The sequence below is a fragment of the Shewanella sp. SACH genome, from assembly GCF_001887095.2.
Classification (GTDB): Bacteria; Pseudomonadota; Gammaproteobacteria; order Enterobacterales; family Shewanellaceae; genus Shewanella; species Shewanella baltica.
The window spans coordinates 1,008,071-1,065,741 of the sequence record NZ_MPDG02000002.1 but is presented as its reverse complement, the minus strand read 5'-3'; the positions used below and the strand labels follow the sequence as shown (position 1 = coordinate 1,065,741).

General features: G+C 44.6%; 48 protein-coding genes and 1 tRNA gene (2 of these 49 running past the window's edge). 25 read left to right on the top strand and 24 right to left on the bottom strand.

The annotated features are described in order from the left end of the window. The 9 genes from flgH to BM607_RS12580 all read right to left on the bottom strand — a co-directional run. A protein-coding gene (flgH, locus tag BM607_RS12620; RefSeq protein ID WP_006082421.1) for a flagellar basal body L-ring protein FlgH crosses the window boundary here: on the bottom strand, window positions 1-385 show its 5' portion. The gene continues 290 nt to the left of window position 1, outside the view; 385 of the gene's 675 nt are visible here — the first part of the coding sequence; it begins with the start codon at window positions 383-385; its stop codon lies beyond the left edge, outside the window. Window positions 386-396: 11 nt separating this feature from the next. After that, complete coding sequence (flgG, locus tag BM607_RS12615) at window positions 397-1,185, bottom strand: flagellar basal-body rod protein FlgG (RefSeq protein ID WP_006085642.1); 789 nt, start codon at window positions 1,183-1,185, stop codon at window positions 397-399. 10 nt (window positions 1,186-1,195) lie between these two features. After that, window positions 1,196-1,939, bottom strand: a complete 744-nt coding sequence (gene flgF / locus BM607_RS12610; protein ID WP_006085643.1) for a flagellar basal-body rod protein FlgF — start codon at window positions 1,937-1,939, stop codon at window positions 1,196-1,198. 172 nt (window positions 1,940-2,111) lie between these two features. Then, entirely contained in the window at window positions 2,112-3,473 is a 1,362-nt protein-coding gene (gene flgE / locus BM607_RS12605; RefSeq protein ID WP_006085644.1) for a flagellar hook protein FlgE, read from the bottom strand. An 81-nt stretch (window positions 3,474-3,554) separates the two neighbouring features. Beyond that, window positions 3,555-4,325, bottom strand: coding sequence for a flagellar hook assembly protein FlgD (gene flgD / locus BM607_RS12600; protein WP_071939692.1), 771 nt, complete (start codon window positions 4,323-4,325; stop codon window positions 3,555-3,557). Between the two features lie 24 nt (window positions 4,326-4,349). Then, entirely contained in the window at window positions 4,350-4,766 is a 417-nt protein-coding gene (gene flgC / locus BM607_RS12595) for a flagellar basal body rod protein FlgC (protein WP_006085646.1), read from the bottom strand. A gap of 2 nt (window positions 4,767-4,768) precedes the next feature. Next, on the bottom strand, window positions 4,769-5,173 hold the full coding sequence (gene flgB / locus BM607_RS12590; protein ID WP_071939693.1) for a flagellar basal body rod protein FlgB: 405 nt from the start codon (window positions 5,171-5,173) through the stop codon (window positions 4,769-4,771). Window positions 5,174-5,316: 143 nt separating this feature from the next. Next, the gene (locus BM607_RS12585) at window positions 5,317-6,156 is read right to left on the bottom strand and encodes a protein-glutamate O-methyltransferase CheR (RefSeq protein ID WP_006082430.1); all 840 of its coding nucleotides are present in this window, start codon (window positions 6,154-6,156) and stop codon (window positions 5,317-5,319) included. 99 nt (window positions 6,157-6,255) lie between these two features. Further along, a complete protein-coding gene (locus BM607_RS12580) occupies window positions 6,256-7,176 on the bottom strand; it encodes a chemotaxis protein CheV (RefSeq protein WP_006082431.1) in 921 nt (306 codons plus the stop codon). 205 nt (window positions 7,177-7,381) lie between these two features. Between BM607_RS12580 and flgA the strand changes: the two genes are divergently transcribed. The 3 genes from flgA (at window position 7,382) to BM607_RS12565 (ending at window position 8,916) form a co-directional block, all read left to right on the top strand. Then, entirely contained in the window at window positions 7,382-8,089 is a 708-nt protein-coding gene (gene flgA, locus BM607_RS12575) for a flagellar basal body P-ring formation chaperone FlgA (protein ID WP_071939694.1), read from the top strand. 75 nt (window positions 8,090-8,164) lie between these two features. Further along, window positions 8,165-8,488 carry a flagellar biosynthesis anti-sigma factor FlgM gene (flgM, locus tag BM607_RS12570; protein ID WP_006082433.1) on the top strand — a complete coding sequence of 108 codons (324 nt, stop codon included), beginning with the start codon at window positions 8,165-8,167 and terminating at the stop codon, window positions 8,486-8,488. 2 nt (window positions 8,489-8,490) lie between these two features. Next, window positions 8,491-8,916, top strand: a complete 426-nt coding sequence (locus BM607_RS12565) for a flagellar protein FlgN (protein ID WP_071939695.1) — start codon at window positions 8,491-8,493, stop codon at window positions 8,914-8,916. Window positions 8,917-9,058: 142 nt separating this feature from the next. Here the strand turns inward: BM607_RS12565 and BM607_RS12560 are convergent, their stop codons facing one another. Together BM607_RS12560 and BM607_RS12555 are read right to left on the bottom strand one after the other, a co-directional pair. Continuing rightward, window positions 9,059-9,508 carry an LPP20 family lipoprotein gene (locus BM607_RS12560; protein ID WP_006085649.1) on the bottom strand — a complete coding sequence of 150 codons (450 nt, stop codon included), beginning with the start codon at window positions 9,506-9,508 and terminating at the stop codon, window positions 9,059-9,061. Further along, window positions 9,505-10,137, bottom strand: coding sequence for a FlgO family outer membrane protein (locus BM607_RS12555; RefSeq protein ID WP_012587208.1), 633 nt, complete (start codon window positions 10,135-10,137; stop codon window positions 9,505-9,507). The genes BM607_RS12560 and BM607_RS12555 overlap by 4 nt, the downstream gene beginning before the upstream one ends. A gap of 279 nt (window positions 10,138-10,416) precedes the next feature. On the opposite strand from BM607_RS12555, the gene BM607_RS12550 reads away from it, so the two are divergent. The 14 genes from BM607_RS12550 (at window position 10,417) to BM607_RS12485 (ending at window position 25,463) form a co-directional block, all read left to right on the top strand. After that, window positions 10,417-11,583: a flagellar assembly protein FlgT gene (locus BM607_RS12550; RefSeq protein WP_071939696.1), complete on the top strand. Its 1,167-nt coding sequence runs from the start codon at window positions 10,417-10,419 to the stop codon at window positions 11,581-11,583. 55 nt (window positions 11,584-11,638) lie between these two features. Continuing rightward, window positions 11,639-11,714 (top strand) — tRNA-Arg (locus BM607_RS12545). Window positions 11,715-11,765: 51 nt separating this feature from the next. After that, the gene (locus BM607_RS12540; RefSeq protein WP_071939697.1) at window positions 11,766-13,094 is read left to right on the top strand and encodes a 6-hydroxymethylpterin diphosphokinase MptE-like protein; all 1,329 of its coding nucleotides are present in this window, start codon (window positions 11,766-11,768) and stop codon (window positions 13,092-13,094) included. Continuing rightward, entirely contained in the window at window positions 13,091-13,330 is a 240-nt protein-coding gene (locus BM607_RS12535; protein WP_006082449.1) for a hypothetical protein, read from the top strand. The genes BM607_RS12540 and BM607_RS12535 overlap by 4 nt, the downstream gene beginning before the upstream one ends. A gap of 78 nt (window positions 13,331-13,408) precedes the next feature. Continuing rightward, window positions 13,409-14,281: an N-acetylneuraminate synthase family protein gene (locus BM607_RS12530; protein ID WP_071939698.1), complete on the top strand. Its 873-nt coding sequence runs from the start codon at window positions 13,409-13,411 to the stop codon at window positions 14,279-14,281. After that, window positions 14,281-16,026, top strand: coding sequence for a thiamine pyrophosphate-binding protein (locus tag BM607_RS12525; RefSeq protein ID WP_071939699.1), 1,746 nt, complete (start codon window positions 14,281-14,283; stop codon window positions 16,024-16,026). Before BM607_RS12530 ends, BM607_RS12525 begins: the two co-directional genes overlap by 1 nt. Then, window positions 16,019-16,753, top strand: coding sequence for an SDR family oxidoreductase (locus BM607_RS12520; protein WP_071939700.1), 735 nt, complete (start codon window positions 16,019-16,021; stop codon window positions 16,751-16,753). Before BM607_RS12525 ends, BM607_RS12520 begins: the two co-directional genes overlap by 8 nt. A gap of 18 nt (window positions 16,754-16,771) precedes the next feature. Beyond that, the gene (locus tag BM607_RS12515; protein WP_071939701.1) at window positions 16,772-17,947 is read left to right on the top strand and encodes a class I SAM-dependent methyltransferase; all 1,176 of its coding nucleotides are present in this window, start codon (window positions 16,772-16,774) and stop codon (window positions 17,945-17,947) included. Between the two features lie 13 nt (window positions 17,948-17,960). Beyond that, on the top strand, window positions 17,961-18,872 hold the full coding sequence (locus BM607_RS12510) for a class I SAM-dependent methyltransferase (RefSeq protein ID WP_071939702.1): 912 nt from the start codon (window positions 17,961-17,963) through the stop codon (window positions 18,870-18,872). Next, window positions 18,853-20,103 (top strand): ATP-grasp domain-containing protein, encoded by a 1,251-nt coding sequence (locus BM607_RS12505; RefSeq protein WP_071939703.1) that lies wholly within the window; start codon window positions 18,853-18,855, stop codon window positions 20,101-20,103. The genes BM607_RS12510 and BM607_RS12505 overlap by 20 nt, the downstream gene beginning before the upstream one ends. 9 nt (window positions 20,104-20,112) lie before the next feature. Continuing rightward, on the top strand, window positions 20,113-22,047 hold the full coding sequence (locus BM607_RS12500; protein WP_071939704.1) for a glycoside hydrolase: 1,935 nt from the start codon (window positions 20,113-20,115) through the stop codon (window positions 22,045-22,047). Beyond that, complete coding sequence (locus tag BM607_RS12495) at window positions 22,044-23,774, top strand: NTP transferase domain-containing protein (protein WP_071939705.1); 1,731 nt, start codon at window positions 22,044-22,046, stop codon at window positions 23,772-23,774. Before BM607_RS12500 ends, BM607_RS12495 begins: the two co-directional genes overlap by 4 nt. Beyond that, window positions 23,761-24,870, top strand: a complete 1,110-nt coding sequence (locus tag BM607_RS12490; protein WP_071939706.1) for a hypothetical protein — start codon at window positions 23,761-23,763, stop codon at window positions 24,868-24,870. Before BM607_RS12495 ends, BM607_RS12490 begins: the two co-directional genes overlap by 14 nt. A gap of 2 nt (window positions 24,871-24,872) precedes the next feature. After that, entirely contained in the window at window positions 24,873-25,463 is a 591-nt protein-coding gene (locus BM607_RS12485; RefSeq protein ID WP_071939707.1) for a class I SAM-dependent methyltransferase, read from the top strand. Between the two features lie 5 nt (window positions 25,464-25,468). Here the strand turns inward: BM607_RS12485 and pseC are convergent, their stop codons facing one another. Continuing rightward, on the bottom strand, window positions 25,469-26,614 hold the full coding sequence (pseC, locus tag BM607_RS12480; protein WP_071939708.1) for a UDP-4-amino-4,6-dideoxy-N-acetyl-beta-L-altrosamine transaminase: 1,146 nt from the start codon (window positions 26,612-26,614) through the stop codon (window positions 25,469-25,471). Beyond that, complete coding sequence (gene pseB, locus BM607_RS12475) at window positions 26,611-27,612, bottom strand: UDP-N-acetylglucosamine 4,6-dehydratase (inverting) (protein WP_071939709.1); 1,002 nt, start codon at window positions 27,610-27,612, stop codon at window positions 26,611-26,613. Before pseB ends, pseC begins: the two co-directional genes overlap by 4 nt. 385 nt (window positions 27,613-27,997) lie before the next feature. Here pseB and BM607_RS12470 point away from each other — a divergent pair, with 385 nt between their 5' ends. The 3 genes from BM607_RS12470 to BM607_RS12460 all read left to right on the top strand — a co-directional run bounded on the left by BM607_RS12470 (window position 27,998) and on the right by BM607_RS12460 (window position 32,197). Continuing rightward, window positions 27,998-30,457 (top strand): 6-hydroxymethylpterin diphosphokinase MptE-like protein, encoded by a 2,460-nt coding sequence (locus BM607_RS12470; RefSeq protein ID WP_071939710.1) that lies wholly within the window; start codon window positions 27,998-28,000, stop codon window positions 30,455-30,457. A 118-nt stretch (window positions 30,458-30,575) separates the two neighbouring features. Continuing rightward, window positions 30,576-31,055, top strand: a complete 480-nt coding sequence (locus BM607_RS12465; RefSeq protein WP_071939711.1) for a DUF2947 domain-containing protein — start codon at window positions 30,576-30,578, stop codon at window positions 31,053-31,055. Between the two features lie 581 nt (window positions 31,056-31,636). Continuing rightward, window positions 31,637-32,197: a chalcone isomerase family protein gene (locus BM607_RS12460; protein ID WP_071938256.1), complete on the top strand. Its 561-nt coding sequence runs from the start codon at window positions 31,637-31,639 to the stop codon at window positions 32,195-32,197. 12 nt (window positions 32,198-32,209) lie between these two features. Here BM607_RS12460 and BM607_RS12455 read toward each other — a convergent pair whose 3' ends face one another. Both BM607_RS12455 and BM607_RS12450 read right to left on the bottom strand, forming a co-directional pair. Continuing rightward, window positions 32,210-33,154, bottom strand: coding sequence for a DUF6268 family outer membrane beta-barrel protein (locus BM607_RS12455; protein ID WP_071938257.1), 945 nt, complete (start codon window positions 33,152-33,154; stop codon window positions 32,210-32,212). A 123-nt stretch (window positions 33,155-33,277) separates the two neighbouring features. Continuing rightward, window positions 33,278-33,904 carry a TetR/AcrR family transcriptional regulator gene (locus BM607_RS12450; protein ID WP_071938258.1) on the bottom strand — a complete coding sequence of 209 codons (627 nt, stop codon included), beginning with the start codon at window positions 33,902-33,904 and terminating at the stop codon, window positions 33,278-33,280. A gap of 139 nt (window positions 33,905-34,043) precedes the next feature. Between BM607_RS12450 and BM607_RS12445 the strand changes: the two genes are divergently transcribed. After that, window positions 34,044-35,150: an efflux RND transporter periplasmic adaptor subunit gene (locus BM607_RS12445; RefSeq protein WP_071938259.1), complete on the top strand. Its 1,107-nt coding sequence runs from the start codon at window positions 34,044-34,046 to the stop codon at window positions 35,148-35,150. A gap of 2 nt (window positions 35,151-35,152) precedes the next feature. Next, on the top strand, window positions 35,153-38,221 hold the full coding sequence (locus BM607_RS12440) for an efflux RND transporter permease subunit (protein ID WP_071938260.1): 3,069 nt from the start codon (window positions 35,153-35,155) through the stop codon (window positions 38,219-38,221). Here the strand turns inward: BM607_RS12440 and BM607_RS12435 are convergent. Continuing rightward, window positions 38,218-38,463, bottom strand: a complete 246-nt coding sequence (locus BM607_RS12435) for a DUF465 domain-containing protein (protein WP_006082467.1) — start codon at window positions 38,461-38,463, stop codon at window positions 38,218-38,220. The two genes, BM607_RS12440 and BM607_RS12435, sit on opposite strands and share 4 nt — an antisense overlap. Window positions 38,464-38,722: 259 nt before the next feature. Between BM607_RS12435 and BM607_RS12430 the strand changes: the two genes are divergently transcribed. Then, window positions 38,723-40,726 carry a methyl-accepting chemotaxis protein gene (locus BM607_RS12430; RefSeq protein ID WP_071938261.1) on the top strand — a complete coding sequence of 668 codons (2,004 nt, stop codon included), beginning with the start codon at window positions 38,723-38,725 and terminating at the stop codon, window positions 40,724-40,726. 654 nt (window positions 40,727-41,380) lie between these two features. On the opposite strand, the gene cydX is transcribed toward BM607_RS12430, so the two are convergent. The 4 genes from cydX to purL all read right to left on the bottom strand — a co-directional run bounded on the left by cydX (window position 41,381) and on the right by purL (window position 49,381). Further along, window positions 41,381-41,497: a cytochrome bd-I oxidase subunit CydX gene (gene cydX / locus BM607_RS12425; protein ID WP_006082469.1), complete on the bottom strand. Its 117-nt coding sequence runs from the start codon at window positions 41,495-41,497 to the stop codon at window positions 41,381-41,383. Window positions 41,498-41,516: 19 nt separating this feature from the next. Further along, the gene (cydB, locus tag BM607_RS12420; RefSeq protein ID WP_071938262.1) at window positions 41,517-42,656 is read right to left on the bottom strand and encodes a cytochrome d ubiquinol oxidase subunit II; all 1,140 of its coding nucleotides are present in this window, start codon (window positions 42,654-42,656) and stop codon (window positions 41,517-41,519) included. A gap of 15 nt (window positions 42,657-42,671) precedes the next feature. Further along, on the bottom strand, window positions 42,672-44,228 hold the full coding sequence (locus BM607_RS12415) for a cytochrome ubiquinol oxidase subunit I (protein WP_071938263.1): 1,557 nt from the start codon (window positions 44,226-44,228) through the stop codon (window positions 42,672-42,674). A gap of 1,271 nt (window positions 44,229-45,499) precedes the next feature. Continuing rightward, the gene (gene purL / locus BM607_RS12410) at window positions 45,500-49,381 is read right to left on the bottom strand and encodes a phosphoribosylformylglycinamidine synthase (RefSeq protein ID WP_071938264.1); all 3,882 of its coding nucleotides are present in this window, start codon (window positions 49,379-49,381) and stop codon (window positions 45,500-45,502) included. Between the two features lie 280 nt (window positions 49,382-49,661). On the opposite strand from purL, the gene mltF reads away from it, so the two are divergent. Further along, on the top strand, window positions 49,662-51,092 hold the full coding sequence (mltF, locus tag BM607_RS12405; RefSeq protein WP_006082473.1) for a membrane-bound lytic murein transglycosylase MltF: 1,431 nt from the start codon (window positions 49,662-49,664) through the stop codon (window positions 51,090-51,092). Between the two features lie 446 nt (window positions 51,093-51,538). Here the strand turns inward: mltF and tadA are convergent, their stop codons facing one another. The 3 genes from tadA to guaB form a co-directional block, all read right to left on the bottom strand. Further along, window positions 51,539-52,066 (bottom strand): tRNA adenosine(34) deaminase TadA, encoded by a 528-nt coding sequence (gene tadA / locus BM607_RS12400; protein WP_012197403.1) that lies wholly within the window; start codon window positions 52,064-52,066, stop codon window positions 51,539-51,541. Between the two features lie 152 nt (window positions 52,067-52,218). Further along, window positions 52,219-53,796, bottom strand: a complete 1,578-nt coding sequence (guaA, locus tag BM607_RS12395) for a glutamine-hydrolyzing GMP synthase (RefSeq protein ID WP_006082475.1) — start codon at window positions 53,794-53,796, stop codon at window positions 52,219-52,221. Window positions 53,797-53,916: 120 nt separating this feature from the next. Beyond that, the gene (gene guaB, locus BM607_RS12390; protein WP_006085677.1) at window positions 53,917-55,383 is read right to left on the bottom strand and encodes an IMP dehydrogenase; all 1,467 of its coding nucleotides are present in this window, start codon (window positions 55,381-55,383) and stop codon (window positions 53,917-53,919) included. Between the two features lie 120 nt (window positions 55,384-55,503). On the opposite strand from guaB, the gene xseA reads away from it, so the two are divergent. Continuing rightward, on the top strand, window positions 55,504-56,850 hold the full coding sequence (gene xseA, locus BM607_RS12385; protein ID WP_071938265.1) for an exodeoxyribonuclease VII large subunit: 1,347 nt from the start codon (window positions 55,504-55,506) through the stop codon (window positions 56,848-56,850). An 82-nt stretch (window positions 56,851-56,932) separates the two neighbouring features. Here the strand turns inward: xseA and der are convergent, their stop codons facing one another. Then, window positions 56,933-57,671: the 3' portion of a ribosome biogenesis GTPase Der gene (gene der / locus BM607_RS12380; protein WP_006082478.1), read on the bottom strand. The gene runs 728 nt beyond the window's last position; only the last 739 of its 1,467 coding nucleotides appear in the window; its start codon lies beyond the right edge, outside the window; its stop codon occupies window positions 56,933-56,935.

Genomic DNA, 57,671 nt, shown 5'->3' with positions numbered 1-57,671 from the left:
CATCCGATTCACGTTTAGTGTTCATGCTATCTTTATAACGTAAATCAATTGGCACTCCGCCAATGGATACATTACTACCACCAGCAAAAATGGGATCTAAGCTCATGTCAGAACCTTTTTTGATCTGATTGCCTGCACTCTTCTTCGCTTGAGTCGACTCTTTCAAAACGATAGTGATAATGTCGCCAACTTTGTGAGCACGTATATCCGAATACAAGCTAGATGCTTGACTGTCTTGATAAATAGAACCAGTCGCGGCAATTTTTGTCGGCGGTGCCTCTGGGTATACCGGCGCATAAAAGGGATCATCCGCAAGGGGTTTCTTTTGCGTCGAGCTACAAGCTGCAAGCAATAACGCGACGGCCAACACAAGATATCTAGCCATAATGTTTGCCTCTATAAATTTTGAGTCACGTAAGACAGCATCTGATCTACCGCTGAAATCACTTTGGAGTTCATCTCGTAAATGCGCTGACTTTCGATAAGGTTCACAAGTTCTTCGGTCACGTTAACGTTAGAGGTTTCTAAGGCGCCTTGGCGAATCGCTCCCATGCCATCTAACGAAGCGGTACCTTGAATTGGTGTGCCGCTCGCACCGGTTTCCGTATATAAGTTTTGTCCCATAGGATCCAGACCCGATGGATTAATAAAATCCGTCATAGTCAACTGACCCACAACTTGGTTCTCTGCTGTACCTGGGGTTTTCACTGAAACTTCACCCTCAGCGGAAACGGTAATACTGGTCGCATTGTCAGGAATCGTGATCGCGGGTTGCAGCAAGTAGCCAGAACCAGGCGTCACAATCTGGCCCGTATCGTCTAAGGTAAACTGACCATTTCGAGTATAGGCCGCAGTACCATCGGGTAGCTGGATTTCAAAAAAACCTGGGCCCTCAATCATCAGATCCAATGAGTTATCCGTAGTGAGCATGTTGCCTTGGGTAAACATTTTCTGTGTGGCGACGACTTTGGTACCCGCACCTATGTTTAATCCATTAGGTAACTTAGTGTTAGAAGCGCTGACACCGCCCGCTTGGTTAACTGTTTGGTAAAGCAAATCTTCAAATACTGCGCGACTTTTCTTGTAGCCCACAGTACTGGCGTTCGCCACGTTGTTCGAGATCACCGCAATGTCAGTTTGCTGTGCGTCTAAGCCAGTTTTACTAATCCATAACGCCGGATGCATAATCTATCTCCTAACTAATACGCATTAATGAAGATGAAGCGCGATCATTTTCTTCCGCGGTTTTCATCATCTTGACTTGCAATTCAAACTGACGCTGAAGGTCAATCAAAGACACCATTTCATCGACAGGGTTTACGTTACTGCCTTCCACTGCGCCACTTTCAACACCTACGCTAGGATCGGCAGGAGCGATATTGCCAGACACGAGCCGGAACAGTCCGTCCTCACCGCGCATCATCTCGGCATTACCCGGATTAACGAGTTTCAAGCGACCGACCTCTTCCACCACTTCAGCAGTAGCGCCCTGAGGTCGCACAGAAATAATGCCATCCTGAGAAATTGAAACTTTCTCGATAGGAAGTGGCAACACTATGGGACCGGCATCACCCATAACAGGATTTCCCCTGTCATTGTGTAATAAACCAGTGGAATCAAAACTTAAACTGCCAGCGCGGGTATAGGCTTCACTGCCATCTTTTGCCTGCACGGCAAACCAGCCGTCGCCTTTAATGGCAACATCGAGATCCCGTCCAGTCGTTTTTATTGGACCTGAGCGAAAATTTGCTGACGGAGATTCTGTCATCGCAAACACCCTTGTCGGCAATCCTTCACCGAAGGCCTGCATCGAGCGAGCTTGCGCCATATCGGATTTAAAACCGTCGGTATTCGCGTTGGCTAGGTTGTTCGCACGGAGCGCCAGCTCATTCATATTTTGCTTGGCGCCACTCATAGCGACATAAAGGAATTTGTCCACAGACTGCTCCGTCAAATTTTCTACATGACAATAGCAAAGCAAGCATCATGCCAACAAAATTGACGTTTAATTTACTGATAGAATTGAAGAATAGGAAAATGAAGTGAATTGACAGCTAGATAAAGGCTAAGTGTTGCCACTGGCGGCAACACTTAGTCAAACAATGTAATGATTAGCGAATTTGTAATACGGTTTGTTGCAGCGTGTTGTTCACTTCAAGGGTACGAGAGTTCGCTTGGAAGTTACGCTGCGCAGAAATTAAATCGACCAGTTCAGTGGTCAAATCGATGTTCGATTGCTCTAACGCCGATGAACTTATGCTACCAAAAGTACCGCTGTTTGCCTCACCAGCAAGAGCAGGGCCAGAATTCAAGCTAGCTTTCCACGAAGTGTTACCCACTTGTGTTAAACCTTGTTCATTAGCAAATCGAACCAAGGCAACCCGCGCTAAAGGCACACTTGAGCCGTTCGAGTAACTTGCAGTAATTAAACCATCAGCACCAATTTCAACGTTAGTTAAACGACCAACAGTAGTACCGTCTTGTGTTAACTCTGTTGCCGCAAAAGGAGCAGCATATTGAGTTGGCGCATTAAACTTGATTGTTAAATCTTGAGTGCCATCAGCTCCAGCACCTAAAACGCCTGCACCACCCACACCTAAAGTCTCAGTCTTAACGACCGCTGGATCACTACCGGTATAGACACCAACAGAATTGAACTTGAGTACAGAGCCCTTCCAACCGCCGGTTGTTTGCGCTGTACTGGTTGAGTCAGGATTACCATCGCCCGTAGTATCCGTTTGATAAGTACCTGCAGCACCATCTAGATCGACTTGTTTACCATCAATAGCGTAATAGGCCACCCAATTGCTCTCTCCATTATAAGAGGCATCATTAGGCTTAACAAAATAGGTTGTCATGATGTGTGGCTCACCGAGTGAGTCATACATAGTCATTGAGGTAACGTTATTGTATGTCTTAGGGTCTAGAGGATCGAATGCAGCAGGGTCAAGGGTACTTTCCTTAGCATTTAGATTCATTTGTAAACTGACATTTTCAGTTTTTATTGGGCTACCTGCAGTATCAGGGATTTGCACTGGTTTAGCTGTAGTCAAACTTACCGATGTCGAGTTACCATCTTTATCCACAGGGAACGTCTGCAAAAAATTACCAGCAGAATCAACCATGTAGTTATTTGAATCGACTTTAAATGCCCCTGCACGAGTAAACGAATGGTCAAGACTGCCGATCTCAGAGGCAGTGACAAAGAAGCCACCGCCTTTAATTGCCATATCAAGGGAGTTACTTGTCAGCTGTAAGCTGCCTTGATGGAATTGCTGGGCGACCTGACTCGTTGCGACACCACCACCGACAGCTGTTTTGGAATTTGAAAAAATAGAATTAGCGTAAACATCCGCAAATTCAGCTCGCGATTCTTTAAAGCCAATGGTATTCGCATTCGCAATGTTGTTCGCCGTGGTGTTTAAATCTTTCTGTGCGGCAGAAATGCCACTCAATGCAATGTTAAACGACATAATTCACCTCTACTTTTGACTCAATTCAATTGCGGACAACAAACGCCCAATTCGGATTCTACAAAATTATTTTGTATAAACTTAAGTTTCAGACACAGCTAACACGTCGGTTAACTTGATCCCCATACCGCCTCTCAAGTTAAGAATGGCGCCGGTACTGGCCGTCCCTAAAGAAACGCTACTCACATGAGCATAGGTTGAAACGGGCAGCTCTTGGGATTTCCCATCCACTAAACCACTCGCCTTAATCGTATAGTTACCTGCGACCACTGGCTGGCCATTCTTATCTAAACCATCCCAGTTCACATCGACGTTACCACCATCGCTACCATCGACTTTAAAGGTTGTGACAACTTGGCCCTTCTCATCTTCGATACGCACAGTAATCTCTGGAATTTTATCAGGGGTACTGACTACACCTTTCATCGTTGGGCTTTCTGCGGAAATATTACCAGTATCGGTTGGGATCAAAACCTTACGACCAACAAGTCCCGATGCCTGCAGTGCTTGGCTCGACGTCATGACACTGTTTAAGTTAACAATTTCATCATTTAACTTGCCGATACCATCAACCGTCGAAAATGATGCCATCTGCGCAATCATTTGATCATTGTCAACAGGCTTAAAAGGGTCCTGCATCGATAACTGTTGGCTTAATAACGAGAAAAAATCATCTTGAGTTAACTGTTGGCTTTTCGCTTCCGGTACTATCGAATCTTTTGGCAAACGTATGCCATCAAGAAACGGATTGCCCGTTGAGCTGGTTGATGAATTGGTCGTAACAGCATTTGACTGACTCTTATTTTGAGCCGTCTGCGCCGATGCTTGGTTAATTTGATTAATGAGGCTCACAGCTTACCTCCTAAGTAACACATGTTATTTACCCATCCCAAGTGTTTGTTGCAGCATAGACTTAGCTGCTTCAGCGACCTGAACATTCATTTGATATGAGCGCGAAGCAGAAATCATATCTGCCATTTCTTCCATGACATTAACATTCGGTTTATAAATAAAGCCGTCCGCATCCGCCATTGGATGATCGGGCGAGTATTCTTTTAGTAGTGGTTTATCACTTTCAACAATACCTTTTACCGCAACACCTTGAGAGGCTTGTTGCTGACTTTGGGCTTTGGCCATTTCAGCTTCAAAAATAGGATGACGGGAACGATAGGTCTTATCTACGCTACTCGAGACGGAATCAGCGTTAGCTATATTACTCGCAGTGGTGTTCAACCTGACCGATTGAGCCGACATTCCTGAGCCAGCAACATCAAATATGCTAAATAAACTCATGATTAATCCCCTCTCAGCGCTTTCTTCATGCCACTAAACTTACTGTCTAAAAAACCAAGCGACATTTGATATTCAAGGGCATTTTGCATAAATGCCGATTGTTCCTGTTGGATATCAACTGTATTACCATCACCAGTATCGGGTTGATTTGGCACGCGGAACTTAACAAATTGACCAGTCAACTCAGCAAGACCAAAATGCTTGTCTGCCTCTTGCATTTCAAGACTATTACGCTGCTGTTGTTGGCCACGGGCGGCCTGCATTGCCGCAGAAAAATCTACATCACGGGCTTTATAATGTGGCGTATCGGCGTTAGCGATATTGCTCGAAATGACTTCAGCTCGCTGCGCTCTAATACCGAGAGTGTACTGATGCACACCCAGTGCATTATCAAAATTGATCGCCATAAAATTGCCTCCTCGTGTTACTCACGGAAATAAAGCAATTCATGTGCCAACATAGGAGAATAATGAGAATAACAATAGGGATGAGCAAGTGATGGGTAAAAAATTACCGACAAATGTCGGTAATTTTCTTTAAAGCAGCAGACTTAAGTCTTTTTCTGGTAATAAATCCCAGGGTTACAACGGACCATGTCAAACTCATCCGTTAAACCAGCAATAGATTCAGAAGCACCGAGAAATAGAATCCCTTTTGGATTAAGAGCGGCAGCGAATTGCCGCAAAATTTTTGCCTTTGCCTCAGGCGCAAAATAAATCAGCACATTGCGGCAAAAAATAATGTCGAACTTACCAAGTAAGCTATAACTTTCAAGCAGATTATGTGCCCTAAAGTTCACCAAACGCTTAACATTATCCTTTAACTTCATATTGCCTGAAGGCAAAGCATCAAAAAACTGACGCTTACGCTCCTCGGATAAACCGCGCGCTAATGCCAAGCTATCGTACTCAGCATTTTTGCAACGTTCCAACATGGAAGGCGATAAATCAGTGGCTTGAATTGACGCACTACCCGCAAGCGCACCAGGCTTCTTCTGCTGATACTCAAGAATCGTCATCGCCAATGAATAGGGTTCTTGCCCAGATGAACACGCGGCTGACCAAATCTTAAGTGGACGACCTAAACGACTGTACTCAGGTAACAAAACGTTATGCAATAACTCAAATGGATAACGATCACGAAACCAAAGGGTTTCATTGGTCGTCATAGCATCGATCACTTCAGCCCGAAGTGCACGTTCCGTTGGCTTCATCGAATGCTTAACCACATCGGATAAGGATGGCAGGTTATATTTCCCCATCAGAGGAGCTAGACGACTGCGCACCAGATATTGCTTATTTTCACCCAGTACGATGCCGCTGTGTTGCTCTAAGAACAACCTAAATTGATTATATTCAGCTTCAGCGAGTGATTTATTTGGCACATTCACATCCTAAATCCTATAGCAAGCACCAAAATCAGTGCGAAACCATCATGTTATAAAGTCGAGATTATAGCGTAAAGCGTATCTAGGTACTAACTACTGCACTTACAAACTTAAGTGTTTATTCACAGCAGCAGCCAGTTCGTCGGGATTAAACTTAGCGATAAAGTCATTGGCCCCCACTTTTTGAACCATTGCCTGATTGAATACACCACTTAACGACGTATGCAGTACCACTTTAATATGCTTGAGCTTAGGATCGTCTCGGATCTCAGCGGTCAAGGTATAGCCATCCATTTCAGGCATCTCAATGTCTGAGATAATGAGAGGGATTTCATCGGCAACATTGTCCATTTCTTTGGCGATTTCTTTAAGCTTATCTAACGCTTCTCGACCATCTTTTGCGGTATCAATTTGTAAGTTCAATGACTCGAGTGAACGAATAATTTGCTTACGCGCCACGGCAGAATCATCGATAACCATAATATGGTAATGCTGGGTTCTGTCGAGGGTCAGCTTTTCATTTGCTTCTTCACTGATAGCGGTTTTAACCGGTGAAATCTCATCTAAGATTTTTTCTACATCGAGAATTTCAACCAATTCACCTTCAATCTCAGTTACAGCCGTCAGATAAGAATAACGACCGGCACCTTGCGGCGGAGGCATAATCGCTTCCCAATTCATGTTGATAATCCGCTCAACAGAACTGACCAAGAAACCTTGAACACTGCGGTTATATTCAGAAATAATGATGAAACAGTTTTCAGTACTCGCTAAAGGTCTACCACCTGTTGCCGCACTCAGATCAATAACTGAAATAGTCGTACCGCGAATATGCGCGACACCTTTAACATAAGGATTAAGTTTAGGCAAAGTTGTCAGTGGCGGGCACTGCAGTACTTCTTTCACCTTAAACACGTTAATCCCAAACCGTTGACGACCGTTTAATTTAAAAAGCAGCAATTCTAAACGGTTTTGACCAACGAGCTGGGTTCGTTTGTTGACTGAATCAAGAATACTCGACATAACTCTGCCTTGTTGTTCTGTTTATGTACGGCCCTATGACTCGTTTGAGTATAGGCATATTAATTGCTTACGTCTTATCTATCGATAAACATAGTCGAAACTGAGTCAATCTTCTGACAGTGATGCAAATTATTATTACAGTGGTCAGCTTCGAACTTGATAAAAGTATAGGTGCATTCTGGCGTTACAAGCTAGTCTCTTCATTATGAAAGTAAATTTAGTCTGTTTTTTTAGTGTTTTCGCCCTCTTCATGCCCGCTTTTGCGAGTGCAGAGCCTATTGTTCCCACCGTATCGGCCATCTCAGAATTAGCTAAAGCGCTTATTTCAGAAAAGATATCCGTGCCAGCAAATGCCAAAGTCGATATTTCGCCGCAAATAGTTGACGCAAGAATGCTGCCGTCACAATGTTCGTCGCCGATTAAGGTTGAATTGGCTAGTAACAGGGAAATTAGCCGTAATAACACCCTAAAAGTCAGCTGCAATACGCAAGAGCTCGCTTACCCTTGGCAGATTTATATCTCGGTTAGAGTGGATATTTTATTCCCCGTTGTTGTCACAACTGAAACCTTAGCGCCTGGCGAACTCATCTCCCCTAGCCAAGTTGAAATCCGTTACATTGAGCAAAATAGTTTACGAGGCGCTGAATTTGATGATCCAAGTAAATTAGCTGGTGTGCGAGTCAAACGACGCGTCTCGAAGGATAATCCTATATTGAGCAATAACTTATGCTTCGTGTGTAAAAACGACTCGGTATCTATTTATGTTCGTTCTAACTCCTTCGAACTTAAAACTGCGGGCGAAGCCCTACAAGATGGCAATAAAGGCGATCGGATCAGAGTCAAAAATAGCAGTTCAAACAAAGAACTAGATGCTATAGTCACGGGCATTGGCGAAGTTGAAGTAAGAATGTAAAATAATCTAAAGCTTTTTTATAAGCTGCCGATACCCCAGTTAAGAAATCCCGTACACACGACGCTGGAGCCGAAAATGGCAATTGATATTAGCAAACTCAACACTGCAACGACCACACAAGTTCGTTCAGGTGCAACTAAAACTAGCAGCGATCAATCTGCTCAAGTTGCCACAAAATCGACAACACCACAAAGAAGCGACTCAGTGGTGATTACAGCGCAAGCACAACAACTTCAAGGAGCTCAGACTAAAATGGCGAGCCTTCCTGAAGTTGATCAAAAGAAAGTAGCCGAAATTAAACAGGCTATCGCCGAAGGCCGCTATAAAATTGACCCAGAAAAGTTGGCTGCCAATATTGCAAGTTTTGAAGCCGAACTTAATGACTTGAATAAAGAGTAACTATGACTGAAATAGCTAAACTGGTAGATCTACAACACGCCCATTTGGCTGTTCTTAAGCAAATCATACTCAAGGAAAAAGGCGCTTTGGTTGACCAAAACGCCGATTTACTGCTTTCTCTTGCTAACGAAAAATCACAATGTCTGAAAGAACTCAAGACTAATGACGATATTCTGGCAAACCACACTGATAAGTCTCAACTCACTCAGCAAAGTGAACTCGTGCATAAAATGGCCGTTGTCAAAGACGCATTAACTGAATGCAAAGAACTGAACGATCAAAATGCCAGTTTAATTGAGATGAATTTAGCCAGTATCAATCGCTTCGCTCAAGCTTTACAAGCCAGCAGAAACGCCTCCAGCCTTACGTACAACGATAAAGGCAAGACCTCAACTATCTCAAGTTTAGGTAATGATTTAAAGGCCTAACAGGCGCATCAATTCCCACTCTGTATTTCCAGCTTCTAAGCTCTGCTCTGATTAAAGATTAGACTTTGATACTTATGCAGAAAAAGAAAAGCCGCATAACTATTCGTATAGTACGCGGCTCAATAGAGTCATGTAGAAATGACTAGAAATACGTGACTTCTTTGACTCGCTGTGGACGACTTTGTTGTTGATACAGCGCCCATACCTGTGAAAAATCCAGCTCTAACTCAGTGACATAATGATCGCCAGCCGGATAACTCTTAACGACCCGCGCTCCACGGATCACGCCAGAAACCGACGCTTTGACATTATCATCTGTCAACATCCAATCACTAACACTGCTGTTTGCCGTTATTTTCTGCCCATAAACTTGTTCTGCTAATTCACGATAGGCCACAATTTTTGATGCTTGCATGGCCATCAACACTCTTTGTGATTGTTCTTTAGCCGGTTGAGTCGCTAAGGGCGCATATCCTATGGCCGTTAACTTAGGAAAACTCGGCGGCGGCACATCTTCCCATTGCACATATCTATCTTTAGCAGCGCAGCCAGTTAGCATTAGCGCCGCAATAACTAAAAGGTAGCGTTTCATTTTCCATCTCCTAAAACACGCACTTCATTCATGCCTGGACTCGCCTGACGATATAAGATGCCATTTTGTGACACAATTTGCTCCGAAGGCTGCATGTAGTTTGCCAACTCTTTTTGAGTCACAAAAGTTTGAGAGGCCGATACCACACGATTGTTACTTATGTTCACAATCCGAGTATTGATCGCCATACCATTGGTAACTGGGCTCATAGTCGATACGACAAGATGCTCAACGGGAAGATTTTTCGACAATTGTTGCCAATCTCGCGTCAAAATAAAATCCCCATTAGCCGTCACTCTCAAGCCATCTGCTAAATTTAAATCAACCACATTAAACTGAAAGCTATGGAGCGACGTCATTAATCCTTGCTGTAACTGCTGCGCCAACGCATTTGTGCCATTCATGTCACCCACTAATACTGGGGTTGCGACGACAATTGGCTGATCAGAGCGCAGAGCATCATTTTGCTTAACGAGCTCTGTCACAATTCGCTGTGCTAAATGGTTGATCACTGCCGTTGGCGGCAACCCATTGCCATCCACTAAACTCGGCTTGGGCGGTGTAACCGATTTAGCCACACATCCACCTAACATAATCAATGTTAAGGGAATAATTACACGCTTTAGCATTGGATTTACCTCATCTGTGGGTGTACTGGCAATTAAATCACTCACACTCTATGCGTCTCATTTTTGTGAGTAACAAAAGCCAGCAATCTTCGGACCAAAATTGCTCCAGCCCGACAATATTATGCTCATACGCTGTATATCGACTGCGCCAATGGAAACTTTATCGAAAACTCTCGTTAGTCAGGCATGAAATTTGCTTTATCGGTATATTAGGTTAAGTGTCAGGAAACTGGCTCGACTAGCAAGCTCGCCAATAGCTTAGCGATAAGGATTGTATTGATGCACATACCACGTTCAGCTTCGCTCATCATTTTGAGCCTTGCACTGCTGTCTTTGCCTTCTCGGGCCGAATGGATGGAAGCCAGTGGTGAAGCGACTATTATCAATGGTAATACGGCTCAAGCAAGGGAAGAAGCGATTAATCAAGCCGTTAGCTACGCTACATTAAGCACAGGCATTCAAATATCCAGTGAACAACAAACCTCTAACGGAAACCTTACACAGAATAACTTCGCGATAAATCGCAACGCCCAAGCCATAAGCATCCAACTCGTTAGCGAACGAATCCAGGGAAACAAAATTTATGTGTCCCTACGACTCGATCTAAATGATGATCCTACGCAGCAGTGTCCAAATGGACAATTAAAGGCCGCGATTCTAATCCCTCAAGCACAAATCAAAGATCGTACTCAGCTCAGATACGGACAGCTTTCAGGCTTTGAAGAAGTGATCTCAGAAAAATTAGGCAGTGTTATAGAAGATTACTCTTCCACAGGTTTTAGCCACACTCACGCTAAAGAGCTGCTCGATATTAAACAAGATCTAGTGGATATTCGCGGTTATAGACTCCCAAGCTGGCTCAGTGAAATTACCGACAGCCAATATATCCTCCAACCACAAATCATGGATATCTCAATGGAGCCAGTGCAGGCAACCTTCCTAGGATTCTGGGATGAAGCTCCACTTAGGCAATTCCAGTTCAAACTTAGCCTTTATCATGGGATCAGTGGCGAAGAAGTTTGGAGTAAAAGCTACAGCACATCGGCACCATGGGAATTTGAAGAACAAGCCATTATTGCCCCTAATACGGACAGATTCTGGCGATCATCCTATGGCAAAAATATTACTAAGTTAATGCAACAGGCTACCCACGATTTGGACAGTACTCTCAATTGCAGACCCTTACTCGGCCAAGTCGTGAGCCGCCAAGCGGACAGGATCATTTTAAATCTCGGCCGTAAACATGGCATTCGTGTCGGGGATAAATTCCAAGTCGTATTACAGCAAAATCTACCCGATCGACTCAATGAAATGCGCGCCGTCGCAACCAAAAGTCGAGCCACGGTAAAAATTGAACAAGTGAGTGAAGAAAGCTCAACAGCAGTACTTTTAGACCAAAATGCAGCCTACAATGTGCAGATAAACGACATAGCGCTTAAGATTTAAGCAACTAAATCATAAGCCTTTTAATCAGAGATAAAACCAGTATAATCACTGTCGTCTCTCTATAGCTCAACAGGATAGAGCAGCCGCCTCCTAAGCGGCCGATCGGGGTTCGAGTCCCTGTGGAGAGACCAGATAGTGACCTTGGTGATATCAAACTCCCAGAAATCTTCCGGAGAAACGGAATGACCGAGCTATTTGCGTCTAATCTCAATATTATCGTCAAGCGTTGGCCTATCGTAGCAGCTGCGGTCAAAAGCCAAACTATCAATGAATTAGATGCCCACCTTGTCAACGGTCGCAATCAAACTATCAGTGTCAATGGCATTCAACTCAGCAGCCGCCATGACCGCCTTGCCGAAGCCCAGCTTTTTATCAGCACATTACCTGCAGATGCAACTCACGTAACCGTCTACGGTGTCGGTATGGGAGATGTACCAAGTTTACTTATCGATAATCCACAGTATCTTTCAATTGATGTTTGCATTTTAAATCTCAGCGTTTTTGCCCTCCTCATCAGTTACACAGATCAAAGCGAATGGTTAAAGCATCCAAACATTAATTTAACGGCGCTTCCAAGCGCAAAGTTAAATTTTCCTAATATTGCAATTACACCAGATCTCACTCTTGTCAGTGATGAAAATGCGACTCTCAGAGACTTATTAGTTATGGAGCTCAATCGTGAGTTCTCTAATCAACGACATCAGTCTGATGATCCTGCAATATTAAAACGCTTCGAGGATAACCAACTTTATATTACTCACGATCCTGATGCCGCGAGCTTAATAAATAGTCATAGTAGCTATAAAGCTATCGTGATTGGCTCGGGTCCTTCTTTAGAAGAGCATTATGATTATCTGCAACAAATTAGTTCAAGTTCCCATAGGCCACTCATCATAGCGGCCGATACTGCATTACGTGGTTTACTTCACAATAATATAAAACCAGATATTGTGATCTGCATTGACGGATTGATAGGTGAATACCATTTACCGCTAGCCTCGACTCATGACATCAATCTTGTTTATTTTCCCCGAGTTGATCCAGTGGTACTTAATGCTTGGTTAGGCCAAAGATTTATTGCCTATGGAGGCAGTCAAATATACGACAAGCTCACTTCTCGATATCCCAAACTAAGACTGTTCACGAGTGGAAGCGTCATTCATCCGGCAATTGATTTAGCGATCAAATTAAAGGCAAAAGAAATTACCCTATTAGGGTGTGATTTTTGTTATTGCAATAACAAGAGTCATGCGTTCTGGAATGATCACAAATTTGGTCAAAACGATATAAAAGAACAAATATGGGTTAATGCGGTTATTCAGAAAGTGAAGGAAGCTAAACACTGGTTGATCAATGGCAAAGGCCAGCGGATAGCGACGGATCTAAACTTAAGAGCATATCTCAGACACTTGGAACGCTACATCGCTAAGCATCCAGAAGTAAAGTTTTACCAAGCGAGTTTATCAGGCGCTAAAATTCGCGGTTCTCAGTATAAGGACCTCATATTATGAGCTTAAGTCTACAAGATTCACTGCGGCAAACGGCAGGTTTATTTAGACTCGGTCAAGAAGCAAAGGCTTCAGTAGAGTTACGGTTATGTCTTGATAAAATAGAAAAAAACTGCCCAGAACTTGTCCTTAATTCGACTTTTCAGCAAATATTGCCTTCTATGCTTCAGGCACAAGAGCAACACGATTGGTTAAGCCTTGCCGATTATTTAGAGTATGAACTAATAGAACTAGTCTGATAAAGCAAGAGTACCAGGGCATCAAGCTTCCCAGAGACTTGCCGTTAATAGACTATACCGAGCCATTTGCGAGTAACTATGACTACACATTCACCTATTTTTATCGCTGAAGTCTCCAGCAACCATCATAGAGACTTACAGCGTTGTATTGAGTTTATCAAAACTGCTGCAGACATTGGTTGCGATGCCGTAAAGTTTCAGCTTTTCCAAATAGAGCAACTTTTCGCTCCCGAGATTCTGGCGAAAAGTGAAACGCATCGAAAGCGCAAAGATTGGGAGCTCCCAGTCAGTTTTTTGCCTGAATTAAAACAAAGTTGTGATGAATATGGCATTCAGTTTTCATGCACACCATTCTACTTAGATGCAGTTGCAGAACTGGCTCCATATGTCGATTTTTATAAAATTGCCTCCTACGAATTGTTATGGACGGATCTACTGGTAGCCTGTGCAAAAACGGGATTACCTGTCGTTCTTTCAACTGGCATGGCTACTTTAGAAGAGATAGATCAAGCGGTACTCACGCTAAAAGAAAATGGTGCAAAAGACATCACCTTGCTCCATTGCGTATCGGCATACCCAACTCCTGAGAATGAATGCAATCTTGCGGTATTAGAAAGCTTTAGAAATCGCTATAAAGTTAACGTTGGCTGGTCTGATCATACTGTTTCTAGTGCGGTACTTAACCGAGCTGTACACAAATGGCGAGCCGATGTCATAGAGTTTCATTTAGATTTAGATGAAAAAGGCGATGAATATGCTTCAGGACATTGTTGGCTGCCACAACAGATTGCACCCGTAATCCAAGGTATAAAATTAGCCAATGTGATTGATGGCAAGCCAGAAAAACAATTTGTTGCTAGTGAAGCCTCAGATAGAGAATGGCGAGCGGATCCCCTTGATGGATTACGTCCATTGCGGCATCAAAGAGAGAAATTTGGAGTATCAGAATAATGAGTTTGTCCCCCATCACAGTGGCAGCAGATGCTGTTATCGAATTTTTGGCACATCAGGGTATTTATGCACTCCATAACTATCCAGGAGGAACAATCGCTCCCCTCCTAGATGCATGCAAACGATTTGGTATTGCCGTTTATACTTCTCGTAATGAACAAGGAGCGGGTTACGCAGCTTTAGCTCAGGGGAAATTAACGCAGTTACCCGGTATTGTTGCAGTGACATCGGGGCCTGGCGTAACGAATGTGCTAACGCCTGTCGCTGATGCCTATTTTGATGGCATACCTATGCTGGTGTTCACAGGACAAGTAGGTACGGGAGATCTCACCGGAAGTAAGTCTGTTCGTCAATCAGGATTCCAAGAGGTCGATACCCCAGCCCTAATGAAGCCGATCACTAAAGCACAGTTTCAACCCAAAAATATTGTGGAATTATACGAAATCCTTCCACAAGCATGGGCTCTTGCTTTAGAAGGCAGAAAAGGCCCCGTTTCCATTGATTTACCAATGGATGTGCAACGCACCGCAGTTACAGAGCCAATCAAGCTGATTACAGCTGCATTAGCGAAAACCAATACAGCAGAACTTGATGTATTTGTTGATACCCTAATTGAAGCAATGAATACTTCACAAAGGCCAGTCATTATTTGCGGTAATGGCATGACGACTCCAGCATTAGTAGAAGCATTACATAAACTGAGAATCCATTGGCCAGCGGCTGTCAGTCATAGTCTTTTGGGTATCGGAGTTCTACCCACTGATGATAATTGCTGTTTAGGCTTTCATGGTCATACTGGTAGCCAAATTGCAGGTAAAGCCATTGCAGAATCCGATTTATTACTGGTTTTAGGCTCTCGATTAGATGTCCGCCAAACGGGTACGCTAAAAGCGAATTTTGCAGCAAATGCAAAAATTTTCAGAGTTGATATTGATGAAGGTGAATTAGCCCACAGCCGGATAGCACACCATGCAGCGGTTCATTCTGGACTTACTGAGTTTTTCGATACTTTATTAAATAATCAACACAAATTATCAGTTCCAGAACTTTCTGAATGGAATAACACTATCACGCAATGGCGTGACCAATTTAGTTGGCCATATCCAGAATATCCAGGTATTGCACCAGATAAACTACTCAAAAAACTCAGTGACAATTTACCCGAAAGTACTTTAGTCACAACTGGAGTAGGTGCACACCAACACTGGGTAGCTAGGCACTTCAGATTTGCACTACCGCAGCGCAAGCTTTTGACATCTGCTGGACATGGCACTATGGGGTATGACCTCCCTACTGCTATCGGTGCAGCTATTCACGCTCCTGAGTCTACAATTCTCTGCATTGCTGGGGATGGTTCGTTTCAGATGAATATCCAAGAGCTAGACGTCATCAGTGAATTAGGACTTAATATTAAAATTCTTGTTGTCGATAACCATAGATTAGGACTTGTTTCCCAGTTTCAGCTGATGAATTGGGAAACAGATACTGCATGCGGCAATAAACATTCGCCCAATTTTGCCCTCATAGCCCAAGGTTACGGTATTCAAGCGATCCATTGTTCCCAAGAAGCTGAACTAGAACAAGCGCTCACCGCATTCATCGTAGCCAAAGGGGCTGTTTTACTCCATGTAGAGATAAATCCTCAACACGATATTTTACCTATGCTACTTGGTGGACAAGCAACAGATAAGATGTGGCCATATTTTGATGCCCAAGGAAAGCCAAGGGGTAAGAACCATGACTAAGCTAGTGCTCATAACAGGTGGGAGCCGTGGTATAGGTGCTGAATTGGTGCGTAGCTTTGCCGCTAATAATTATTTAGTAGCAATGACCTATTGCCATAATGCTAATGCAGCAACTGAGTTAGCAGAGGAACTAGGTCCAAATGTGTATGCATTTTATCTAGATCAGTCTATTCCTGACAATATAAGTACTTGTGTTAACGCAATTGAACATCATTTTTCGCGTACGATTGATATTCTTATAAATAATGGTGCTATTGCGCAAGAAAAGCCTTACTTAGAAATCACAGCTAACGATTTTGAAGTGATGCTCAATACCAATTTACGTGGACCATTCCTGCTAACGCAAGCCTGTATTCCAGCAATGAAAGCAAATACATGGGGGAAGATCATCAACATTAGTTCTATTGGTGGACAGTGGGGAGGATTTAACCAAGTTCATTATGCTGCGGCAAAAGCCGGTTTACTCAACTTAACTAAGTCTATTGCTAAAATATATTCAGCCGATGGCATAAATTGTAATGCTATATCAATAGGCCTAGTTGAAACAGAAATGACACGTAATGAGTTAGCATCTGAACTGGGTAAACAAAAAGTGGCAGCAATTCCGGCCAAACGACTGGGCCATACTCGCGATATAAACGCCATCGCATTATTTCTTGCTTCCGATGACAGCAATTATCTTTGCGGGCAAACGCTCAACGCTAATGGCGGCATGTACTTTAACTAGTTGACATTAGGATAGACGATGATCAGAAACTGTTTTCTATGCCATGGGAAAGTAGACAATATTTTTAAGTCTCAATGGCTACTCCCTGGCTTGCCGCAAACTGAAATTGGCTACTCAGTTTGTATGAAATGCGGCAGCGTTTGCCAAAGCCCTGCGTTAGCGCCGGAGAAGATGGATCTGTATTATCGAACCACTGCGGTGTACACCAATCCTGGTCGAGAGGAGGCTCCTTCAGCCTCTAAAATACGAGACGTTAACGAACAAGTGCACTTTATTGAGAGAGGCATGTCACGCTTACCACAAAGCATACTCCAAATCGGTAGTTCCGATGGTTTTACGCTCTCGCAATTCAAAAATGCAGGTGTGCCTGAAGTGATGGGCATAGAGCTAAGTGAAGCAGCAATTGCGATCGCTAGACGACGTTATGGCGTGCATTCCATCAATGCCAATGCCGAAACATATCAATTTGCCGACAGTTTCGAGCTAATATTACTGACACATGTTTTAGAGCACTTGTACGAACCACAAAAACTATTGCAACGATGCAACAAAAGCCAATGTTCGCTTAATGAAGGATTTATATACATTGAAGTGCCGTTACTAACCGATAGTAATACACTATGCCCAGGCTTTTTTACTTTTGAGCATACCAATTATTATAACGAGTTCAGTTTATTGAAATCATTGGTTCTGGCCGGCTACACACCCATTTCTATCATTAAACATTTAAATAGCAATCTCTCCCCCGTTATAGGTGTACTTGCCACAACAAAAAAACAAGGCTCGTTTCCAATATCTACAGAGCCTGCAGAAAAGAATAAAACCATTCTGGCGGACTATTGGAACGGCGAAGTCGAGTATTGGCAAAGCTGTGTCAATTCTGCGATGAAACTGCTTCAAGGTCCAGGTAACGTTTACCTGTGGGGAGCAGGCATTCATACATGCCAGTTACTCGCAAACACCACACTGCTTAATGCAGTCCCTATTGCAGGACTAACCGACTCGAGTCAAATAAAGTGGCACATGACCCAAGGAAACTGGGAGTGTCAGCCGCCGACACAAATCGACTGGCAACAAGGTGATAAAGTAATTATCTCCTCATTTGCCTCGCAAGAAGAAATATATAAATCTTTACAATGGCTAAGAGATAAAGGCGTGATTACTTTGCGTCTACACCCGCCAATTAATCGCTAAAGGATCTTTCTTGATGAAGAACACCTCTGAAATACATACAGGCGCAGTCATAGATAACAAAGACGGTTTCGACATCATTGAATGCACTCAATGCGGTTTTAAACATGTCACTCCACTGCCAGAACCTGAAGCGCTGGAACGATTTTACAAAGAAGAGTTTTATTCAGTCGAAAAACCACTCTCCATTAAACGGCAACATGAAGATGAAGCATGGCTAAATCTGCAATACTCCGACCGCTATGATACGTTTGAAAACCAACTGGATGACGAAAATCGCTCTTTACTCGATTTAGGTTCAGGTCCTGGCTTCTTTCTAAAGCACGGTAAAGAACGAGGCTGGAATGTGCTTGGAATAGAACCTTCTATCCAAGCGAGCCAACATGCGCGTTCATTGGGTGTTGATGTAATCAATGACTTTTTTAATCCAGCAACTGCATCCACACTAGGACAGTTCGATGTGATCCATGCAAGCTTGGTGCTCGAACATATCCCCAACCCCATAGAGCTACTAGCATTGGCTCGGACGTGTTTGAAACCTAATGGAATCATGTGTATCACAGCACCAAATGACTACAATCCCTTTCAACAAGCACTGGTTAAATCAGGAGAGTATTCACCTTGGTGGGTAGTCCCTAAGCACCATCTCAATTACTTCACTCCCAAAAGCTTAGCTAATTTACTAAACAACATTGGTATGGAAGTTTTCTTAAATGAAACGACTTTCCCAATGGACATGTTCTTACTAATGGGCGATGCCTATGTTGGCAATGACCAACTGGGACGTGCGTGTCATCAAAAAAGAATGCGCTTTGACTTACAACTTGACAAAGCAGGTTTAAATGAAACAAAGAGAGCAGTGTATCGCGCATTGGCTTCATTAAATATTGGTAGGGAAATCTGCATTTATGCAAAAAATATCTGCTAAATATAAAGACTACCAAGGCAAGCACCTACTAATCATAGGTGCTGGAATCGAAGCCTGTGAAGGAATTAACCTTGCTAGCGACATGGGCCTAGGACTCATTATTGTTGATGGCAACCCTACAGCGCCCGGTTTTGACAAAGCAGACCACGTTATCCAAGCAAGCACTTACGATGGTGAAGCTATAGCAAAGCAAGCCTTAGCACTGGTAGAAAAAGGCCTCGAAATACATGGCGTCATTGCTATGTGCGCAGATGTGCCGATGAGCGTCGCCATAGTCGCAAGAGCACTCAATCTGCCAGGTCTTTCGCTACAATCTGCCCATTGGGTGGCTGACAAGCTCGCAATGAAACAACAACTCCAAAAAATGGGCATCCCTATTCCTCGTTTTTGCGCCGTGGCAAATAAAGCCTCACTTCATACATGCGCTAATGAGATTGGCTTCCCTTTGGTGATAAAACCCGTAGACAGTCGAGGCGCTCGAGGAGTGCAACTCATTGAGCAGACGTCACAACTTGATGCAGCATGGACACTCGCACATCATGAATCACCTACTGGCCGTGTGATGCTTGAAGAATATCTCGAAGGTCCTCAATTTAGTACCGAAACCCTAGTAGACAATAGCCGATGTTATACCTTAGGTTTTGCTGACCGTAACTATGAATGGCTTGAACGCACTAAGCCATTCATCATAGAAAATGGTGGCGATGCTCCAACAGCATCAAATGAAAGTATTCGCTCTGCAGTCATTTCATGTGTCGAGCATGCAGCGTTAGCCTTGGGGATCTGTTCCGGAGTAGCAAAAGGTGACATGGTATTTACCGATACAGGTCCTAAGGTGATCGAGATAGCTGGTCGTCTCTCAGGCGGCTACTTTTCAACCACTCAAATTCCACTTGCGTGCGGGGTAAACTTTGTCGAAAAGGCCATCAAACTCGCTCTTGGACAAAGTCTATCTGTTGAAGAAGTCACACCTTCGAAACAACAGGCGGTAGCCATACGTTATTTGGATCTTCCTGAAGGTAAAGTCAAATCTATTTTCAATCATGATGTTGCTTCTACAGCACCAGGAGTTCAGTTACTCAAAATATTCATTACTCCGGGTTCCATCATAGCTCCGCTGTCAAATCATACTCAACGAAGCGGTTTTGTCATTACCACAGCAACCAGCAAGCATGAGGCCATTGAGCTAGCTCAAGCTGCACTATCACTTGTCAAAGTGACGTATGAATAGGATATCGGCATGACGCCAGTAAAAATTTACGCTATTTTTCATATGAATCTGGCATTCTCATCCATAGAGAAAGAATCACATCTTGAAGTAGTACAGCGATGCTATTGGCCTTTGCTGCAACTGATCGAAAGTGGGATTCCGCTCGGATTGGAGATGACAGCATACACGCTTGAAGCAATTCAATCTGTAGACCCAGATTGGATTAAGTGCTTCAAAACGTTACTGAATGAAAATCGTTGTGAACTGATTGCGAGTGGCGACAGCCAGATCATAGGCCCACTAGTACCTGCCGATGTTAATCGTCATAATCTTCGACTTGGGCAAGTATCCTACAACCGCATTCTAGGTTACAAACCAACAATCGCTTATCTTAATGAGCAAGCTGTTTCAGCAGGGCTACTGGATATTTACCTTGAAGTTGGCTTTGATGCTGTTGTTGTGGAATGGGATAACCCCTATTCGCATAATCCTAATTGGCATACTGATTTATTGAAACGTCCCCAGTCCCTAGTTACCGCATTAGGTAACGAAATTAAGGTTATCTGGAACCATGCAATCGCCTTCCAAAAGTTTCAGCGCTATGTACACGGGGAATTATTACTCGAAGACTATCTGCAATACCTCAATAAAGTTATACAACCTGGATGCCTTGCTTTTCCTCTCTATGGCAGTGATGCGGAAGTGTTCGATTACCGCCCAGGACGTTACAACACAGAAGCAGTTCAAGCAGATAAAGAGTGGCAACGAATTGACCTACTATTTAAAACATTAAATAGCGATGCAAGATTTTTATGGAGCCCTCCATGTGACGTAATGACATTATGGCGTCCATCTCCTGCGTTAACACTGACTAATGCCGAACATCCCGTCTCAGTAAAGAAACAAGCAAAATATAACATTAATCGTTGGGCATTAAGTGGGCGTAATGACTTACAACTCAACAGTGAATGTTTTGCTGACTTCAAAAAACTGAATAAAGCCACTGCAACCGATCATCAATGGCGGCAGTTGTGCCGACGTTGGGCCAGCGATCTGCGAACTCATTTAACCCAAAAACGATTTGAGGCGTTGGCAGTCCAAAAGCCATTATTTAAGTTATCGACTTTAATCAGCCAAAATACACAGCAGACAAATATCATCCCTGATAATGTCCAAATTGAATTTGACGAAGCAAGACGAAAACTCAGCATACAAACACCAGAAATCCATCTAATACTCAACGCAAACAGAGGATTGTGCATAGAAAAGTTGAGTTTTGTGTCACAGGGATTCACACCCATTTTAGGCACACTCTCACATGGCTACTTTGACCACATCAGCTATGGCGTTGATTTTTTTAGCAACCACTTATTGATGGAAAGATTTAGACATAGAGACAGAGTTACGGACCTCAATAAAGTTGAGTATCAAATTTTAAATAATGCCGATGACTTACTTATACTCAGTCATCAATCATTACGTTCAGGTGGATTAAGCAAATGGTATAGATTAAGTGGCGAAAACCTAACCTGTGGTTTCACTTTTGATAACCATACTCGGCCTGAAGCATCACTGCGGCTTGGGTATGTCACATTACTCGATTGCAGCCAAAGAAACTGGTACCAAACTCACTTAGGTAGCGATACCTTGGAAAGCTTTCAGGCCAAAAATGATTTTAATCATGGTAATCCAGTATCATCAATTGTCTCTGCTACCAGTGCACTTGGCGCTACGGCTGGAGAAGTGCGTTTCGGTTCAGGGCCTTCTGGCGTAAAACTTAAATGGGATCCCGCACACTGTGCAGCATTACCTATGATTTCTAGCCAAAAAATTAATGACAACTACCTTAATAGGTTATGGTTTTCACTCATTGAAGCCGATGAAACGCTTAAGGAAGATGGTTACTTGCCAAGTTTTGAGTACAGTATCAGTCCGTGTTCACTCCAATGTGAGACCCGCAAATGAAGACCATTGCCATAGTTGGTGCTCGATTAAATTCTAGCCGTCTGCCAGGAAAGCATCTGTTGCACCTCGCCGGCAAGCCTATGATTGAGCGGCTATGGTTTAGGTTAACCAGCAGCAAGGAAATCGATGACATCATACTTGCTACCACGGCAGATGATTATAACCGCCCACTGGTGAATTGGTCGCAAGATCAAAATGTAAACTGTTTTACTTTCGAAGGTGATGTCAATGATCTCATGGGGCGCTTAGATGCAGTCATAAATACGTTTCAACCTCAATATATTGTCTACATCTGCGGCGATTGCCCCCTAGTCGATCCAGATTTTATCGATCATGCGATCAAAGCATTAAAACGCCATCCAATCAAAGACAGTATTATTCTTGCTGAGGGGATAATGAGTATTCACGAAGGTATGGCATTTTACAGCTTCACGGGTTGGAAGAAACTGTTAGCGGCGAGTCAAAGTGACATGTCTCGTGAGCATGTTGGCTATGCTGATAAACTGACACCTGTCTTAGAAAAACTCAGCATCACCGACAGTGATGATTTTTCTACTATAAAGCATAGGATCTCAGTCGATACCCATGCCGACTACCTTTTCATGGAGAAGGTATACCAACGTTGGTTCCAAGAGCACACTAGCGATTCTATTGTGAACTTGAAATGGGTTCAGTCGCAGCTTCTGGCGGATCCTGAACTTCGTGCTCTAAATAATCACGTACAACAAAAACGTCCAGATACGCACTATAAAAAGGCACATATACTCTGCCATGTCGGTAAAGATATCGGAATGGGGCATCTCAAGAGAAGTGCTTTTGTCGCTAACTTACTGCAAGAACATTTATCGTTAGGAGTCACTCTACATATAGTTGGTGACAAACGCACCGACTTACCTTGGTTACAAAGTACTGCAATATGGTACAAAAACGAACAATCGGCGCTTTCCAAAATGATAGCAGATAGCACCGCACTCTGGATAGTAGACATTCATCCACATTACATAGACAAGGTTCTTTTAAATTCAGCCCTAACCAAGGCAAAATCAGCAAACACTAAACTGCTGGCCATCGACAAAACCGATGCTGATATCAATTTCTTAGTGGATGCCATATTTGTACCTGCATTTTTTTGTCAGTCAGCCTCAGATAAAACAACATACGGCTGGTCGCATTACCTGTTCACACCGCAGAAAATAGTGCCCAAGGAAAAGCGAGTACTGATCACCACTGGCGGCAGTGATGCATTGCAATATGGCTCTTGGTTACCTGCAATAATAGAAACACAGGTCCCAGCAACTTATAAAATAACTTGGGTACAGGGGCCCTATGCAGACAAACCGAAACTGCCTAACCAAGAAAGATGGGCCCATGTCATTAACCCTGAAAACTTATCCGAGCTAATGGCAAAGTCAGAAATTGTCATTTGCTGCTATGGCATTTCTCTGTTTGAGGCGATTGCCTCTGGGTCGCTTACACTGCTACTGCCAACTGACTCACTCTGTGAACCACAAGAACTGGATGCGCTAGAGAAGGCAGAATGTTGTCTCATTAGTCGCTCACGAGAGACCATAACCCAAGATATTCAAGCGCTATTTACATCGGAAAGCCAAATGTTTCGAGAGCGATGTCTAAATAATGCTGGCCAGCACTCCCTTGAAATGGAGGGGGGAAACAAGTTGTGTCAGTTAGTTAGCCGTTTAATCGAGGATACTCATGTCAAGCTGTGATGGATATATTCTCAGCGTTGGAGCTGGGCAGAATCAAGTTCCTCTGATCCTAAAAATTAAAGAAATGGGCTTTAAGGTCGTATCTTGTGATGCCGATGCTCAAGCGCCAGGAAAGATGATTTCGGATCTGTTTATCAATATCAGTACCTATGATGCGACACCGATCATAGATGCCATTGTTGCAGAAAATATCAAATTAATCGCAGTGCTAACGAGATCAACAGGCAAGCCAGTGGTTAGCTGCGCAATGATTGCTAAGTATTTTAAACTCCCTGGACTAGATATAGACAATAGTGAAGTTTTCACCCACAAACAAAAATTATTACACGCGCTCAGACTACATGATATTGCCGCACCAAGAATATTCGATATTCATAATCCTATTGATTATCCTGTCTTTGTAAAACCTGCCAATACTGTAAAATCTCACGCAGCAATGAGTTTATGTAATTCAAGCATAGACTTAGAGCAAGCTTACTCAAATGCGGCATCAGTATCCTTAGATGGCTCGGTAAATATTGAAGAGTACTTGTTTGGTCAGGACATTGTCTCAATTGACTTCGTTTATAACAGTCAGATATTGCACCTATGTACCATAGGTGAAATATCAAACGGACCACCTAGCTTTGACGGCATAGGTTGGTATACCGTCTCACAAAACCTAAACGAAGTGGCACAAAGCCAGTTTTCATGTATGAAAAATGCTTTGACAATTCAGCATGGTTTTTTTCAAACGGCGATGAAATTCAATCCAATTGACAAGCAATGTAAAATCTACGAAGTACATGCGGAGATTGGTGGTGATAAAGTCAATGACATCTTCATTCCAATGATGAGCAATGGCTATGATGTATTTGAAAACAACATTCAACTTGCTCTCGGAAAATCCCCGGAGTCGATAAAAAAAACAGTTCCCATGCTACTGCTATTTAAGCAAAAACTTGAACAATACAAGATCAAATTACCAGATTCGGGATACCAAGAATGTGCAGAAGTCGACGGCTGCTTGATACTCTCATTCACGTATCAATGGCAGTTAAATGCATTTTTATCAAATACAACTGGAAAATCATTCTCATTTAATACAGGAGCTTAAGAATGAGCTGGGAAACACATTATCGGGAAGTACGAGCAAAAAAACCTTTAGTTTGGCCGGATATCAATGTCATAAGACAGGTTTCTAGACTGGACCTAAAACCTGATGCACGACTTTTAGATCTTGGATGTGGCGAAGGGCGTAACATCAGAGCATTGTTGGAGATGGGATTTCGGCAAGTGTATGGCGCCGATCAAAGTGCGGCAGCACTTGAAATAGTTAAATCTCGCTATCAATTACCGCAACAACAACTTTTATGTGGTTCGGTACCGGATGTGTTAACCCCCTTCTCGGCCCAACACTTTGATATGGTTCTCTGTTGGGGGCTGATGCATTATCTGAAACAACCTGAAGTTACTCTTCAAGCAATTAGCCATGTTCTTAAATTAGGTGCAAGTCTAATCATTTCTTTCAATGCAAAAGAAGAGCGCAGAACAACTGTTGATACAGTGAAGAGCTATTACGATGATAATGAGATACGTCAGTTAATTGAGCGCGCAGGATTAACCATTCAGTCAATCGGGAAAGTCACTGATGAAAACTTTACAGATGGCAGAATCGAGTCTTATTACTGGTTAACTGCACGTAAATAAAACTATCATTGCTTTGATAACTGCATCTTGAGTTGGGTTATCACTAAGTTCAGTTCATCGAGCTCTAGTCCAGGGTATAAAGGCAAGCTCAAAATATGCTCATAAAAGTGCTCCGCAGATGGAAAATCTCCTCGTTGGAAACCTTTTTTAAGATAAAATGGCTGAAGGTGTACAGGAAAATAGTGTACATGTACTTGTATACCTGCAGCTCGCATATCGTTGAATATCTGCTTTCTTGCAGAGGCATCATGTAGGCGGATAATTTGTAGATGTCTAGCACTTTGAACATTAGGTAAAGGCTCTACCCAACTAAAAGCTAGGCCTATTAGTTGTTTACGATACAGTGCTGCTAATTCATTTCTTTTCAAAACAAAGGCATCGAGTCGCTTCATTTGCGACACGCCGAGCGCTGCCTGTAACTCGGTCATGCGATAGTTAAACCCCAACTCGTGCTGTTCATAATACCAGTCACCTTCATCCGCCCTAAGCATAACAGTATGATCTCTAACGATCCCATGGCTACGAAGTTGAACCATACGTTTAGCCAAGTCGGATTGTTGAGTAGTAACAACCCCTCCCTCTGCACTCGTGATTATTTTTACCGGATGAAAACTAAATACACAAATATCAGAATGCTGACATGCGCCTATCTTCTGGTCTTGATAGCTTCCTCCTATAGCATGGGAAGCATCCTCTAAAACACTCACAGCATACAGCTTAGCTAAATCGCCAATTGCTTGCATATCGCAGCTATGGCCTGCTAAATGAACAGGAATAATAACTTTAGGTAAACGCTCAGCATTACGTAATTTATTGGCAAGGGCTACAGGACACATGTTACCTGTTTCGGAGTCGACATCGACGAAGTCAATTTCAGCACCACAATACAAAGCGCAATTTGCCGATGCTACAAAGGTAATCGGTGATGTCCATACTAGATCTCCAGGACCAACACCCAAGGCAAGACAAGCAATATGTAGAGCAGAAGTTGCACTATTAACGACAATAGAGAATGCGGCTCCCGTGTAATCACAAATGGCCTTTTCAAACTCAGGAACTTTAGGGCCTTGAGTTAAAAAGTCGGATTGCAATACTTCAACAACGGCTGCAATATCATCGGCAACAATATCATGCCTTCCATATGGAATCATAAACATGACTCCTCATCTAGTTTTAATATTTCTTCAACTGTCAAAAAATGAACATTACTACCAGAGTTATATTCGAAGCCAGAATTAACTAAAGTGCCAACTTCATTTAAAGCATTAACTGTAAAATCACTTTCACGACCAAAAAACTTAATTGATGGTGTGATAACAAAATGATCATCGAATTCTATCGTATGATGAGAATCATCACCTGGACACATAACTTCATGCATTTTTTCACCAGGACGAATACCTACGATCTCATGTGGTAACCCATTACCATAGGCATCCGCTAAATCGGAAATACGTATTGAAGGAATTTTAGGTACGAAAATTTCTCCACCTTGCATTCTAGAGAAATTCTTAAGAACAAAATCAACACCATCTTGAAGTGTAATCCAAAAGCGTGTCATATCGGGATGGGTAATAGGAAGAGATGAAGCACCATTAGCAATCAACTGCTTAAAATAAGGAACAACGGAACCACGAGAACCAACGACATTCCCATATCTGACAGCAGCAAAGCGTGTTTTCCCTGAACCAACGATGTTATTGGCTGCAACGAATAACTTATCAGAAGCCAACTTTGTCGCACCATAAAGATTAATAGGACTCGCCGCTTTATCCGTCGATAATGCGATTACCTTTTTTACTTTGTTGGCAATAGCTGCCTTGATAACATTCTCTGCACCATAAATGTTTGTCTTGATACATTCCATGGGATTATACTCTGCAGCAGGTACCTGTTTTAATGCTGCAGCATGAATAACATAATCGACATCTTGCAATGCTTGCATTAAGCGATCTGCATCACGCACATCTCCAATGAAATAACGCATGCAGGGAGCATTAAATATCTGCTGCATTTCAAACTGCTTCAATTCATCTCTGGAAAAAATGATCAACCGTTTGGGCTTATACCTTTCTAAAATTGTTTTTGTGTATTTCTGCCCAAATGACCCAGTGCCACCTGTAATTAAAATTGTTTTATTATCAAACATAGGGCCTCCCCAGTGGCTCAATTTAGCTTTCCATCTAGATAATGTAACCGTAGCAACCTATACCTTGACGATTTACGGCTAAAGCAATCAAAGCAAAAAACAAGCCAACATGGCATAAAATCAATGCTAGAACGTAGTTTACTCACTTGTAAAGCTCCATTAGTATAGGTAGTTACTCGTGAAATTTATATAATTTTATAGACTAATTTCGGCTTTATTGCATCAAATCAGCCCTTTTTAACTAGTCAATCGACGCCTGAGGACTAAATGTCAAAAATAACATGGCGCATTTATTGCTGTTTTCTACCTGAGCAAATTTTTGCCTTGGCATATAAGATAAGAGCTCGTATTGACTTACTTGCGGACCAATAGGAATGTATAGCTAATGAACAAAATATTGAATAGTTTCGCAATAAGTCGATTTAATGAATACTATTTACCTAGCATAAATCGCCATACTTTTGAAAAAATTGATTCAAAAACCATTTATAACCATAAGTTTAGAAAGGCATTTTCGCTTAAAGATAAGCTTAATATTATTATTGGAATGGATTCAGGACTGCTAGCAAGCTATGTATTAGAACAGGAAATAGCTTTAGGGTCAAAATTTATATTCATCGAATTAGATGAAGTACTGCCACTATTAGTGATAGACATACCTACATCTAAGCAAAAATTTTTTAAAATAGTAAATGAAACTGATTTTTCAGAACAGTTAGAGCAAGAAGATATAAAAATATATCTCGCTAAAGGAGAGTATGAGATCTATGCTTCCCTTGGTGTCACATCTCAACACCTAGAAGCCTATAATTCACTATTTAGTAGAATAGAAAACAAAGTCCAAGATGAATATTTTAATCATAGAGTTTCACTCACCCAAAAAATATTCTTTCAGACTCAGCTAGAAAATATTCCAGATAATCACACACCTGCAAAGCTTCTTAGAAATACATTTGAAGGGAAGACTTGCTTAGTCGTTGCTGGCGGTCCCTCACTTGATGACCATATTGATTGGATCATAAAGAACAGTGACAATCTTTTCATTATCGCAGTTTCGCGTATCGCAGGTAAGCTAGCTAAAAAGTCTATTTCAGTTGATATTATCACTTGCGTTGATCCACAAGAGTTTAGCTTTGATGTGAGTCGAGAAATATTTGCATTGAGTGAAAACACACTTCTAGTAAACTCTTACCACGTCAGTCCAAAAGTACTTTCGCAGTGGCAAGGACAAAGTGCATATCTAGGTCAACGATATCCATGGAGTGGTAAAAAGGATCACGATAACATCATTACTGTCGGGCCGACAGTGACTAATAGTTCGATTCGCCTAGCTGTTGAGATGGGGTTCAAAAAAATACTATTAAGTGGTGTTGATTATTGTTACTCAAGATCTGGATACACCCATGCAAACGGCACAGTTGAAGCTAATCTAGGTCCTAATTTAGGACATAATAACAAATGGGTTGAAACTTATGCAGGCTACCAAGCTGAAGCCCCAATACAGCTTGTGCAGGCGATGGAGTCACTAGCATCTGAGGCTAAAAAATATCCTAATGTTAATTTCATCAATTTGTCAAACAGTGCTGCAAAAATCGAAGGTATTTCTCACATTTCTCCTGAAAAAATCATTCTTGATGAACTTGGTAGTAAAATAATTTCTAGCCTAAAAAAGTGCAACATCCAAAATAAAAAAATTGACTTAGAACAATCATTAAATGAATGTAAAAAAGCTAAAGATGATCTCACAAAACTGTTAAAGCTGACAAAAAAAGCGTTAACACTATCTAAAAAACTCAATTTAAACTCATTGAACGCTGATGTCATACTTGATGAAGTTAATAAAATTGAAAAAAGTATAAACTCTAAGTACCCAGAGCTAACAAGATTAATTAAAACTTATGGATATCTTGAGTTTTCAAAATTTCTAACTACAAGAGAAACAGAAAATTGGACTCAGTCACACATTAACAAAATGACTATAAGTTACTATGATGCATTCAATACAACCTGCCATAACATTCTTAAGCTAGTGATAAATTCTTACGAAAAAATAGTTTTTAGAATATTAGAAATTAATTCTAGTTTATTAGCACCACTCGCCCCTACCTGGCTAGAAAACCGTCAACCTGGTAGAGTTTTTTTATGGTGTAAAAACCATAAAGTTTCATTATCTGACTCGCATGAGAATGTTATCTTTTCACAATTAAAAGAAAAATTTGAAGAAGATATCACTCAAGTACGAAAAGCTTATATCGATACGCTAAATAAAGCCTCTGGAATGGAACGCGTCTATAAAAAAATTATGGGACTTAACTCTAATAAAAATAGTTATGGATTATCACTTACAGTCCAAAACTTATTTCCCTTAATTGAATCTGACAATGAAGCTCAAAGGTTATACCACCTAGCCTTATCATTCCAACTCAGCCTTGAACAACTGCCACAGCAGGCATTAGATGCTTTACTTGCTCTGCCTGAAGAACTTTGCACAGAGATGGAGTTAAAGCACATTATTTTACTGGCGCTCAAACTAAGTTACCTTGAGCTTGCGGCATCTACTTTGGTCAAAATATTGGCTCATAGTGATGAGTATATGCCTCAGTATGCGCATATTTTAAAACTCCAAGGCAAAATTCAAGAATCAGTGAATGTCTACCTAGATTATCTAGAGAAGTATCCATCTGATACACAAACATGGATAAAACTTGGCTTATTCATGTTTGAAATCAATCAAGTAGAAGCTTCGCACACTGCGTTTTCAAATGCAATTAATGCCGATCCCGATAATCAAGTCGCACGGGAGTACTTAGCTGAACTCACGAGGCTAATGAACACCCCACAATAACAGGCTCAAGATCACCGAACTCGAATATTCGTGTTCGGTGATTTCACTATTGCTCCGCTAGACCGTATAATTAGCCTCGTTTCAGCATTGCGCATCTGCATATCCTAGGAGATTTTGTTTGGCTCATACCTATATACCTTTAGAAACTTACCGCCGTAAGTGGATTTTCAACCACAAAGACTTGCCTGTCACTGACGAGGACAAGGCGCATATCCTGCCGTTAACAGATAAAAGTGCGATGGAAATCTGGAATCAATGGATCAGCAACAAGAGTAATCGTGCGGAGCAATTTACTAAGGGAGACTGGGCGGCGAAGGCTGATGCTTGGGTGGAAACAGATCATTGGCAGAGTGCTTGGGATAGTGAAGATAGCAGTTTACCCGCCATGTTAGCCGAGTTCATTCAATGGCCCGATGAGACAACCGTCTATTTTTGCTATGAAAAATATCAGATTATTGAAACTCGTTGGGATGTGTTCGTCCGTAATTGGAAGTGTTTTCTCTTCTTCGACGACGGTCCAATTTTGATCTCACCAAAACAGAAACAAGCTGTGATGTTCGAACAGAGTGGTCAGTACAAGCTAGGCACTCGCGGATAATTTTCACGCAGAGAGTTTAACGCGGATGATTTGCCGCCGATAGTTTTCCGCCAATACCGTTACGTCAATACTTTTACGCGATAAGTCATCTTGTTGGCATGCTCATACTTAATGATGAGTATGCCATATTTAACCATTTTCGAATGATGCTTAGGCACAATTAGCCTATCTCTCCCCTCTTATTTAGATTAACATCCATTTTCGGTGCCGAGTATTTGAGAAGTTGGGGTCAACTTTCTGCTGTAAATACTCATAAAATCTGCTTTATACCAATCGAATTAAATATCTGTTCATTCAGCGGGAGTTCAACGCGCTTTAGACAAGGCGAAGGCTTGAAGGCATAGTGGTGCTCTGTCGAAAGCCTTGAACGGAGTATAAAGCGCGTTGCCATGCCGTTAACATTAGCCACCCTTCGGGAGCCTCACAGGCATCCGACTCCGGTGTTGCATTGACTTAAAAGGGAATAACCATTTCTACGTCAATGCGCCTTGGATTGGGATGCCTGTGAGGCTCTGAACTGATTAGATATTTATTGTGATTGGTATGAAACCCAATAATTAAAATAGAAAATGAGGTGTATTATGAAGTTACTCTCCACTCTTACCCTAGCAAGCGCGCTGTTATTACCCCACACATTAATGGCCAAAGAAGTATCAGGTGTACAAGTCGCTGATACAGTGACGTTAGATAGCCAAGCATTACAGCTTAATGGCGCGGGCGTTCGCAGTAAGTTCTTTATAGATTTATATGTGGGCAGTCTGTATTTGCCAGCAGCCTTGAGTAGCACAGCAGCGGTTATCGATGCTCCGATTGCGGCAATCCGCCTTAACATTACCTCTGGCATGATCACCTCAGAAAAAATGCGCGATGCGATCACCGAAGGTTTTGAGCACGCGACGGCAGATAATACCGCCGATATTCAACCGCAAATCGATGCTTTTATGGCGCTGTTTAACGAAGAAATTAAAGAAGGTGACCAATTTACCTTAGTCGCCAATAAAGCCCGCGGCGTGACGGCCTATAAAAATGGTCAGGAACAAGCCACCATCGAAGGTGAAATGTTCCGTCAAGCACTGTTAAAAATTTGGCTAGGTGACAAACCAGCCCAGAAAAGCCTCAAAGAGGCCATGCTGGGTAAATAACTGACATTAACGTTAGAATTTGAATTCGATATCCAAGGCGGCAGCGCCTTGGCTATCCATTTCAAGTGCGGCTTGGTCGGTCACTTCTAACTCACCATCAAAGTAATAACCGGCGTAAAGATTCACTGTTAATGCTGGGGTTGCTTGCCAACCTCCACGTAAATAACTCACCCATTCGTTCGTTTCTACCACTGTGCCATCGTCTTCGATAAGGAATCGCTCAGTACGACGCGAACTACCAAAGCCGACATTCCAATCGGAATTAAATCGATAACTCAGCTCTAATCCTGCAGGACCACTAAAACCAGCTTGGAAAGGATTGGCGAGTGCCCAATGTTCATCTATCTGCCAGCGCATAGCGAGATAAGGCACAGTGCGAACTTCATCGATATCATTGAGATACGCGACGCCAAAGCCAATCATATTCCCCGAATCAAATGCATACATGGCAGACGCCACAATACCGTAACTCTGGGCTTCGCTGGCCGATGCAGTATCGGCGTAAGCATATTGGATCTGCGGCGCTAAAAAGAAGGCCCAATGTTTATCCATGCGATAATTTAACGACACTCCGGCACGGTAACGATTGATATGATCCCAATTCTGCCCGTCGGTACCAAACAGCGGGGCGACATTGTTAGCACCAGTGAGCGTGATATTGCGCCAATCATAATCCAGCCTGTCGTAACCCACACGAAAGCCCAAAGACCATTGCTGATTTAACGGAACATTCATCCCTGCACTCAGTAATAAACTGTCCCTTTGTAGCTCAGTATTACCATTGGCAACCTCGGCACTCTGGGTGCTGATCTGCGCGACACTTAATCTAAAAGGCTTGTATTCCTGCGAAGGTTTATCCGCTGCAATAGCAGCACAGCTCATTAACGGCAACAGTAATACAGCGCTTTTCAGCAGGCGCAGTTTTGCGCTCGATGGTGAGAGTTCTAGATTAGCCACGTCAGCTCCTTGCATTTAAAATGATTAACAGATTTTTTGCGCATAATACGCGCTATCAAGCTAAAAGGTTCATGCTTTCAATATTGAGATACAAAATGATACTTTTATATTGTGCAAGTTTTATTAAACCCGATGCGCCTTCAGGAACATGTCTGCACAACCCAAAATATACTCATTTCTATCGTCAACGAGTTCATCGGCCGCCAAGCCCAATTCTAATTTGAGTTTTAGCTCACCAAACAACATTAAACATAAACGCACCGCACTATGGTGCGCATTACCGAAGTGATATTGCCCTAGGGCTTCTACTGTCACTAAATAATCCGCCAATAACCCCACTATATGTTTCGGGCCCGCGTCGAAGAACAACTGCGACACTTCAGGATGACTTTCGGATTGCGCCACACAGGCTTTGAATACCGTAATAGCTTCAGGGCTGACGATCATCTCCCCAAACTGCAGGGCAAACTGAGTCAATGCCGATTCAGGCTTAGTGGGATCACTTAACAAATCATCATTAAGATTATGGCCAACACATTTAGATTCGATTGCCGCAACAAATAATTCATCTTTGCTGCCGTAATGGGAATAGACGGTTTGTTTCGACACGCCCGCAAGCTTGGCAACCTCATCCATACTGGTATGGGGAAACCCTTGACGACAAAATAAATCAATAGCAGCTACAAGCACTTGCTGACGTTTTTGTTCGCTACGGCTCAGAGGTAACTGCGTCTCAGAGGAATGCGTCATATCGACTCTCGAATAGATAGACATAATAAATTGGCATTAGTTAAGCACAAAATAGACTAGACAGTCTAGTTCTGCACAACTAGACTAGCAAGTCTAGTTACATTGCATTAACGTTTAACTTACAGCGGAAGCACTTAAAATGGATCGAACTGCCCGACGTTCTTGGCGCACTATCAGCGTCTGCGTGTTTGCTTTAGTCACATTATCCGCCTGTCAAAAGGAAGTCACTGAACACGCCACGACAACCGTACTGCCCACAGTCACGAGCCAAGCGTTGATCCTGACCCCAAGCTATCAGCACGAGCAGACCTTCACGGGGACTATCCGTGCGGGCAACACAACTGGCGTCGGCTTTGAACTGGCTGGTAAGTTAAACGAACTACAGGCCGATTCCGGCATCAAAGTGAAGCAAGGCCAAATACTGGCAATCCTCGATACCCGACTACTCGAAGCCGAGCGTCAAGAGATCCAAGCGAGTCTGGCGCAAATCCAAGCCGATGTTGATCTGGCCACCAGCACTCTAAAACGTAATCAAGAATTGAAAAAATCGGGTTATGTCTCTGAGCAGCTATTAGATGAAAACCGCTCACAATTAAATAGCTTAGCCGCGGCGAAAAACCGCCTACTTGCCTCACAGCATGCCAATCAACTTAAGCTCGATAAATCCATCTTAATGGCGCCCTTTGACGGCACCATCAGCCAAAAACTGCATAACTTAGGCGAAGTGGTTGCTGCGGGTAGCCCTATTTTCACCTTAGTGGGCAATATCAATCCTGAAGCCTACATTGGCGTACCTGTAGCGTTAGCGGAGCAGTTTCACGCCGGACAGCAAGTACAAGTCAGCGTGCAAGACCAAACCTTTACCGCCGAAATTGCCGGTGTCAGCGCCGAAGTCAATCCCGTTAGTCGCACCCTACAACTTAGGATCAGCCTGCCCCAAGATGCCCGTGTGATTAACGGTGAAATTGCGTATCTGCATCAACAGCAGCAAATTGAGCAAGCTGGGTATTGGGTGCCAATTTCAGCGCTAACGGATGGCATTCGCGGATTATGGAATCTGTATGTCATCGCAAATGATGAACAGCAATCCATCATAGAGCGCCGAGATGTGGAAATTCTCTACACAACCCAAGACATGGCCTACATTCAAGGCGCGATTCAGCCCAATGAAATCTATGTCAGCCAAGGACTCCATAAGCTGGTCGTAGGCCAAGCTGTGTCTCCCATTGCCGCAGCCACGAGGTAGTTATGATTAAAGCCTTTGTTGAAAACGGCCGCTTAGTCAGCCTCGTTATTGCACTATTACTGGTCGCGGGCTTTGGCGCTATCTCGAGTCTGCCGCGTACTGAAGATCCACACATAACCAACCGTTTCGCCTCTGTGATCACCCCGTACCCCGGTGCTTCGGCCGAGCGGGTCGAAGCCTTAGTCACTGAAGTGCTCGAAAATCAGCTCAGACGCTTAGAAGAAATCAAGTTGATCCAGTCGACCTCTCGGCCGGGGATTTCAGTCATACAGTTAGAATTGAAAGACACTGTCATGGAGACAGATCCCGTGTGGTCTCGGGCGCGGGATTTATTAGCCGATGCGAAAATCAATCTGCCCGAGGGCATACCATCCCCGACACTCGATGATCAAATTGGTTATGCCTACACCGCCATTTTAAGCTTAGTGTGGAATAGCAATACGCCCGTTCGAGTCGATATGCTCAACCGCTACGCGAAGGAATTACAGAGCAGACTCAGGCTGTTGTCAGGCACGGATTTTGTCAAACTCTACGGCGCACCGACCGAAGAAATGCTAGTGCAGCTCGATGGCAACAAGATGAGCCAGTTACAACTCACTCCCGCTTCCATCGCCCATATTCTCAGCGGCGCCGACAGTAAAATTGCCGCGGGTGAAATTAACAATCGTGAGTTTCGCGCCTTAGTCGAAGTCTCGGGCGAACTCGACTCCTTAACTCGCATTCGCCAAGTGCCACTCAAAATTGATAACCAAGGCCAAATTATTCGCCTTGGGGATATTGCCACTGTCACGCGCCAAGCCAAAACGCCCGCGGACAGCGTAGCCTTAGTCGATGGTGAACAAGGCGTTTTTGTCGCCGCGCGCATGCTTAACAATAGCCGTGTCGATCTCTGGCAAGCACAAGTGAATAGCGTCGTCGATGAACTTAATCGCGAAGTGCCCGCCAATATCCAGATCCAATGGCTATTCGAGCAAAACAGTTACACCAGCGATCGCCTTGGCGGACTCGTGGTTAACCTGCTGCAAGGATTTGTGATCATCTTGCTGGTATTGCTACTCACCCTCGGACTACGAAACGCCATCATAGTGGCGATTTCATTGCCCCTTACAGCACTATTTACCTTGGCCTGCATGAAATATATCGGCCTGCCCATACATCAAATGTCGGTGACAGGACTCGTCGTCGCCCTTGGGATCATGGTGGATAATGCGATTGTGATTGTCGATGCCATCTCACAACGGCGCCAACAAGGGATGAGCCGCCTTGCCGCAGTGAGTGAAACCATACACCACCTTTGGCTGCCCTTAGCGGGTTCAACGATTACCACGATTTTAGCCTTTGCGCCCATAGTACTGATGCCCGGTGCCGCTGGGGAGTTTGTCGGTGGCATTGCCATGTCAGTGATGTTTGCGCTGCTGGGCTCTTACCTGATTTCCCACACGATAATTGCGGGACTCGCGGGACGATTTAGCCATGAAGGCAAACATGATGTCTGGTATCAACACGGGATCAATCTCCCGCTGCTGAGCCAATATTTTCAAGCGAGCCTCAGAATCGCCCTTAAGCGCCCTATTATCAGTGCGCTGCTTATCGGCATTACGCCAGTATTAGGTTTTTACGCCTCGGGCAAGATGACAGAGCAATTCTTTCCGCCATCGGACAGGGACATGTTCCAAATTGAAGTCTATCTTGCGCCCCATGTGAGTTTAGACAACACCTTGAACCAAGTGCAACTGATGGATAAAAAGCTCCATGCCGTCAAAGGGATAACTCAAGTCGATTGGGTGGTGGGCGGCAATACGCCCTCATTTTATTACAACCTGACGCAACGCCAACAGGGCGCGACTAACTATGCGCAGGCCATGGTGAAAGTGACCGACTTTGAACGTGCCAATGAGCTGATCCCCGAATTACAACAGCAGTTCGACAGTGCTTTCCCCGAAGCACAAGTACTAGTACGCAAACTCGAGCAAGGTCCGCCCTTTAATGCGCCGGTAGAGTTGATGATCTTCGGTCCGAATCTCGATACGTTGCGATCGCTGGGCGACGAAGTCCGCAATATCCTCGCGCAAACGCCGGACGTACTCCATACCCGAGCCACTTTAAGTGCCGGTGCGCCTAAGCTGTGGCTGCAAGTGAATGAAGATGCCAGCCTGATGAGTGGTTTAAGTCTGACGGATATTGCCAAGCAGATCCAAATGTCGACCACGGGCGTTATCGGTGGCAGCGTGCTTGAGCAAACGGAGTCATTACCCGTTCGAGTGCGACTCGGTGATGGCAGTCGCGAACAAGTCACCCGCCTTTCAGAAATTCAATTAGTGACACCTTCGGGTGAGTCGGTCGCGCTCTCAGCCCTCGCCCACAACGAAGTACAAGTGAGCCGCGGCGCCATTCCAAGACGTAACGGCCAAAGGGTGAATACCATAGAAGCCTATATTGTCAGTGGTGTGTTACCCGCCCAAGTGCTGAACGATGTCAAAGATAAAGTGGCACAACTCGCGCTGCCATCAGGTTATCGCATTGAAATCGGCGGTGAAAGCGCGAAACGTAACGAAGCGGTCGGCAATTTACTGTCCAATGTGATGTTAGTCGTCACCTTGCTATTGGCCACTGTGGTGTTGTCATTCAACTCCTTTAGGCTCACGGCCATCATTTTGTTGAGCGCGATACAATCAGCCGGGCTTGGCCTATTAGCCGTGTTTGTGTTCGGCTATCCCTTTGGATTCCCTGTCATCATAGGTTTACTAGGCTTGATGGGACTGGCCATTAACGCTGCCATAGTGATCTTGGCTGAACTTGAGGATATGCCGAGTGCTAGACTCGGCGATATGGAAACCATAGTCTCAACCGTCAGCAGTTGTGGCCGCCATATCAGCTCGACAACTATCACCACAGTGGGCGGGTTTATTCCGCTTATCATTGCTGGCGGCGGATTTTGGCCTCCCTTTGCCATTGCTATCGCGGGCGGCACGCTGCTGACGACTTTGCTCTCTCTGGTTTGGGTACCGACTATGTATCTACTGTTGATGAAAACCCGTAAGGCGAACAATCAGTCCGCCATTCCAGCTTAAATCGCATCGTGGACTAGGTATTGATACAGTTTATCTTTGAGGTTTAACCGCTCTAATTTTAACGCTAAAAAGTGCTCATCGGCGGTGGGCACTTTAGTTAACTCCAGTGCCCTAATTTTATTGTCGAGCTCATGGTAACGACTGGCCATAGTCGCAAAAGCGCTATTATTGACTTTTAGATGCTTAATTTGATCGACAAAATCAGGAAACTCATAAACTAACGCATGATTCTCACCTAGCATATACACTTCCCCTATAATGGTTCTGACTCAATGAACTCCATTCACCTTAAGCAGCTTAGTCCATGCCATCACAATACGGCCAGTTAGCAGGACTTTTTATCTGCCGACATGTCTGTGGAATGAATCCATTAACTCAAGTCTAAAACTGTTAAAATATCAAATAATTGACTATACAATTGCTTAAATACTAGACCCATATCAAGACCATGGAGTGAAACTTAGGCTACATTGATGTAACCGTTACCTATAGGATCGTACGATGAATTATAAAAATTGGCCTATTGCAAAACAAATAGGTGCCCTCGCGTTTATTCTCACACTCACCATTTTTGGCATACTCAGTACCGTTTCCTACAAAGCCGCTTCGAATGTATTAGAAGATAAAGGCATGAGTGCCATGAAGTCCGAAATGCGTGCCGTTTCAGACATGTTAGAACTGCAATACGATAGCCTTTTGCAGCTTGCAAGGCGCAACGCCGATGTGTTTAAGGAAATGTATCCAGGGCAATTTAGTAAACCAAATAAAACCGTCAATGTGATGGGAGTCAGCTCCCCCGCCCTCATGCACGAACAAGAACAAATTAACTCCTCAAAAAGTAAAGTCGATCGTTTTGCTAACCTGACAGGCGGCACGGCAACGGTATTCGTACGTGATGGCGATGATTTTATGCGGGTGTCGACCTCACTCAAAAAAGCCGATGGAAGCCGTGCGCTGGGCACCTTCCTTGGTAAAACCCATCCAGGCTATCAAGCGCTGATCAGCGGCCAAGAATACGAAGGCTACGCCAAACTCTTCGGCAAAGACTATATGACAGTCTATCGCCCAGTTAAGGACGTCCAAGGCCAAGTCATTGGTATCTTATATATTGGCTTTGACATCACCAGCTCGTTAAAACAATTACAAGATGCAGTAAACCGACTCACCCTAGAAGAAAGCGGCCGTTTTCTGTTAGTCCGCAAAGCGGACAATGTACTTGTCGCGCATCCTCAGTTTAATGCGGGCGACGTTATCACCGAAAGTATGCTCGATGGGTTAAGTGTGGCTGAGGCCACGAAAGATGATTCTGAGTACAGTTATATCAATAGTAAAAATGAGCCTATGTTTGCCTATAGCCAAACCGTAACCGGCTGGAATTGGATGTTGGTAGGCCAAGTTAAGGCGAGTGAGCTCAATGAAGAAAGTATGCAGTTACTCACTATCAACGCTATCGTTGCACTCACAGGGATTGCGCTGATCACAGCACTGCTATCTGTGGTATTAATCCGTGCACTTAAACCGTTACATGCCCTGCAAGTGCATATGGAAAGACTAGGCAGTGGCGATTTCAGTCATCACTTAGCGCCATCAGAACCACAGAGTCAAAACGAAGTTGATCGCATCACCACCAGTGTATCGACCATGTCCTCAGAGTTAAGGCAGTTAATCATTGCCCTGCAGGATTCGGTAATGAGCTTAGAGCAGCAGGCTTCTAAGGCACAAAGTATCGCCAAACAGAATGGCGAAGAAGCTCAGGCCTTGATGCTACAAACGGATCAAATTGCTACTGCCATTGAAGAAATGTCGACCTCTATCCGTGATGTGGCGAATCATGCCCAAGACGGCGCAGTTCAGAGTCAGCAAGTGGATGCCGCAGCGAAAGAAGGACAAGATCAACAAGTTAGAGTGGTGCAAGATTTACTCAAGCTCAGTGAACAGCTCAGTAACAGTCATCAGTCGGTTGAAAAAGTCAGTCACGAAAGTGAAGCCATCAGTAAAGTCACCGAAGTGATTAACAGCATTGCCGAGCAGACAAACTTACTGGCACTCAATGCGGCGATTGAAGCGGCGCGCGCAGGCGATCAAGGTCGAGGCTTTGCGGTCGTTGCAGATGAGGTGAGAATCTTAGCTCAGCGTACCCAATCATCCATTTTAGAAATTGGCCAAACAATTGGAAAGCTGCAAACCCAAGTGAAAAGCACCACAGAGCAAATGGGTCAGAGTCATCAATTAGGCATGGAATCCGCAGCACAGGGCGAATCAACCGGCGAGCAGCTTAAGGAAATCACCCGCCGGATTGGTGAACTCGCCATTAGTTCACGTAATATCGCCTCGGCAACTGAACAGCAAAGCAGTGTTGCAGAGGAAATTACTCACAATCTGCATCAGATCAGTGAACTAGCAAATGAGGGCGAGCACCGTGCCACTGAAACCGTACATTCAGCTAATGAACTGTCTTCCTTAGCCGCGGCTTTAAAACGCCAAATAAGCCAGTTTAAGGCTTAATTAGACTAGCGCGACGGGTTCGATTAGCTCAAATTTTTAATGAGTTGTTTATCAAATGCCACCCACACTGGATGGCATTTTTTATGGCCGCGATTCCAACAGTTTTGGGGCATCATTCAAGAAAGCGACTTGAGGAGATAGTTATTGATATTCGCTATTTTAAAAGCGCGATGTAAAAGAATAAGGAGTAAAGATTTTAAATAATACGGAGCAATAGCCTGTATCTATCGCCATCAAAAAGCGATGAAGTGATAAAGCCTCAATGGGTGAAATGCCTTTGGGTAAGGTGTCGTCTTAGAGGATGCCACTTGATGACGTGTCTTTAATGACATGCCTCACTTATTCATGCTTCCCTGTTCAATCTCAGTAGCAACTTCACTTAGGCATTCAGCCCTGATAATCCACACTCTTTGTCACAACCTCTCAATCTTAGACGCCACATCTGTCAGGCATCACACTCACGACAAAACGGATATCAGGCGCACCTGCTGCGTTGCCTCAGCACACGGCTACATCATCACACTTCTATGGAGTTAGATATGCTGGCTAATAGGGTAGTTCTGCTGATGCACAGGTTAAACCTTGCCTAATCCAGCAAATAAATCCCAATAAAAAACCCCGCTAGTGCGAGGTTTTTTAAATCGAGTTTAGACGTTACTCGGCATCATCTGCCGATCTGTCCATGTTCTCAGTATTCTCAAGCCACAGGGCATTGATAATCCCGAAAGAACAGGCCAACAAAACCCCTAATATCCACGTAAAATACCACATAGCAGATGCTCCTTAATGCCTAATAGAGTGAGGCTTTGTTATCTTCAATATGCTTACGGCCGATACGACCAAACATCTTGTAGTAAGTCCAGACAGTGTAGCTCAACACTATGGGTACGAAAATCGCAGCTGCAGCAGTCATAACACCTAAGGTCATTTTACTGGCTGTTGCATCCCACATAGTCAAACTGACGTTAGGGTCTAGTGACGATGGCATAACGAATGGGAACATAGCCGCACCGCAAGTCAAAATCACCATAGCCACAGTCAGTGAGCTGAATAGGAACGCAAAACCTGAACGGTTAAAGCGGCTCACCAGAATCACTAACAACGGCAATACCACACCTAAGATAGGGAACAGCATAGTGATGGGGTATTTGTCATAGTTGGCAAGCCAAGCACCCGCTTCAATCGCGACTGTTTTCATTGCTGGGTTAGAAACCGCATTATGGTCAAGGGCAGATGTCACTACATAACCATCGATACCATTGGCTAACCACACGCCAGCAGCAACAAACAACACAGCCACTAACAGGGCGAAGAATTGTGTCGCTTTCGCAGCACGCACTCGCAGCTCGCTATCTGTCTTCATTTGTAGCCAAGAAGCGCCTTGCATCATAAACATGCTCACGCTCACAAGACCTGCCAGTAGACCGAAAGGATTCAACAGACCGAATAGACCGCCGTGGTAAGTCGCACGTAGGAACTCGTCGAATTCAAACGGTACACCTTGCAACAAGTTACCAAAGGCCACGCCTATGATCAGCGGAGGTACAAAACCACCGGCAAACAAGGCCCAATCCCATGACTTACGCCACTTTGGATTTTCGATTTTTGAACGGTAATCGAATCCGACAGGACGCATGTAGAGGGCAAACAGCACTAACATCATGGCGACATAGAAGCCAGAGAAAGACACTGCATACACCATAGGCCAAGCAGCAAATAACGCACCGCCCGCTGTGATTAACCACACTTGGTTGCCGTCCCAATGGGGAGCTATAGTATTAATCATGATACGGCGCTCAGTATCGTCTTTGCCTATGATTGGCAGTAACGCACCGACACCCATGTCAAAACCGTCAGTAACCGCAAATCCGATGAACAGCACGCCGATCAGAGCCCACCAGATAACTCTTAATATTTCATAATCAAACATAATGAAATCCTCTGCTTAGGCTTCTAGGTTCTCGAAATGATAACGACCAGTTTTTAAACTGCTCGGACCAATGCGGGCAAACTTAAACATCAAGAACATCTCAATCACCAACAGCACAGTGTAGAACAGGGTGATAGAAAGGATACTGAACCATAAGTCGCCAGTCGTTAAGCTTGAGGCAGACATAAAGGTCGGTAATACCTCAGAAATCGTCCAAGGTTGACGACCATACTCAGCCACAAACCAACCACACTCAATCGCGATCCAAGGCAATGGCAAGCTATAAAGTGCAGCTTTAAGTACCCATTTCTTCTCGACGATTTGATGACGTGTGCTTTGCCAGAATGCCGCAGCAAATACGAATAACATGATAAAGCCGGCACCCACCATCACACGGAAGCTCCAGAAAATCGGTGCTACGTTCGGGATAGAATCTTTAGCCGCCGCTTTAATTTGCTCTTCAGTGGCATCGACCACTTTATCTGTGTAGCGTTTCAGCAAGAAACCATAGCCTAAGTCGACTTTCGCTTCTTCGAAGGCCGCACGCAGTTCAGGTGTTTCTTCACCCGCACGCAGCTTCACTAACATGGCGTAGGCTTTCATACCGTTACGGATGCGCACTTCATGCTCAGCAATCAAGTCATGGATACCCGTGACTTCTTCATCCAATGAACGTGTTGCCACAATGCCCATAGCATAAGGAATTTTGATCGCATAATCCGTGTGCATGGTTTCTTGATTTGGGAAACCAACCGCAGTAAAGGCAGCAGGAGCAGGTTCAGTGTGCCATTCAGCTTCAATCGCCGCTAACTTAACACGCTGTGCTTCACCGACTTTATAGCCAGATTCATCACCTAATACGATAACCGATAGAATTGCCGCCATACCAAAGCTTGCCGCAATCGCGAATGAGCGACGGGCAAAAGGTAAGTCACGTTTCTTGAGGATGTAATAAGCACTGATTGCCAGTACAAACATGGCACCCGCGACATAACCCGAAGCCACAGTGTGAACAAACTTCACCTGCGCAACAGGGTTAAACACCACTTCGGCGAAGCTGGTCATTTCCATGCGCATGGTTTCGTAATTGAACACTGACCCCACAGGGTTTTGCATCCAACCGTTTGCCACTAAAATCCACAATGCCGACATGTTAGAGCCAAAGGCCACTAACCAAGTCACCACTAAATGTTGACGTTTAGTGAAACGATCCCAACCGAAGAAGAACATACCGACGAAGGTAGATTCGAGGAAGAAGGCCATTAAACCTTCAATAGCCAGAGGCGCACCAAAGATGTCCCCTACGTAATGCGAATAGTAAGACCAGTTAGTACCAAACTGGAATTCCATTGCCAAACCTGTGGTAACCCCCAAGGCAAAGTTAATACCAAATAACTTACCCCAGAACTTAGTCATATCTTTATAAATTTGTTTATCCGTCATCACATACAGTGATTCCATGATAGCCAGCAAAAATGCCAACCCCAACGTCAAGGGAACAAACAGGAAGTGATACATGGCTGTCAGCGCAAACTGCAACCGCGATAGCTCAACAACCTCTTCAACAATCATCGGTGACTCCTTACTTGGTGCGTCCAATTGCTATGATAAAACCCGCGTCAATCACAGCAAGTGCCTTTGTAGGATAGTGAGTTTTCATTTTGTGTTTATATCTGAACATCAGTATAAACCGTTAAATTTAATCTTTTGCATTAGTTCGAAGCAGCAAGGGCTAAAAAGTACCAATATCCGTCGCATATTGAGACGCGAGTCACACTATCGCAAGTAACTGAGACCGACACCTTACCACTCAATCAATCAAATGATCTCATCGATATAAATATCAGATAGTTAAGATATTTATTCGTTTTCATTTGTGGCTATTTTATACCACCTCGCTTTGATGCAAATCAATCAAACTCAGTGGTTTAGGTGGGTTTTGCGGTGAGGCACACACTTCCCCATTGAGAGGGATTGACAACCACATAAAACAGGAGTAGTGAGCAAGCGTTAATTAATGTAAACCCCTACTTTTATTGATTAGTCGCCACAAATCAGCTCCAGCTACCAAAAAACTAACAAACAAATAATGTTGCAACAAATTAACTAAAAAGACTTAAAAATATTTTCAGCGAAAATTAATTTAAAACCTTTAAAATCAATAAATAAATCCAAATATAGAAATAAAGATATAAAAACAGCATTAAAATTCATTAGTTTTAATAATGAATAATTGTATTTTTTCTCGTTTGAGAAGCTTACCTAAGTTGTTTAATATATGTCCTGTGTTAAGGAGACAATTTGGTAGAACTGGTGTCGTAGCCCAGTCAATGCCAACTTCGCGCACATAGGTATTAACTTTTGGTGTGGAGATATCGATATGACTAAATTATTTGAACGTGTGGTTAACAGCTACAAGCGTGTTTTTGTTGAACTTTATACAGCTAATGAGCTGAAATAACTCCCCGAATTACTCGTGAAATTTATTGCATTAATTTGAAGTTTTGTTAGCGCAAAACGAGCCCCCCTCTCCTTGAGAGTGGGGGCTTTTTCTATTCTAAAGCCGCAACATCTGCCTTCAACTCTAGAACCCCATAAAACCTCACTCTCAGTATCAAGTACGCAACATACCTATTAATAGGTATTTACCGTAAAAAGATGCTGTTTTATCACTTTGGTCCATTAGATTGCTTGCAACAAGTGTTAATGATTTGAAATGCAAGATATTTCATAAAAGTGCATTTTAAATATAAAAAAAGGAGCGAAATTATCGCTCCTTTTTTACGATTAACTAAACCCGATTTTACCCATCAATACAGGTAAAAGCCGCTGAGTTTACTCGCTTAACCTAAGGTCACTCGCGCATTACGGAACATACGCATCCAAGGGCTGTCTTCACCCCAAGCATCTGGATGCCAAGAGTTCGCGACAGTTCTGAACACACGTTCTGGGTGTGGCATCATCAAGGTTACGCGGCCATCAGTCGTACAAATCCCAGTCAAGCCATTTGGCGAGCCATTCGGATTTTGTGGATACTGAGTCGCGATATCACCCTTACCATTGACAAAACGCAGGGCAATTGTGCCTGACGCTTCGGCAATCGCCAGCGCTTCAGGGCTGGCAAACTCAGCCAAACCTTCACCGTGCGATACAGCGATAGGCATACGCGAACCTGCCATACCTTGGAAGAATAACGACGGGCTCTGTTGCACTTCAACTAAGCTAAAACGCGCTTCAAAACGCTCTGAGCGGTTACGCACAAAACGTGGCCAATGCTCGCTTCCTGGAATGATTTCTTTCAGGTTTGACAGCATTTGACAGCCGTTACACACACCGAGAGCAAAGCTTGAGTCACGTTCAAAGAAACGTGAAAACTCATCGCGCGCACGGTCATTAAACAGAATCGACTTAGCCCAACCTTCACCTGCGCCTAATACGTCACCATAAGAGAAACCACCACAGGCCACTAGACCTTGGAAATCCTCTAGGCTGATACGGCCAGATAAAATGTCAGACATGTGCACGTCGCGGCTTTCAAATCCAGCGCGATCAAAGGCAGCAGCCATTTCCACGTGGGAGTTAACGCCCTGCTCACGCAAAATCGCCATTTTAGGCGCAGCGCCTTTTAGGATATAAGGCGCGGCAACGTCAGTGCTTGGATCGAAGCTTAAGTTAACGGTTAAGCCTAAATCGCTTTCGTCTTGCTTAAGTTTGAACTCTTCCAGTGCACACGCTGGGTTATCACGCATGGCTTGCATACGATAAGTGGTTTCTGACCACACAGTACGCAGCGCAACACGGGTATCACTGAAAATTTCACGCGCGCCATCTTTAATGGTGATGCGTTGATCGTCGGCGAGAGTCCCAATTACATGGCAAGGTACGCCCGCGATAGCAAACTGAGCAGCAATTTTCGCAGCGTTGTCGCGGCTTACTTGCAGCACAGCGCCGAGCTCTTCATTAAAGAGTCGCTCTAAATCCGTGCCCTGCAAGTCTTCTACATCTATGTCTAAGCCAGTATTACCCGCAAAGGCCATTTCCACTAAGGTGGTAAATAAGCCACCGTCGCTTCGGTCGTGGTAAGCGATAACGGATTTCTTAGCCACTAGATTTTGCATGGTTTCAAAGAAACCGCGCAGCAGTGCAGTATCATCAAGATCCGGCGCAATATCACCCAGCTCACCAAACACTTGGGCTAAACAAGAACCGCCTAAACGATTTTTACCCGCACCGAGATCCACTAACAGTAAAGACGTTTCGCCCTTATCTGTGCGCAGCTCTGGCGTCACTGTATTGCGAATATCTTGCACCACGCCAAAAGCAGTGATGACCAATGACATGGGCGACGTCACGGTTTTATCCGCGCCATCTTGCTGCCATGCGGTCTTCATCGACATAGAGTCTTTACCGACCGGAATGGTCAGGCTCAGCTCTGGACACAGTTCTTCACCTACGGCTTTCACCGCTTCATAAAGACCCGCATCTTCACCGGGGTGACCCGCGGCAGACATCCAGTTGGCAGAAAGCTTGATACGCTTAAATGAACCGATATCGGCACCAGCGATGTTCATAATTGATTCTGCCACTGCCATACGGGCAGATGCGCCGAAATCAAGCAGTGCCAGCGGTGTACGCTCGCCCAGTGACATTGCTTCACCGGCGTAGGTATCAAAGCTTGCCGCAGTGACCGCGCAATCGGCCACAGGCACTTGCCATGGACCCACCATTTGGTCACGGTTAACTAAACCCGTTACTGTGCGGTCGCCAATGGTGATAAGGAAGGTTTTATCCGCAACTGTAGGCAAGCTCAGCACGCGTTTAACCGCTTCTTTAACATCAATCTTGTTTTGTTCGAGCGCTGGCGATACCGCTTTGGCTGATACCACATCGCGGCTCATCTTAGGCGCTTTACCTAATAAGACTTCGAGCGGCAAATCGATAGGATTATTATCGAAATGGCTGTCGCTAAGCGTCAGGTGTTTCTCCGCCGTCGCTTCACCCACAACCGCAAACGGGGCGCGCTCACGCTCACAGATGGCAGTAAATAGTGCGAGGTTTTCAGGAGCAACGGACATCACATAACGTTCTTGTGATTCGTTACACCAAATTTCCAGCGGGCTCATACCAGGCTCATCTGAAGGCACGTTACGCAGATTAAATAAACCACCGCGCTCGCCGTCATTCACAAGCTCAGGGAAAGCGTTCGACAAACCGCCTGCGCCAACATCGTGGATAAATTGAATAGGGTTTTTATCGCCCAGCTGCCAACAGCGGTCAATCACTTCCTGACAACGACGTTCCATTTCTGGGTTTTCACGTTGCACAGAAGCAAAGTCGAGATCTTCACTCGATTGACCCGATGCCATAGATGAAGCGGCGCCGCCGCCAAGACCAATGTTCATCGCAGGGCCACCCAGCACAATCAGCTTAGCGCCAACAGTGATTTCGCCCTTCTGTACATGTTCTTCGCGAATGTTACCTAAACCACCGGCCAACATAATGGGCTTGTGGTAACCACGCACTTCAACACCGTTATGGCTGCTGACTTCCTGCTCGTAGGTACGGAAATAACCGACCAGTGCAGGACGACCAAACTCGTTGTTAAATGCCGCGCCGCCCAGTGGGCCTTCGGTCATGATATCGAGCGCGCTAACGATACGATCTGGTTTACCGTAGTTACCTTCCCATGGTTGAACAAAACCTGGGATTTTTAAATTTGATACGCTAAAGCCCGTTAAACCTGCTTTAGGTTTAGAACCACGACCCGTCGCGCCTTCATCACGGATTTCACCACCTGAACCGGTTGCAGCGCCAGGATAGGGGCTGATGGCGGTTGGATGGTTGTGGGTTTCCACTTTCATCAGGATGTGCATAGGTTCAGTGTGGTAGTTGTACACCCCATCAGGATCGGGGAAGAAACGACCGGCTACCGAGCCTTCCATTACAGCGGCGTTATCTTTGTAGGCAGATAACACGTGATCTGGTGTGGTTTCAAAGGTGTTCTTGATCATTTTGAACAATGACTTAGGCTGAACTTCACCGTCAATTGTCCAATCTGCGTTAAAAATCTTATGACGACAATGCTCAGAATTCGCCTGAGCAAACATCATCAATTCGATGTCATGGGGATTACGGCCTAAACGGACGAAGTTTTCGACTAAATAGTCGATTTCATCTTCGGCTAAGGCAAGGCCCAATGCTGTGTTAGCCACTTCAAGTGCGCGGCGACCTTCGGCAAGAATATTGACACTTTTAAACGGCGCAGGCTCAGTGCGTTTGAATAACACATCGGATTTGGCAAAATCATCAAGCATGATTTCAACCATGCGATCGTGCAACAGCGCATTTAAGGCTTGTTGCTGCGCCACTGTCAGTGCATCTGACTCGACATAATACGCAACGCCTCGCTCCAAACGCTTCACTTTACCAAGGCCACAATTGTGCGCGATGTCAGTGGCTTTTGAAGACCAAGGAGAAATAGTACCGGGGCGAGGAGTGACAAACAGGAGTGAACCTTGGGGGATATGAGCTTCTATCGCAGGTCCATAGGTGAGAATTTTTTCAAGTTGCTGGCGTTCATTTGTATCGAGCAACTCGCTCAAATCCGCTAAATGGACATACTCAGCATAGATTTGGCGTACCGGAAGCGCAGCGTTTTCGCAGGCCTCCATCAGCTTTTGCACCCTAAACGTCGAGAGTGCAGGGGCTCCGCGGATGATCTCCATCACGTCTATTCACCTTATTATTTATTATTGCAGGGGTCAGAGGTGGCGCTATTATAAGGAAATGTCTGCCACAAATCACCTGTGACCTTACGCAAAACAGTGTTTCCTGTGATATAAAAAACGCGACCATTTTAAGTAGCCATTTTCCCCCACGAATGATTTTTTTACGTTATCGCAGACAAACGGATATAATCCCACCAATGTCGGCCAGTTCACCACGCATGCCCCACTGTTAACTCGCTATCTATAATATTGATTTTATTTACTATAAGCACATTTAATGACTCGATTCCTGTTCGCTCTTATCTTAGGTTTCTTACTGACTGCCTGTCAGCAGGTGACCGTGGACGAAACAGAATTCGTGCCGAAGAAATTAACTGAGTTAAGAGTCGGCACACTTTACGGCCCACAGATTTATATGACATCGGGCCAAGGTGATAGCGGTTTCGATTACGATATGGCGGTATTGTTCGCCGAATACTTAGATGTGCCCTTAAAAATGGTGCCCTACACTAACCGCACCGAGCTGTACGAAGCCCTTAAAAAGAATGAAATCGACCTGATTGCTGCGGGCATGACAGAAACACCCGCAAGGCGAGAACAGTTCCGCCTAGGGCCGCCGTTGTACCGCGTTAATCAAGTATTGGTTTATCGCGAAGGCATGCCAGCGCCCAAAGACATCAGCGACTTAAAAGGTAAGATCACTGTCATCGCCGACTCTTCCTTTGTCGAGACATTAACTCAGTTGCAAAAGCATTATCCAACGCTGGTGTGGGATCAAATTACCGACAAAGACAGCGAAGAATTGCTGGCCATGATCGCCAACAAAGAAATTGACTACACCATCGCAGACTCCAGCAGCGTACAAATCAACCGCCGCTACTTGCCCGATCTGCGCTCAGGCCCCGTACTTGAAGAAAAGCTCGATGTGGTCTGGCTGTTGCCACCAACCCGCAGTGATGAACTCATGAGTCAATTACTGGCCTTTTGGCACCAAGAGAAGCTTGCCGGTACGCTTGATCATCTCAACGAGAAATACTTTGGCCATGTGAAGCGCTTCGATTATGTCGATACTAGGGCATTTATCCGCGCTATCGAAACCGTTTTGCCTCGCTATCGTCAGTTATTTGAAACCCATGCGGGCAATTTAGATTGGCGTAAGCTTGCGGCGACTAGCTATCAAGAGTCCCATTGGAATCCCCATGCCCGATCGGCAACGGGGGTGCGCGGCATGATGATGTTGACTCAACCTACGGCAAAAGAAATTGGCATCACCAACCGTTTGGATGCGGAAGAAAGTATCCGCGGCGGCGCGGCTTATTTGAACGATATGATCAATCGTCTGCCGGAATCCATTCCCGAGAGTCAACGTATGTGGTTTGCACTGGCGTCCTACAACATAGGGTATGCCCATGTGGAGGATGCGCGTAAACTCGCTGAATCGATGGAATTAAATCCGAATGCATGGCGGGATTTAAAAAAGGTACTGCCACTGCTGCAGAAACGTAAATACTACCAGAAAACCCGTTATGGTTATGCTCGCGGCAGTGAAGCCGTGCACTATGTCGACAGTATTCGTCGCTACTACGACACATTAGTCTGGGTAGATAATCAGTCGAAACAGCAAAACCCCGAGGAAGAACCGAGCGATCTTGCGTCGGAAGAACCCGCCATTCCCGCTGGAACATTGAGCCCAGAACAACCTAAGTAATCTGCATCGCCTGAGCCAAGCGTTAGAGCTAGGTTTCTAGACACTTAGGTCAAGAGCCGAGCTTCTAGACCTAAGCTCAGTGATCTCAGTGAGCTTAGGTTTAGAAGCTAGAGCTAGAGTCAAAACTAGAGCCAAGCTGGCTTAACTGGGCTGAATCCAACTCAGGTTTACGATTAAAACATCACTTAGTTCAGCTTATCTGACCAGTGCTATTGCTGCACTCATGTGCAACTGCTACTGTCTTGGGGTTATAACCTGTGATACATCTCTGCAGGGCATCGATAATAACAATGAATGGGGTCAATATGAGAAGAAAAACCATCAGCAATACTGTCGCGCGTCGTCGCACTTTACTCAAAGTTCGCCATCGTCGTATTTTGAATCGTCAGAAACTGTTCTTTACTTTTATTCAGTCTCAGGATTAATCCTGTCGCTTTTACCGCTGTTTACTCAATCGCTTGCTGCGCCTTTTGAGCCTGTTTCAGGGCTTTTTTCTCCTTTCTACGCCGTTTAAAAAAACGACTCAATTGCGCGCTACAGGCGTCGGCCAATACACCCGATGTCACTTCAACTTGATGATTAAATGCCGGATGTTGCAGTAAATTCACTACAGTCCCCGCTGCACCGGTTTTTTCATCCCGAGCACCAAAAACCACCCGCGCGATCCGGCTGTGCACCATGGCACCTGCACACATAGCACAAGGTTCAAGCGTGACATATAAAGTCGCGTCTAACAGGCGATAGTTTTCGACCAAACGCCCCGCTTCCCGTAAACATAAAATTTCCGCATGGGCGCTAGGATCGTGCTGACTAATGGATAAATTGTAACCGGTCGCAATTTGCTGGCCGTCTTTGACCAATACCGCCCCCACAGGCACTTCGCCCTCAGCTTCGGCTTTCTCGGCCATCAGCATCGCGACTTGCATCCATTGCTCGTCTTGCTGCGATTGTTCATTTTGCTGCGTTTGATCCACTCATGCCCTCTACCGATTAGCCAAAAAATAATGCCGGATTATATCAGTCAAACACAGATATTTCACGGTTGAGTCATTCAACTTAAGTTAATCTATCAAACAACAAAAAAGGCGCACTAGGCGCCTTTTAATCGTTAATTCAAATAATTAACTTATTCCCATTCGATCGTCGCTGGCGGCTTGCCAGAGATATCGTAAACCACGCGGGAAATGCCATCGACTTCGTTGATGATGCGGTTTGATACGCGACCTAAGAAATCATACGGCAAATGTGCCCAATGGGCCGTCATAAAATCAACGGTTTCAACGGCGCGAAGTGACACAACCCAATCATATTTACGGCCATCACCCATCACGCCAACTGAGCGTACAGGTAAGAACACGGTAAAGGCTTGGCTGACTTTATTGTACAGGTCAGCTTTATGCAGTTCTTCGATGAAGATAGCATCGGCGCGGCGCAATAAGTCACAGTATTCTTTCTTCACTTCACCTAATACACGCACTCCAAGACCCGGTCCTGGGAACGGGTGACGATAAAGCATGTTGTATGGCAGACCTAACTCAAGACCAATTTTGCGCACTTCATCTTTGAACAATTCGCGCAGTGGCTCAACTAATCCTAGTTCCATATCGTCTGGCAAACCGCCAACGTTATGGTGAGATTTAATCACATGTGCTTTGCCTGTGGCGCTGCCAGCAGATTCAATCACATCTGGATAAATCGTGCCTTGCGCTAACCATTTTGCATTAGCGCATTTTTTCGATTCTTCATCGAAAATTTCCACGAATACACGGCCGATGATCTTACGCTTAGCTTCTGGATCGGCTTCGCCTTTCATCGCGTCGAGGAAACGATTTTCCGCATCAACGTGGATGATATTCAGGCCGAAATGATCGCCAAACATTTCCATCACTTGCTCGGCTTCGTTCAAACGCAATAAACCGTTATCAACGAATACGCAGGTCAGTTTTTTACCGATAGCGCGGTGCAGCAACATAGCCACAACCGAAGAATCGACACCGCCCGATAGCCCTAAAATCACTTCATCATCGCCGATTTGCTTCTTCAAGCGCTCAATCGCATCTTCGATGATAGAGGAAGGTTTCCAGTTGGCCGCACAACCACAAATGTCTAAGGCAAAGTGCGATAACATGCGCATGCCTTGGCGAGTGTGGGTCACTTCTGGGTGGAACTGTACGCCGAAGAATTGCTTCTCTTCGTTTGCCATAGCAGCAAATGGGCAAGTATCCGTTTTAGCGACCGCCACAAACCCTTCAGGAATGGCCGACACTTTATCGCCGTGGCTCATCCATACGTCGAGTAAGGGTTTGCCTTCGCTGTTAACTGCGTCTTCGATACCTTTGAATAGCAAGGAATCTGTCAGCATTTCAATTTGAGCGTAGCCGAATTCACCTTCACCCACACCTTGGATCACTTTACCGCCCAGCTGCTCAGACATGGTTTGCATGCCGTAGCAAATGCCCAGTACAGGCACACCCGCAGTAAATACGTATTCAGGCGCACGCGGCGAGTTTTCAGCCGTTACACTTTCAGGTCCGCCAGCAAGAATAATACCGTTCGGGGCAAATTCGCGGATTTGGGCTTCTGTTACATCCCAAGCCCATAATTCACAGTACACACCGATTTCACGGATACGACGGGCAATCAGTTGAGTGTACTGAGATCCAAAATCGAGGATCAGTATCTTGTGCTCATGAATATCGCTCATGGGTAACCTTTATCTCATCTATTGTTTTAACATTGCTCAACGCGGCGAGGGCCAGCCTTGAGTATTGGATCACACGCTTTACAAAGGGGGCGGCCTATCGCCGCCCCTCTTATCAAACGATTAAGAACCTGAACGGTAGTTCGGCGCTTCTTTAGTGATAGTCACATCGTGCACGTGAGACTCGCCCATGCCTGCTGAAGTCACTTTCACAAATTGGGCTTTTTCATTCAGTTCTAGAATGGTGGCACAACCCGTTAAGCCCATGCATGAACGCAGACCGCCCATATGTTGATGGATGATTTCCTTCAACTTGCCTTTGTAAGGCACGCGCGCTTCAACACCTTCTGGGACTAACTTGTCGGCAGCATTGTCTGATTGGAAATAACGGTCAGAAGAGCCTTGAGACATAGCGCCTAATGACCCCATACCACGGTAGGATTTATACGCACGGCCTTGATAGAGTTCAGTTTCGCCTGGCGCTTCCTCAGTTCCCGCAAACATTGAGCCCGCCATGATGCAAGATGCACCCGCGGCTAATGCTTTGGCTAAATCGCCAGAGAAACGAATGCCGCCGTCGGCAATAACAGGAATACCTAGGCTCTTCATGGCTGCGGCAGCATCTGAAACGGCTGTGATTTGTGGCACGCCAACACCAGTTACGATACGAGTCGTACAGATAGAACCAGGGCCAATGCCCACTTTAACTGCGTTAACGCCCGCTTCGACCAGCGCTAATGCGCCTTCAGCCGTGGCAACGTTACCACCGATAATTTGCAAATCAGGATGTTTAGCGCGAGTTTCACGAATGCGTTGTAAAACGCCTTCTGAATGTCCGTGGGAAGAATCAATAAGTAATACGTCAACACCAGCTTTAACGAGTGCGTCAACACGCTCTTCGTTACCTGCGCCCGCACCAACTGCAGCGCCAACACGTAAACGGCCTAACTCATCTTTACAGGCGTTAGGTTTACGTTCGGCTTTTTCGAAGTCTTTAACTGTGATGAGGCCTTTCAGCTTATAGTTATCATCAACCACAAGCACTTTTTCGATACGGTGTGAGTGCATCAATTTTTGCACTTCATCTAATTTAGTGCCTTCGGCAACAGTGACTAAACGCGCTTTAGGCGTCATCACTTCTTCTACCGTTTTGCTCCAATCCGTCACGAAACGTACGTCACGGCCAGTAATGATACCGACCAGCTCGTTTGCTTCGTTAACCACTGGATAACCCGCAAAACCATTCTTCAGTGTTAACACTTTCAGATCGGCTAAAGTCGTTGATGGCGTCACAGTCACAGGTTGTTGAACCACGCCCGCTTCATAAATTTTTACTTTACGAACTTCTTCGGCTTGTTTTTCAATGCTCATGTTTTTATGAATAAAGCCTAAGCCGCCTTCCTGCGCCATAGCGATCGCAAGACGAGCTTCGGTAACTGTGTCCATAGCGGCAGACACAAGTGGGATATTCAATTCAATGGTATTGGTCAGGCGAGTTTTAAGAATGGCGGTATTTGGGAGTACAGTCGAATGCGCAGGAACAAGCAACACATCGTCAAAAGTAAGCGCTTCTTTAATTAAACGTAGCATATGCAACATCTCCCCAGTTGAGTAGGATTTAGAGGTGAAATATTGCGGCGGGATTATACCTTGCATATCGGCACTGGTAAATGGAAAATAGCAAATATCCCCATTTAATTGAGTAATTCGATGCAAGGCACCAAAAACAATATTTATACTGTCTCGCGGCTCAATGGTGAAGTCAGACAAATTCTCGAGGGACAACTGGGTAAAATTTGGCTCAATGGCGAAATATCCAACTTTTCCTCCCCCAGCTCAGGTCATTGGTATCTCACCTTAAAAGACCACTCTTCCCAGATCCGTTGCGCCATGTTTAAAGGCCGTAACCAAACGGTCAGCTTTAAGCCCATCAATGGTCAGCAGGTGTTAGTCAAAGGCGCGATCAGCGTGTATGAACCCAGAGGCGACTATCAATTATTAATTGAGTCCATGCTGCCTGCAGGGGATGGATTACTCGCCCAGCAGTTCGATGCACTCAAAATGAAGCTCGCCGCCGAAGGATTATTCGCCGCCGACACCAAAAGACCATTGCCGAAAAATATCCAACGCATTGGCGTTATTACTTCGCCAACCGGCGCGGCGATTCGCGATGTCTTACACGTACTCGCAAGGCGCGACCCTTCGATTGAAGTCATTATCTATCCGACTCAGGTTCAAGGCGAAACTGCAGCGCAGAGTATTTGTCAAGCAATCAATATCGCCAACCAGCGTTTAGAAGTCGACGTATTACTGCTTACCCGTGGCGGCGGTTCGCTTGAGGATTTGTGGTGTTTTAACAGCGAAGCCCTCGCCCACACAATTTATAACAGCGCCCTGCCCGTGGTCAGTGCCGTCGGCCACGAAGTCGACACCACCATCAGTGATTACGTGGCCGATATTCGCGCCCCAACACCATCTGCTGGTGCCGAGTTGTTATCCCAAGATAGCGACAATAAGGCGCAAAAACTCGCAACAGCCTTATCGCGCTTGCAACAAAGTGCGAAACATTATCAACTTAAGCAAGAAAGACGACTCAGTTTGCTTGAGCACAGACTGCAGCGCCAAGATCCCAAACGGACCTTGCAGCAGTTTGAGCAAAGATTCGATGAGATGCAATTAAGACTTGAGTCGGCGCTGTCGAATCGCTTGCACATACTCAGCCGCCGTCAGCAGTTGCTCGCAAGTCGCCTTGAACAGCAATCTCCCAAGCATAAGCTCGCCATTGAGGGTAACCGCCTAAGTTATCTTGCGAGTCGCTTACAGGATGCATTGCAGGACAAACTGAGCCAAAGTGAGCAACGGATAAAATACGCGGCCCATCAACTTGAAACCGTCAGCCCGCTTGCCACCTTGAGCCGCGGTTACAGCATCACCACTGACATCCACAATCAAGTGGTCGACTCTGCCGATAAACTGACAATCGGTGATAGCCTGCAAACCCGCTTACGCCATGGACAAGTGATTTCAACCGTCACTCAGATCAAGCCGCTCGAATAAATCTACATGACGCTGAAATAGTCTTAAAACACAAAAGGAACCCTAAGGTTCCTTTTGTTTCAAATGTGTCTGGTAAAAAACACTATTTGGTTTTTCTGTCTTTGATATGGCTTTGTGCGCGCTTGCGGCGACGCTCTTGGCTCATAGTCAACTTCTCAGTCTTGTTTTCAAATGGGTTATCACCCTCTTGGAAACGTAGCTGGATTGGCGTACCCACCACTTTCAATGAACGACGGAAGTAGTTCATCATGTAGCGCTTGTACGAGTCAGGCAGTCTACTCACTTGGTTACCGTGAATCACCACGATTGGCGGATTGTAACCACCGGCGTGAGCGTATTTGAGCTTCACACGGCGACCATTCACTAATGGCGGCTGGTGATCGTCCTGCGACATTTGCATGATACGTGTCAGCATAGAAGTACTGACGCGGCGCGTAGCACTGTCGTAAGCTTCTTCAATTGATTCAAATAAATGGCCAACACCAGTACCGTGCAGCGCAGAAATAAAGTGAATACGGGCAAAGTCGATAAAGCCAAGACGACGGTCAAGCTCGCTCTTAACGCGATCTTTAATACCTTGGTCGATACCATCCCACTTGTTGACGGCAATAACTAAAGCGCGACCCGCATTGAGTGCGAAACCTAACAGACCTAAATCTTGCTCGGCGATACCTTCACGGGCATCGATGATAAGCAACACCACGTTAGCATCTTCAACTGCTTTCAAGGTTTTGATCACTGAGAATTTCTCAATGACTTGATGTACTTTACTGCGGCGACGAACACCCGCGGTATCGATAATCACGTACTCGCGACCTTCA

Coding starts and splice junctions, on each gene's coding strand:
- BM607_RS12520 (WP_071939700.1), top strand. CDS start 16,019: ATGACTAAGCTAGTGCTCATAACAGGTGGGAGCCGTGGTATAGGTGCT.
- flgG (WP_006085642.1), bottom strand. CDS start 1,185: ATGCATCCGGCGTTATGGATTAGTAAAACTGGCTTAGACGCACAGCAA.
- BM607_RS12565 (WP_071939695.1), top strand. CDS start 8,491: ATGACTGAAATAGCTAAACTGGTAGATCTACAACACGCCCATTTGGCT.
- purL (WP_071938264.1), bottom strand. CDS start 49,381: ATGGAGATCATCCGCGGAGCCCCTGCACTCTCGACGTTTAGGGTGCAA.
- flgM (WP_006082433.1), top strand. CDS start 8,165: ATGGCAATTGATATTAGCAAACTCAACACTGCAACGACCACACAAGTT.
- cydX (WP_006082469.1), bottom strand. CDS start 41,497: ATGTGGTATTTTACGTGGATATTAGGGGTTTTGTTGGCCTGTTCTTTC.
- xseA (WP_071938265.1), top strand. CDS start 55,504: ATGCAAGGCACCAAAAACAATATTTATACTGTCTCGCGGCTCAATGGT.
- BM607_RS12500 (WP_071939704.1), top strand. CDS start 20,113: ATGACGCCAGTAAAAATTTACGCTATTTTTCATATGAATCTGGCATTC.
- BM607_RS12440 (WP_071938260.1), top strand. CDS start 35,153: ATGATTAAAGCCTTTGTTGAAAACGGCCGCTTAGTCAGCCTCGTTATT.
- mltF (WP_006082473.1), top strand. CDS start 49,662: ATGACTCGATTCCTGTTCGCTCTTATCTTAGGTTTCTTACTGACTGCC.
- BM607_RS12505 (WP_071939703.1), top strand. CDS start 18,853: ATGCAAAAAATATCTGCTAAATATAAAGACTACCAAGGCAAGCACCTA.
- BM607_RS12515 (WP_071939701.1), top strand. CDS start 16,772: ATGATCAGAAACTGTTTTCTATGCCATGGGAAAGTAGACAATATTTTT.
- guaA (WP_006082475.1), bottom strand. CDS start 53,796: ATGAGCGATATTCATGAGCACAAGATACTGATCCTCGATTTTGGATCT.
- BM607_RS12510 (WP_071939702.1), top strand. CDS start 17,961: ATGAAGAACACCTCTGAAATACATACAGGCGCAGTCATAGATAACAAA.
- cydB (WP_071938262.1), bottom strand. CDS start 42,656: ATGTTTGATTATGAAATATTAAGAGTTATCTGGTGGGCTCTGATCGGC.
- BM607_RS12540 (WP_071939697.1), top strand. CDS start 11,766: ATGACCGAGCTATTTGCGTCTAATCTCAATATTATCGTCAAGCGTTGG.
- guaB (WP_006085677.1), bottom strand. CDS start 55,383: ATGCTACGTTTAATTAAAGAAGCGCTTACTTTTGACGATGTGTTGCTT.
- BM607_RS12525 (WP_071939699.1), top strand. CDS start 14,281: ATGAGTTTGTCCCCCATCACAGTGGCAGCAGATGCTGTTATCGAATTT.
- BM607_RS12460 (WP_071938256.1), top strand. CDS start 31,637: ATGAAGTTACTCTCCACTCTTACCCTAGCAAGCGCGCTGTTATTACCC.
- BM607_RS12490 (WP_071939706.1), top strand. CDS start 23,761: ATGTCAAGCTGTGATGGATATATTCTCAGCGTTGGAGCTGGGCAGAAT.
- flgE (WP_006085644.1), bottom strand. CDS start 3,473: ATGTCGTTTAACATTGCATTGAGTGGCATTTCTGCCGCACAGAAAGAT.
- flgA (WP_071939694.1), top strand. CDS start 7,382: ATGAAAGTAAATTTAGTCTGTTTTTTTAGTGTTTTCGCCCTCTTCATG.
- BM607_RS12415 (WP_071938263.1), bottom strand. CDS start 44,228: ATGATTGTTGAAGAGGTTGTTGAGCTATCGCGGTTGCAGTTTGCGCTG.
- BM607_RS12435 (WP_006082467.1), bottom strand. CDS start 38,463: ATGCTAGGTGAGAATCATGCGTTAGTTTATGAGTTTCCTGATTTTGTC.
- BM607_RS12450 (WP_071938258.1), bottom strand. CDS start 33,904: ATGACGCATTCCTCTGAGACGCAGTTACCTCTGAGCCGTAGCGAACAA.
- flgB (WP_071939693.1), bottom strand. CDS start 5,173: ATGGCGATCAATTTTGATAATGCACTGGGTGTGCATCAGTACACTCTC.
- BM607_RS12470 (WP_071939710.1), top strand. CDS start 27,998: ATGAACAAAATATTGAATAGTTTCGCAATAAGTCGATTTAATGAATAC.
- BM607_RS12535 (WP_006082449.1), top strand. CDS start 13,091: ATGAGCTTAAGTCTACAAGATTCACTGCGGCAAACGGCAGGTTTATTT.
- BM607_RS12560 (WP_006085649.1), bottom strand. CDS start 9,508: ATGAAACGCTACCTTTTAGTTATTGCGGCGCTAATGCTAACTGGCTGC.
- BM607_RS12555 (WP_012587208.1), bottom strand. CDS start 10,137: ATGCTAAAGCGTGTAATTATTCCCTTAACATTGATTATGTTAGGTGGA.
- pseC (WP_071939708.1), bottom strand. CDS start 26,614: ATGATTCCATATGGAAGGCATGATATTGTTGCCGATGATATTGCAGCC.
- flgC (WP_006085646.1), bottom strand. CDS start 4,766: ATGAGTTTATTTAGCATATTTGATGTTGCTGGCTCAGGAATGTCGGCT.
- BM607_RS12530 (WP_071939698.1), top strand. CDS start 13,409: ATGACTACACATTCACCTATTTTTATCGCTGAAGTCTCCAGCAACCAT.
- BM607_RS12445 (WP_071938259.1), top strand. CDS start 34,044: ATGGATCGAACTGCCCGACGTTCTTGGCGCACTATCAGCGTCTGCGTG.
- BM607_RS12495 (WP_071939705.1), top strand. CDS start 22,044: ATGAAGACCATTGCCATAGTTGGTGCTCGATTAAATTCTAGCCGTCTG.
- BM607_RS12550 (WP_071939696.1), top strand. CDS start 10,417: ATGCACATACCACGTTCAGCTTCGCTCATCATTTTGAGCCTTGCACTG.
- BM607_RS12485 (WP_071939707.1), top strand. CDS start 24,873: ATGAGCTGGGAAACACATTATCGGGAAGTACGAGCAAAAAAACCTTTA.
- BM607_RS12580 (WP_006082431.1), bottom strand. CDS start 7,176: ATGTCGAGTATTCTTGATTCAGTCAACAAACGAACCCAGCTCGTTGGT.
- pseB (WP_071939709.1), bottom strand. CDS start 27,612: ATGTTTGATAATAAAACAATTTTAATTACAGGTGGCACTGGGTCATTT.
- BM607_RS12430 (WP_071938261.1), top strand. CDS start 38,723: ATGAATTATAAAAATTGGCCTATTGCAAAACAAATAGGTGCCCTCGCG.